Genomic DNA, 57,671 nt, shown 5'->3' with positions numbered 1-57,671 from the left:
CTTCGAGCTTCACTACGCTCCTCGCGCCCACGCTTCTCTACCTCGTCGGCGCGTGCGCCTCCGCCGCGCCTCCGAGGGCGCAGCCTGGCACGCCCGCCGGCGCCACGCACGTGCAGGGCGCTGTCGACGGTGATGGGCACCGGGCGGGCCGCGAGGATACGGCCCGACCGAAGCCTTCCATGCCCCCCGCCGGGGCTCCTGGCGAGGCCACTGCGGCGACGCCTGCTTCCGGAGCGGAGACGGCTGCTCCTGCGTCTGTGACGTCGGCAGGCTCGGCGAGCGAGGTCAAACCTGACGCGGCGCTGCCGCTCGAGCCGCGCTCTGTCGTCCTGCACATCGGCGACTCGTTCCTGATGGCCGGATTTTCCCAGGCTTTGCGGCCCAAGATGAAGGCTGTCGGCGCGCTCTACGAGGTCCGCTCCGAGCAGGCTTCGTACACCACGAGCTGGCACTTGAAGCTCGCGAAGCTCGTCGGCGACTACCACCCTGATCTCGTGATCATCAACCTCGGCGCGAACGAGGTCACGTTGACGGATCCTGCGGCGCGCGCGGATGCGGTCGAGCGGCTGGTCAAGATCGTCGGCGACAGGCCGTGCGTGTGGGTCTCGCCGCCGCTCTGGCGCAAGGACACCGGCATCATCGAGGTGTTTCGCAAGCACACCTCGCCGTGCCGCTTCTACGACTCCGACGCGCTCGCTGGGCCGATCTCCCGCCAGGCGGATGGGATTCACCCCGACGCGCCCGGCGGCACGGCTTGGGCCGATGCGTTCTTCAAGTGGCTGCTCGCCGAGCGCGCGCCTGCGCCCAAGGACGGCGAGGCCTTGCCCAAGGGATCGGGGAGGCACGCCGTCAACCCTTGGCGCCTGCGCCCGGAGAAAACCCCCACGAGCCCCCGCCCGAGCCCGCAAAAAACGGCGCAAACGACGCCTTAGATCTCGCTTGCATCGACCGCACCGCGGTCGATGCACCAGAGGTCCAGGGCTTGCCCTGGTCCGGGTCGAGGGGTGGACAACCCCTCGTCGGGTCCGGGGTGAAACCCCGGCGCCACGCTACCGACTCATCGCCTCGACGATCGCGTCGTGCACGGCGGCCATGAGCTCCTTGCGGTGATCCTTGCCGTACGCGTTCGGATCGATCGGCGGCAGGATCGTCACGACCACGCGTTTGCCCTTGCGCACGATCGTCCCGCGCGCGGGCAGCACGTCGCGGGTGCCGTCGATCGCCACGGGCAGGATGCGGTGGCCGGTCTCGAGCGCCATGTGAAACCCTCCGCTCTTGAACGGGCCCACGATCCCGGTCGGGCTGCGTGTCCCCTCGGGGGCGATCCACAGGAGCGATCCAGGCTCCAGGTGGCTGCTCGACGTGCGTAGCGCGGAGACGGCTTGCGTGCGGTTGCCGCGCTCGACGCGGATGAAGCCTGCGGCCTTCATGGCGCGGCCCCAGACGGGGACGTCGAAGAGCTCTGCTTTCGCCACCATGCGGAGACGGCGATCCGGGATCGCGCGGTAGAGGGCTGGGATGTCGTAGAGGCTCTGGTGGTTCGACATCACGATGAACGTCTCTTCGCCGTCGCCGAGGTGCTCGCGCCCGCGCACGACGAGGCTGATCTCTGCGTCGGCGAAGAGCTTCCTCGACCACCATGCGAGCCGCTCGTCGCATGCGTCTGCGTGGAGGCGCCCGGTCGCTGCGTCGAACACCGTGGGCACGCTGATGCGCGCCGTGTCGAGGAGGCCCTTGGCCGTCTGGACGAGCGTCATCGGCCCCTCCGCTTCTTCTTTGCGTCGGGGAAGCGCGCGTTGCACGTGTCGACGCACTCCTTGTCCGCGCATGCCTTGATGCACTCGTCGATGTTCTTTGCGTTCTCGTCCGTCGGATCTTTCTCCTCGGCGGGCTTCGGATCGAGCGTCTTGCAGAGGTTGTCGGCGCAGTACGAGCCGGCGGCGCAGTCGGTGTCGTAGCGGCACTGCACGCAGCGGAGGTTCCAGCAGATTCCGGCCTCGGTCCCGGCGTCGCGCTGGGCGCAGTCGTCGTTCGTCTCGCACGTGGCGAAGCGGCCTTCTTCGAGGCTGCCGGGGAGGCTGCCGGCGCACGCGGAGACGAGCGCCGCGGCGAGCGCGATGGGCAAAGGAAGGACGAGGAGGGCGCGGGCGAAGATCGAAGTGCGTGCGTTCATGGGCTTCCGGATGTGCCGAGGAGGGTGATCACGAGGCGCCTCGTATGAGGGCTCGTTCGGTGTTCCCAGACGTAGATCGCTTGCCAGGTCCCGAGCGCGAGTTTGCCCGCGGTGATCGGGATCGTGAGGCTCGTGCTGGTGATGGCTGCGCGGATGTGCGCGGGCATGTCGTCCGGGCCTTCGGCGTCGTGCTCGTAGCCGGCGCCGTCGGGCGCGACGCGCGCCATCCATCGATCGAGATCGCGGAGCACGGCCGGGTCGGCGTTTTCCTGCACGACGAGGCTCGCCGAGGTGTGCTGGAGGAAGAGCGAGCAGAGGCCGATCGTGATGCTGGCGTCGTCGAGCACGGCTGCGACGGCGCTCGTGACGTCGTAGAGACCTCGACCGCGGGTGCGGATGTCGAGGGTCTTCTGGTGGACGCTCTCCCTCATCGGCACGTTGCCCCCCGTACGTGGATCCTACGGTGTCCGATGGTCGGGGTTCTCTGCAACTACGAAGATGAAGGAAGCTCGACGTCGACCACGATGCCGAGGGTCGTCCACTGCTGGAACCAGCGCCCGACGCTCGCTGCGATGTGCTCCTGCCGCTCCTCGGGCAAGGGTTCGGCGAGGCGACCCAGCGCGGGCACGAGCGCCGCGCCCTCGGCGAGGAGCGAGAGCAACGTGAAGGCTTCGGGCTCGAGCTCTTCGAAGTGCGTGACGAGCTCGCGGCTGCGGTAGAGCGCGATGTGCGCGGGCGAGGGCGTTTCGGGGACGATCGCGGGCTCGCCCGCGACGAGCCACGCCTTGCGGATGCGGTGCACGGGGTAGGAGAACGCGAGCCGCTGGACCGCCGGATGCAGCACGATGCGCGCGCGCTCCCAGGCGTCCTCGGGCAGGCTCGCGAGCTTCTGCGGATCGAGCGGCGGCGCGTCGGCCGCGGCGCGCACGTCGAGGAGCGCGATCTCGTAGCGCGCCATGTCCGCGGCGAACGTGCGCGCGGCGTCCGTCTCGAAGCCGGGCCAGGTCGCGGCGAAGTGCGGCACGGGCTCGAGCATCTTGCGGAAGGGGGCGTGCGCGGGCGGATGGGCGTCGAGGAAGTCGCGGCAGAAGGCGTCCATCTTCGGGTCGCCGAGCAGGCGCGCGAGCGCGGAAAAATCGTCGCGCAGGACCTCGCGGTGGCGGTACCAGAACTGGCGGCGGTAGATGTCGACCTGCGCGGCCGGCGTGAGGCGCGCGTTTCCCGTGACGAACCGCGCGGCGGTCTCGGCGAGGGCCGGATCGCCCGTCGCAGCTGCGCGATTGGGGATCACGCTCGCGAGGAACGCTTGCACCGAGGCGAGATCATTTCGCATGGGAGAGAACCTCCTCGCGGACGACGCGCGCTCTCTCGGCCTCGGCGAGCAGCGTGGCGAGCGGGGGGATGTCCTCGTCCCACTCGATCAGCGTGGAGACGGGCCCGACGCGGCGGATCGCGCGGCGGTAGAGCTCCCAGACCGGATCGATCACCGGGCCCGAGTGCGTGTCGATGATGTAGTCGCCGTAGTTCGTGTGGCCGGCGAGGTGGATCTGCACGACGCGCTCGGCCGGGATCGCGTCGACGTACGTACGCGGGTCGAAGCCGTGGTTCTCCGAGGAGACGTAGATGTTGTTGACGTCGAGCAGGACGCCGCAGTTCGCTTCCTCGACGACGGCCTTGACGAAATCCCACTCCGTCATGTCGCTCGACGTGTACGTGAGGTAGCTCGACACGTTTTCCAGCGCGAGCGGCACTTCCAGCGTGTCCTGCACGATGCGCGCGCGGGCGGCGACGTGACGGACGACCTCCGCGGTGTAGGGCAGGGGCAGAAGATCGTGGGTGTTCACGGTCGCGGTGCCGGTCCAGCAGAGGTGGTCGCTCACCCAGGGGGACTTCGTCCGGCGGATGAGGGCGCGCAGGCTGCGGAGGAAGTCGAAGTCGATCGGGGTCGTGCCGCCGATCGAGAGCGAGACGCCGTGCTGGATCACGGGGTAGTGGGCCAGGGCGCGTTCGAGGTTCGCGAGCGGCGCGCCGCCGGGCACGAGGAAGTTTTCGCTGATGATCTCGAACCAGTCGACCTTCGGCCGTGTTTCGAAGATCTCCTCGTAGTGCGGCAGGCGCAGGCCCACGCCGATCCCGAGGTCGGGGAGGCCGAGGCGCATGGGGTCGGGTGCGGTCATCGCGGGGGTCTCCGGGGGGAGGACTTTGAAAACGAAGGGCCGCGCGCGCCACCCGAGGTGGAAGCGGCGGCCCTTCGGGCTCGAGCGGCGCGGGGGGCCGCTCGAATCACTTCGGCGCGTCGGCCGGGGCGGGCGCGGCGGCGCCGTCGGCCGGCGCGGCTTCCTTCGACCCGCTGCACTTGCCGCCGGAGCACTTGTGCTCGCCGCCTTCCTTGGCGCCGCTGCACTTGGCCTCCGTGCCGGCCTCGGCCCCCGCCTTGCTGTCGGCGTTCTCGGGCTGCGCCTGGCTGCCGCCACACGCCGCGAGGCCCGCGATCATCCCGCCCACCGCCAGCGTCGCCATCATCTTGTTCATGTTCATGGTCAATCTCCGTTCCAAGCGTGTCTTCTACGTGCCGTCACCCCGGGGAAGTCGCGATTTCGAGCGCTTCGTGCGAAACCTCCCCCCGCCATGATCGTCTCCCCCCGGGGTGCCGGGGTTTCCCACCTACGTGCGTGCCCGTCGTCCGGATCCGGATTGCCGAGCAGCGCCTGCTGGGCCCATGTTGGTAGCCCGATGGGAAGGGGTGAAGCAAGGAAAAGCGCCGGAAGGCCGGGGCGGAAGCCTGCGCGCGTCGTGGCGCTCGTCGTCCTCGGCGCGATCGGTGCTTCTGGATGTGCCGCGTCGCGCTTCGATGCGCGATTTTTGCCGAGCGACGACGTCGCGCGCGAGCTCGAATCGATGACGCCGGACCTCAGCGCCGAGACGCGCGCGACCTTTCGGGACGTGCTCGCGACGACCCTCGCCGAGGACGCTTACACGTGCGCGCCGTCGCCGCGGGAAGTCTTTTTTGGCGATGTGGAAGAAGGGGAGCGCACGATTCGCGGGGCGATGCCACATTATCGGTTTTTCTTCGGACCGATGCATTACCAGGTTCGGCGGGTGCGGTCGCGCGGGGGCGCGCCGGGGCGCTGGGAGGTGGCGGCGACGTTCGCGGTGGTCCTGCCGCGGGAGGGCGGGACGCTGGAGCTCGCGGATTGCGACGGGAAAGAGCGGTACGAGGGGGAGGTCGTGTGCCGAGGCGTCCCGTTTTCGCGATCGAACACGACGGAGGCTTGTCCTGCGTCGGGGGAGTTCCGGGCGGCGGGGACGCGGCGCAACATGGAGGCGCTGCTCGCGCGCTGGTCCGAGGAGGCGGAGCGGTACTGGAACCGCGACGCCGAGCGCTTTGGATTGCCAATCCGGTACGATTTCACCTTTTTGCCGCATGACCAGGCCGCGCGGGAGGGCGCGCCGGTCGATCTCACGTTGCCTCTGTCGACGACGTGCGGGCGGACGCCTTATTTCTGGTCGCTGCGGAGCGGCTGGTCCTTGCCGGTGATCGCGCACGAGGTGGGGCATCTGCTCGGGCTCGCGGACGAGTACGAGGCGCTCTCCGGGATCGTGCCGTTCTACCCGAAGAAGCCGTTCCCCGGCGCGCAGACGAGCCGGATGGGTTTGTCGATGAAGGAAGACACGGTCCTCTATCCGATGCACCACTGGATCGTGGTCCGACGTTACCTCTGCCCGGAGCCCTCGGGCCGCGACCCGTGGGGGCATGCATTTCAATGAAATCGTTTCCCCGAATCATCCTGCTCGGCTCGATGTTCGTCATGGCCTGCGACGACGAAAAGCCCGAAGCCGCGCCCGGCGCCGCCTCCGCGTCCGCCTCTGCCTCCGCTCCCGCTCCGGCTTCCGCTTCCGCTCCCGCTTCCGCTCCCGCGTCCGCTTCCGCCCCCGCGGCGCTTCCCGAGCGGCCGGACGATTTTGCGGTCGTCGAACCGGCGGCGCCCACGTGTCCGCCGGAGATGGTGCGCGTGAAAAAGAGTTATTGCGTCGACCGGTACGAGGCGAGCCTCGTCGACGCGGAGACGGGGCAGGATCTATCGCCGTATTACGTGCCCTCCCGCAAGCAGGCGCTCTCGATCCAGAAGCTCTGGGAGCAGGAGCGCCTCGCCGTGGGGCCCGCCGAGGCGCGCGGGCTCGAGCTGCCGCCGCTGCCGCTTTGGCAATCGCAGCGCAACTTCGAGCCGAAGGCGGTCTCCAGGAAAAACCGCGTCCCCCAGGGCTACCTCACGGGGCCGCTCGCCACGCTCGCTTGCAAGAACGCCGGCAAGCGGCTCTGCTCGCTCTCCGAGTGGCAGACGGCCTGCCGGGGCGAGGACGATCGCGATTTTCCTTATGGCGACAAATACGATCAGGGCAAGTGCAACATTTTCCGCGAGGCGCACCCCGCGGGGCTGCTCCACGGCAATCCGAGCATCGGTCACAGCGATCCGCGGCTCAACACGGTGAAGGCCGGGGACAAGCCGCTCCTGCGCCGAACGGGCGAGACGCGGGCCTGCACGAGCCGGTGGGAGGGCGACGGCATTGCCGACATGGTCGGCAACATCGACGAGTGGATCGACGATCCGGAGGGCACGTTCGTCGGCGGGTTTTACGCCCGGTCGAAGAAGGACGGTTGCGCCTCCATGGTGCGGGCCCATCCGTTCGATTACTTCGATTATTCGACCGGGGTTCGATGCTGCAAAGATCTTTAGCGTAGGAGCTTTCATGAACGAGCGGAAGGTGGTGGCGGCGCTCGCCATGGCGTTTGTCGGGGCCGGTTGCGGGGCGCGGACGGATCTGCCGGAGAGCAAGCGGAGCGAGGACGTCTGCGCGGCCGTGGGCGAGGCATGCCGCACCTCGGCGGCGTGTTGCGCCGGCGGACAATGCAATGCGGGCGTCTGCGTGGCCCCGCTCTGCAAGCCCGGTGAGGCGCCGGTCGTCCTCGTCAGCGGGCCCGAGCGGCTCTCGGGCCTGCTCGCCGACGGCGATCACGTCTACTTCACCCATTACGGTGCGACCGGCGCGGTGCTGCGCTTGCCCAAGGCGGGCGGGGCGATCGAGACGGTCGTCCCTTCGTCGAGCTGGACCGAGTCCCTCGTCGCGGACGCGAGCGCGCTTTATTTCATGGACGGCAAACAGATCATGCGCGCCTCGAAGGACGGGAGCGGGGCGAGCCTCCTCGCGGCGAACCAGGAGGGATCGATGTCGATCGCGGCGGACGCGTCATTCGTGTACTGGATCGATCCGGCCGATCAAGCCGTGCGGCGCGTCTCGACGTCGGGCGGTACGCCCGATACCCTGGCCAAGGACGAGGAGCTCACGCCAGACATGGTGCCGCGTATGATCGCGGACGATAACAAGCTGTACTGGTCGGCCAGCGGGCTCTGGTCGATTCCGGGCTTTCACGCGACGCCGAAGGAGGGCGGCGCGCTCCTCCTCATCGAGGGCGCCGCCACCACGCATTTCGTTGCCGATTCGATGTTCCTCTTCTGGATCGATCAAGAATTTTTGAGTGATGGCACGAGCTCCGACCGCATGGTGCGTGCCCGGAAGGACGGCAGCGAGGCGAAGACCCTCCTGGAGTGGTCTTCCGACGGCTTCAACAATGACCTCGCCTCCGGAATGGCGCAGGACGGGGACTACCTGTACTGGGCCAGCGGCAAGGCGCGGAGCATGAACCGTATCCCCAAGACCGGGGGCGAGGCGGTGGAGCTCTTCACGTCGCCGGATGCCATCAACCAGCTCACGATCGACGCGTCCTGCGTGTATTACGTGACCGTCCGGCCCTCGAGCGACGGTACGACGACGAGCACGCTCCTCCGCGCGCCGCGATTCCTTCCAGGCGAGTGAGCGAGCCCTGCGGGGTTCGACACGGGTTTTTTGCTCCAGTGCCCGCGCCGCCCGTATGCTGCGCCGCAACATGCGAAGGTACACGTTCCTTTTCGGGGTCGCGCTCGTCGCGTGCTCCCAGGGGGATCCGGCTTCCTCCTCGTCGAACGCCGATTGCATGGTCGAAGGCGGCGGCGTCACGCCCGCGCGCGAGGAGCCCGAGGACGAGCTCACCCCGCTCCGCCTGCTCCGGCGCGCCAGCATCGCCCTGCTCGGCGTGCCCCCGACCGACGAACGAATGCAGGAATTGCTCGCCCGGGCCACGCCCGAGGAGCAATTCGCGTACGTCGAAGATTTCATCGACGAGGCGCTCGAAGACCCGCGGTTTTACGACGTCACGTTCGAGTTCGCGCGCAAGTGGTTCAACATCCCGCTCATCCCGAACACGGCCGACGCCCCCGAGTACGGGCCCAAGCAGCAGCGCGTGCTGACGGCGTGCAAGCCGGGGACGGCGAACGAGGGCGCGCTCTACTATGTGCGCGACAGTTTCGTCAATGCGGACACGGCGTGCGGCGCGGGCGCTGCGAAGACCACGGTCGAGCCCTGGTGGGCGCCGGGGACGACGGTGACGCTCGTCGGGAGCGCGGCGAACACCACGAACAGCGGCCAGATCAACCCGAACGGCGCGCCGGTCGACATCGAATGCAATGCGCGGGCCGAGGGCACGTGCGGGTGCGGCAAGAATGCCGTGAGCTGCTGGCACGATCCGGGCACGTATCCCGGCTGGGCCGTGTTCCTCGCCGGCAACCCCGACGGCCAGCGGCGGCTGCTCGCCGAGGAGCCCGCGCGCCTGTTCGCGCACATCGTATGGCATGATCGGCCCGCGACCGATCTCATCCTGTCGGATTACTCCGTCGGTCCGACCGAGGTCCAGGCGGCCCACGTGAACCAATCCCTCGCCGGCGGCGCGCTCGACGTGCTCGACGACGAGAGCTGGTGGAACCCGGCGAGTTTTGAGGGCGCGGCCGTGGATCCGCGCCACGAGGCGAAGGATCCGAAGGCGTGGCGCGAGTATGCGATCTCGGCGCGAAACGCGTTTTTCCTGAAGGAGCGCAACTACACGTTCGACCCGCGCAAGGATCCGGGCATGTCGAAGGGTTTTCCCTCGGCCGGCATGCTCACGTCGCTCGGCTTCCTCGACACGTATCCGCGCGAGCGCCTCCGCGCGGCGCGGGCGCTGGAGGCGCTCGCCTGCGAGCTGATCTTGCCGCCGGGCGGGGACATCGAGTTCAACCGGTACGAGACCGACCCCGGCCGTGAAGGGCCTTGTCAGCATTGCCATGCGCGGATCGACACCGCGGCGCTCCATTTCAAGCGCTATGGGAAGACCGGCTCGGCGATGGAGGGCTGGGGCGCGCAGTACTACATGCCCGGCGTCGGCACCTGGCAATGGGATCCGGTGTGGCGTACGGGAGCGTATCCGTACGAGCGGGAGCCCTTTGCCCAGTGGAACAAGTGGTACAACCCGGGCTCGCTGCTCACGCCCGCCACCGAGGAGGAGGCGAACGCCAATCCCTACGCGCTGTTCCTCGATTTCCTGCCGCCGGAGCTCACCCTGCTCGGACAGACCGGCGACGGGACCGTGGGGCCTCTCGGCTTCGCGAAGATCATCGTCGCCGCCGGGGCCTTCGATCGATGCGTCGTGCGCCGCGTGCACGAGCGCGTGGTCGGCCGCGACATCGATCCGGCGACGGAGAACGGGTACCTCGACACACTCACGGCCTCGTTCGTATCGAATGGCCGGCTCGTGCGGCCCTTCATCAAATCTCTCACGCAGTCCACGTCGTTCCGCAGGGGGCAGTGACATGCGAAAGCGAATTCTTTTCAAGATCGTCACCCCCTTCGTCGTCGCCCTCGGCGCCGCGAGCTGCGAAGGCGACGAAGGCAGCACCTGCGGCGGGCCGACGCCCGAGGAGCGGGCGCAAAATCAGGCCGTGTTCGACGCGCTCGCGCCGTCCTGCCAGGGATGCCACACGACCGGGGCGCGCGGGTATTTCGCGTCGATCGAGGCCTTCGAAGCCCTCGTCGTCTACAACGCCGCGGAGGTCGTCCCGGGCAAACCCGACGAGAGCGAGCTCATTCGCCTCCTCGAAGGGAAGGGGACGCGCGCGTTCAAGCAAATGCCCATCGCGGGGCCGCCGTTCGTCGAGATCGCGGCGAGCGGATCCACGAAGATGACCATGGCCCAGATCCGCCAATGGGTGACGGCCCTCGAATCCCGGACAGCCGATCCGCAGCCTTCCATCGAGGCCCGCCGCGTCACGCGGCTCTCCGCCGACGACGTCGGGCGCGCCCTCTACCAGCAGCTCGGCCTCTCGGACGAGGACTTTTACTTACCCGCCTCCTCGTTCGACATCCCCCACAAGACCAACCAGAACGACGACCTGTATCCCTTCACGTCGCCGGATTCGATCCCGGCGCCTTACGAGAACCTGCCCGTCGAGCGGTTCGCCGCGCTCGGCGGCGGCTCGGCGCCGAACCAGCTCAAGGCCGACGGCTCCATCTCCCCGAGCTTCCTCGGCACGATCACGCAGGTCTCGCAGCGCTGGTGCGCGCTCGCGCTCGACAAGGCCGGGAACACGGCGCTCCTTCCGGCCGGCGCCTCGGTCCAGACAGGTAGCGCCGACGCCGCGAGCGTGAAGGCCGTCCTCCGCGCCTGGTACCTGCATTTCCACGCCGTGGACGCGACCGACGCGGACGTCGACCGCGTGTTCTCCACGGTGTTCGTCCCCCTCGAAATGGAGAAGGACGCGCGAAATGCGTACATCGGCACGTGCTCCTATTTCATTCGCCACCCCGACTGGATCTTTTACTGAGAGGCACCGATGAAAACGAGCCGCAGAAAACTCCTCCTCGCCGCCCTCGGCGCCTCCCAGCTCGCGCTCCTCGGCCGCTTCGCCGTGCGGAGCGCGTCCGCCGCGCCGCCTCCGAACGGGCCGACAAAACTCCTTTGCATCTGGCTCGACGGCGGGTGCAACTGGGAGCATTTCTTCACCCCGCTCACGGGCGCAGGCATCGACAAATACATCCAGGCGCCCGACGGCGGCGTACACCCGCTGGGGTATTCGAAGGAGCAGGTGCGGAACTTCGACGGGACGGCCCCTGACCTCGCCTCGACGAACCCGACCCGCAAGCTCCGCGGCCCGGTGTCCTGGAACGACGCGAACCCCGCCGATACCGCGGGCTCGAATCCTCTCTCCGGCGGCGCGCAGAACTATCGCCCGTGGGGGTATTCGTGGGTCGACCCGAAGTACAAGCTGTATGAGCGTACGTGCGTGCTCGTCGGCGCCGATCAGGGCACGGCGTCCCACGCGAGCGGCATCATCGCGAGCATGTCGGGCGTCGCCGGCGCCTCCTTTCGATCGCCGAGCGTGCAGGCCGTGATCGCGAATTACATGTCGTCGTTCTTCCCGGACAGACCCGTCCCGAATGCGACGCTCGGGGGCACCGCCCCGTCGGCGCTCGGCCTTCCCTCGCTCGCCACGCCGTACAGGCTCACGAGCCTGGCGCTCGTCGAATCGACGATCTCGGACCGCCGGAACAGCGCGTGGGACGGCCTGCGCACCCGGACCGACGTCGAGGGAATGGCGTTCGACGGTACGCCGACCGGCGAGACGCTGCCGCTCACGATCACCGATCGTGCGGTGCTCGATGCGATCCGCGAACGAAAGGGCCTTTCGACGAAGGGGACGGACGACCTTTATCGGCAGCTCCACGACACGTACGCGGGCCTCAGCAAGACCGTGGCGCGGGACGTGCTCTCCGTGCTCGATCAGACGAAAGGGTTCGAGTTCTTGCAGGCCGACCCGCTTTATTCGAGCGGGCCGTTTCAGACCCCGTGCATCGGCGTTGCCGACGTCTGCGGGGGCGTGCGCTCGACAGGCTCGTTCGATTTCGCCTTGCGCCTGCTCAAGTCGAACCTCGTGACCAGCGTGACGCTACGAGCGACCAGCATCGCGAACACCGGGTTCGACGTGCATTACTCGGGCGGCGCGCGCGCGCAGACGAGCCACCTCCGCATCGCGTTCGAGGCCATCGGGCAGATGCTCAACGAGATGCAATTGACGCCCTCGTCCACGGGGCAGGGCTCGCTGCTCGACGAGACGCTGGTCTACATCTACAGCGATTTCGGGCGCACGTTCGCGCGGAGCCCACTCGACGGGACCGATCATCACCCGGCCACGTGCGGCATCCTGGTCGGCGGGAGCGTGAAGGGCAATCAAATGCTCGGAGGGTATGACGAGACGGCGCAAGGCTCGCCGCTCGGCGCGCCGGTCAACATCCTCGAGGAGTCGGGCGACAAGGTGACGCGGCCGCCGACGTCGCAGGACATCGCGGCCACGGTGATCCGCGCCTTCGGCCTCCAGCCGGGCAAGGACTTCTTCATTCCCGGCGGCTACGGCGAATTCGAGGGCGCGCTCCTCGTTTGACCGTCACGGCCCGCAGCCGGCCGTGTGCTTGTAGAAGAACACGTTCTCGTCGGCGCGGTTCACCAGCACGAACACGTTGTATTGCGCGATGTAGCGGAACCGGCGAGATTCACGCTGCCCCCGCCGCCCGGAGACGAGCTTCCGCCGCCGGCGCCGCCGATTCCACCGAAGCCGCTCGGCTCTGGGGTATTGGAAGAGGAGGAGCACGCGACGAGCGCGCCCGCGAGAAGTGTATGCTTGCGCATGGCCGGAAGGATATCCAAGAATCCCCGGCAATGTTCTGTATTCGTTACTTCCCTGACGCTTTTGCCGGTTGCGCTTTCGCGGAGGCCGAGGCTGACGCCGTCGCCGCGGCGCTCGTGCTCGGCTCTGCGGTCGCTGCTCCGTCCTTGCCCTTGCAGCTCCACGCGCCTGCGAGGATGTACGCGCGTTGGCAGACCACGGGGTGATTGCCCTTCGGGGTCTGCATCGCGAACGTGTGCGCGATCGGCGAGCGCTCCCAGAACGTGAATTGCGCCTTGCACGAGGGCCCCTGTCCCTGGCAAGCGGCCTCCGACGCGAGCGCCTCGACCTCGACGCTCACGCCATACACGTTGTAAAGCGCCGCGCCCGTCGCCGCGAGCAGCGCCACCGTAAAGAGAAGGCTCGCAGCGGATCGCAAACCCGATCCGCCGCGCTCCGTCTCTCCCCCACCTCGATCCTCGGGTTTTCCCACGGGCGCCACGTTAAAACGAGCCGGCCGCGAAGGGAAGCGTTCGTTAGCGCTTCCGATCCATCCACACGAGCGCCGCGGGCAGGACGATCACGGCGGCGAAGAGGCAGGTGACCTCGCCGATGACCGCGGCGACGCCCATGCTGCGCACAGCGAAATTATCCGAACGCACGAGCGCCATGTACCCGAGCGCCGTGGTCAGGCTGCAGAGCACGACCGCTCCGCCCGTCTCGCGCACCGCGGCGATCGCGCCGCCCGTGCCCTCCTGGGTATAGCGCTGCACGATATTTACCGCGTAATCGACGCCGATCCCGAAGGTCAGCGGCAATGCAATGAAGTTCAAGAAGTTGAGCTTGACCTTCATCACGACGAGCGCGAGCGCCATCCAGCCGATGCCGACGAGCAGCGCGGCGAGCACGTAGACCGAGGGCCGGCCGCGGCGGAACGCGACGAGCACCGCGAGGATCGTGCCGAGGAGCGAGAGGAGCACCGCGGGCGGGACGTCGTCGATGACGGCGGTCCACATGTCCGCATAAATGACCGCGCGGCCCGAGCCGAGGATCACGCTGCCGTCCGGCAAGACGGTGCGCCGATACGCGTTCGCCCAGCGAAAGATGTAATGGGCGTCGTCGACGGATGCGCCCTCGGTCGGGCTGATGTAGACGATGCGGCCACGCGTGCCGTCGGTCTCGGTGAACGCCCGCGCGAGGCCCGCGGGCAGGTCCTCGATGCCGAACGGCTTCAAGTCGTCCGGGGGCAGGAGCTCTGCGATCGTCGTCCAGTCCGCGTCCGGAATGACGCCGCGGCGCCGCGCCTTCAGGACCTTTTGTTTGATCTCTTCGAGGATCGGGATCTTCTCGGCCTGCGCCGCGGGGACGAAGTCCTGGAGCGCGTGGACCTTCTCGAAGGGTTTTTCCCCCGGAGGCGCGGCGTCGCGCTTCGCGTAGAGCGCCTCGCGCAGAGGCTCGACCTGCTCGGGGCGATCGACGAGGATCGCCATGCCGTCCGTCCCGACGTACCCCGTGATCTGCTCGGCGAGCTGGCTCAGGCGGATCTCCTCGGCCCGCCTGCTCGCGTCGGTGCGCAGGTTGCGGAGGTCGTACTCCATCGGGTCGCTCTTCACGTAGGAGACCGCCGCCAGGGTGCCGGCGAGGGCCACGGCGACGCCGACGACCGTGAGCAGGCGAGGGGCGCGCTCGGCGAGGGCCGCGAAAGGACGGCCGAACGCGATGCCGCCCTGCGTGGCGCGCTGGATGCGGCCCCAGAAGCCCTTGGCCTCGCGATCGAGCGGCAGGAGCCGCTCCATGAGCGTGAGGATGCTCGGCAGGGCGAGGTAGGTCGCGATCCAGCAGAGGAGCATGCCGATGCCGCCGATGACGCCGAAATCGCGGAAGCCACGGAACTCGGTGGCGACGAGCGATCCGTACGCCGCGCCGGCCGCGGCGGCCGCGGTGAGCGTGGGGCGCCACGTGTCCCGACGCGCGAGGTCGAGCGCCTCGGCGAGCGGGACCTTGTCCCTGCGCGCCTCGAGGTACCTCGCCATGTAGATGATGCTGAAATTGATGCCGTTGCCCGCGACGATCGTGAAGAGAAACCCGGTGGCCATGTTCAAATGGCCAATCAAGAGCTCGGTCACGCCGAACGTCCACGCGACGCCGATGCCGATGGTGATCAGCATGGCGAAGAGCGTGCGGACGCGGAGGTAATAGAGGAACACGACGCCCGCGAGCAACACGGCCCCGAAGAGGCCGACCTCGGTGAGGTCCGCGTTGATCGCGGCGAACTCGGAGATGCCCGTCTGGAGATCGCCGCCGAATCCATAACGGATCTCGGGGTGGAACGAGGCGGGGTTCACCCGAGCGACGGCCTCGCGGATGCGGCGCAGAGCCTCGCTGCCGCGCTCGAAATCGCTGCCGATGACCTTGGAGCGGACCGCGACGACGAGCGTCTTACCGTCCTTCGACTGGTAATAGCCGTCGGGGAAACGATCGAGGGGGTCCTCGGGCGCTTCTCCGCTCGTCTTAGCGGAGCTGCCGGTCGTCGAAGCCGCGTCGGTCCCGAGCTTGAAGCGCTTCTTGATGCTCGCGGCGTCGAGGGCCGGGGGCTCTTCGCTTTCGTCGAGCAAGGTGCCCGTCGCCTTGCTGACCTCGTAGGCATAACGCGCCTCGATGTCGTCGCGCAGGCCTTCGAGGTCCTTCGTGTCCGCATACAGCCCGGCGCGGGGCGAGAGGAAGGCGCGCGCCTCCTGGACGCCGTCCTCGACGCTGCCGACCCAGGGCGGGCCGACGGCGGCGATGGCCGGGACGAGCGCGTCGCCGGCCTTGCGCAGCGCCTCCGTGGGCGTGTCCGGGCCGCCTTCGAGGACGATGAAGAGCGTGGAGACGCCCGCCGTGCGCGTGGCGACCCGATGGAGCTCCTGCACGCTCGGGCGTGACGAGGGCAGGAGCGAGTCGAAGCCGGTCTGGATGGTCAATCGCAAGGCGAGGACCACCGAGACGATCGTGAGCGCCGCCGCGACGAGGAGCGGCACGAGCGGGCGTTCGAACTGCAAGCGGCCGAGTCGGTCGAAGAGACGCTCGGACGAAGGGCGCGGCGGCGGCGAGGCGGAAGGTTCGGCGCTCAGGGCAAACCTCGGAGGAGCAAGGGAATGGTGGGGGCGCCGGTATAGTGCAAAACAGGCGGATCCTCACCCCCAAACCCGCGCGCGGCGTCGCGAAAAAGGGCTTCGCGCAGGCTCATCCGCGTGTGGCGCGGTACAGCATGTCGACGAGGCGCGGCGCGCGACCCACGAGCGGCGCGAGCAGTTCGAACAAGGGCGGGCGGAGGAAGAGGCCGTGGAGCGCGCCGGCGGCCCGGAAGCGAGCCGAGAAGGCGCGCGAGAAGGCGCGGCGGTAGGCGTGGATCGGGTCGGGCGCGAAGCTCGCGAGGGAGGCGAGGCGGCCGCTCTGGAGCGCGATGGCCATGCCGTCGCCCGTGAACGAGGGGACGAGGCGCGCCGCGTCGCCAGCAAAGAGCAAGGGGACGCCCGTCGTGGGGCAGGCGCGCGCGACGGCCTGCGCGCCGAACCCGAAGCGAGCGAGGCCGCGGGGTTTTTCCGAGGGCGCGCCGAGGGCGGCGAGGCGCCTTTCGAGCGCCGGGTGGCGCGCCGCGTGGTCTTCGAGGGTGGACCACACAGGGCGCGCGTCGTCGGCGAGGAGGGCGCAAACGCCGATGCGGCCATCCTCGACGGGGTTCACGCCGACGTACCCGCCCGGCACGAGGTAGAGCTCGACGTCGGCTTCGAGGCGCGCGGGCGCGCAGTAGGCCTTGAGGGCGACGAAGCTCGGGCGCTCGGCCCGCGCGCGCGGCAAATCGAGCGGGGCGTCGAGCGTGGAGCGTTTGCCCATGGACAGCACGAGGCCCGCGACGGCGCGCGCGCCGGCCGGGCTCTGGATTTCGAGCGCGCCGGGCGGCCGCGGGGCGATCGCGCGGACGGGCGCGCGTTCGAGGACGGTCGCGCCCGCGTCCCGCGCGCGGCGGGCGAGGAAGGCCTCGAGGGCCGCGCGCGTGACGCCGAGCGCCGGGCGGCCCGGGAGCGCGAGATCGAGGCGCGCGCCGCCGGCGCCGAAGAGGGCCACGGTGCGGAGCCGCGCGGGCGAGAGCGCGGCGCCGAGGTCGCCGCAGCCGAGGGCGTCGAGATCGTCTTCGGCCTCGGGCGAGAGGAACTCGCCACAGACCTTGTCGCGTCCGATCGCGCCGCTCTCCCAGACGACGACCTCGCGGCCGCGCTGGGCCGCCGTGATGGCCGCAGCGAGGCCCGCGAGCCCTCCTCCGACGACGCCGAGGGGACCTCGTTCGGTCATCGGCCGGCGGTGGTCTCCAGGAGGCCGATCTCCGCGCAGAACCCAGGGCCGAACGCCGTGACGAGGCCAAGCGCGCCCGGCCCGAGCGGCGCGGGCTCGTGCAGGAGCTGATCGAGCGCGACGAGCACCGTGACCGAGGACATGTTGCCGTGCCGCGCGAGCGTGTCCCAGCTCGTGCGCGTGACGCTCTTCGGAAAACGCGCGTGATCCTCGAGCGCCTCGAGCACGCGCCTGCCGCCGGGGTGCACCGCGCCGAACGAGAGGCGGCTCGGATCGGAGACGTCGAACCGCCGGAGCGCCCGCGAGAAGAGGTCCGGCAAGGAGCGTTCGGCGAAGGCGACGACGTCGCGCGAGAGCTTGATCTTGAGGCCCTCGTCGCGGACCTCGAACCCCATGAAGTGCTCGGTGCACGCGAAGAGCTCGCGGAAGGTGTCGCGGACCCGGAGCGACGGCGCCCGCGGGTTCTGCCGCTCGGCCCGCTCGCCCGCGAGGACGACGGCGGCGGCGCCATCGCCGAAGATCGCCGCGGATACCAGGTTTTCCTCGCTCCGATCCTCGGGCAAGAACGTGAGCGAGCAGAGCTCGACGCACACGACGAGGGCGCGGGCATGCGGGTGGCCGGCGAGCCATTCGTGCGCGATCGCGAGCGCCGCGGCGCCGCCCGCGCAGCCGTGCTGCGTGAGGTTGATGCGGCGGACGTTCGGCGAGAGCGAGAGCGCCGCGACGAGCGTCGCGTCCATCGCAGGAATCTGGAATCCCGTGCAAGACGCCGTGATGACGAGGTCGATGCTCTCGCGCTCGTCCTCGGTCGTCCCCTCGGCGATGCGCCGCGAGAGCGCGCCGCAGGCGTCACGGACGGTGGTGCGGTAGAGTTCGTTTTTCGCGGCGAACGAGCGGCCCACGGAGAGCAGCTCCTCCGGGGTGATGACCAGGCTGCGCTTCTCGACGGCGCTCCGCCGAAAGAGCTGTCGGGCGAGCCCGAGGGCGCGTCCATCGAGCCACCGGGGGAGCGCCTCGGAGAGCTCGTTCTGGCTGTACGAGCGCCCCGGAAAGAACGTCCACGTCTGTTCGATGATCGCCATTCGAGCAGGCGACAGCGGCAAATTTCGTGCGCGGGAGGCGCGTGGGCAGGGGGCGCACGGATCAGCCGCGGCGTCCGGGGCGGCGCCATTCGCCGCGCAAGGCCGCGGCGCTCGGGCGCGCGAGGGCATCGCGGAGGCCGGTCCCGGCGGGCTGCACGAGCAAGAAAAACGCGAGGCCGAGCGCGCCACCGAGCTTGCTCGTCGTCGACACGAGAGGCTCGTGCAGGGCGAGCGCCGTCACGCCCGCGGCGAGCGCGAGGACCCCGGCGAGGAAGAGCCAGCCGAGGCGGGCCTTTTGAGCACAAAAGGATCGTGGATCGATCGTCGAGAGGAGGAGCGTGCCGTCCTCGGCAGGCGCGAGGCGCGGCGTCGCGCCGTCCTTGCGGAGGGCGCCGAACGCGTAGAGGATCTGGCCTTCGGGGATGGTCGCCGTGACCTTGCGAGAAAAGCCGCGGGCCTTTTTGGCGTCGGGCAGGGCTGCGTCGAAGGCCTCGGGCGAGGGGCACGCGGCAGCGGCCGAGAGCGCGTCCGGGCCGTGCCAGACCTCGACGCCGGGGCCCGTGAGCGGCGGGATCTCGATCGTGCGTCCCTCCGCTTCGATCGCCCCGCCGAACGACGCTCCCTCCGCGGGTCGATCCTCGAACAACACGACGGGCTCGTCCCCCCGCGCGAGCCTGCCGACCTGCGGGACGACGTGCGCCGCGAGGGACCGGCCGTCGCCGTCGCCGCGCGTCACGCGGCCGATCAAGAGCCCCGTGCCATCGCTGTTCGCGCCGAGGGGGACGAGGCGGCGCGCGAACGCGGAGAGGGCCGCGATCTCTTTGTACGCCGCGGCGACGACGAGCAGCGTGTTCACCCAGAGGACCCCGAGGACGAAGAGGCCCATGAGCTCGTAGGGCAGGGGTTTCGTGATCACGTCATGCGCTCGCGGCTTCGGCCTCGGCGCGGCGAACCTCCCGCGGGGCCAGCTCGATCTGCGGGCTCTCCGCCTCGGCCTTGGCGACGTCGCGCATCCGCGGGCGCGAGGGGCGGAACAGGTAGGTGCGGAGCAAGTAGAGGACCATGCTCGGCTCGTCGAGGCTCGGATCGACGCGGGGGACGACCTCGCGCTGGTGCGCGTCGGCGAGCGCGGACCAGTGCAAGCCGGCGCGATTGTGGTGGATGGTGTGGTAGCCGTTGTTGCACATCACCCAGTTGAAGGCGCGACCGACGAAGTTCCGCGAGTGGTTCCATTCGCTCGTGGTGTCGCAGCGATCGTGCTGGATGAGGTTGATGCGCAGGATGCAGCGAGCGCCATAGAGCTGCGGGACGAGGACGAAGAAGAGCGTCGTCCAGACGTCGTAGACGAGCAGCGCGCCGGTCAGGCCAAACGCAACGACCTGCTCGACGAGGTACTGCCGCACGAAGTCCTCGCGGCCCTTGATGCGGGCCCAGCGCGAGACGCCGGCAAAGGTGTTCGGGCCGGCGACGTTGGGGAAGTGGATCAGGTTGAGCAGGTTCCACCGAAACGAGACGTGGCTCGGCGCAGCCCAGTCAGGCTTGCCGTCGTCCTCGAAGTGGTGGTGCACGAGGTTGTGCGAGGGGATGTTCGCAGACGCCGGGTAGAGCGCGCCGAAGCTCAGCACGACGCGGAAGAGCATGTTGAGCCGGCGGCTCTGAAAGATGCCCTGGTGCAGGTGGTTGTGGATGACCACCGTGTTGAGGAAGCTCAGATAACAGGCCGCGGCGAGGAAGAAGACGTTCCGGCAAGACGGCACGAAGACCATCGAGGCAAGGACGCCCATGTAGGCCGCCACGATGCCGATCTGCCGCCATTCAGCCAGGTGCTTCACCAGCCAAGGCCCTCGGACAGGAAGCGAAGAGGACACGGCTCCGCCTTCTACCATCCGTCCAGGCCGGTCGACAATCATGGACGAACGGACGGATTTGTATTATCCGAGACGGAAGAACGCCGTGACTGCCATCGCCTCGACCCTTACCTCCTTACCCTTCACGCAACTCCGTCGAAACCGCTATTTTTACCTGTGGTACGACGGTTTTTACCTCGTCCTGTGCGGCGCGCTGGTCGCGCTCATGGTGACGACAGGCTTCCGCGGGCTCGTGCCGACCTGGGACGATCGCCTGTGGATGGTGCTGCCGCTGGCCTGCCACCTGCAGATCCTGTGCAGCGTCTTCATCCACAACGCGACCCACAACAACTTCCCACGCCCGATCAACCGGATCGTGGGCGAGCTCTGCGGGATGGTGGTGCTGACCCGGTTCGCATCATGGGAAGTGATCCACCAGCGGCACCACCGGTACTCGGACGACGTGGCAAAGGACCCGCACCCGGTGCTCCCGAGCTACTTCAAGTTTCTGTTCGCTACGATCGTAAACGTGGAGCATCAGCTCCAGCAGATCTATTTCGATCTGTACGGCGACACGCCCGAGAACCGTCGATACGAGCGGCTGCGGGCGTACGTGAGTTACGGGACGAACCTGCTCCTGATCGCGACGTGGTACCTGTTCCTCGGGAAGGTGGGATTCCTCTTCCTGTTCATCCCGTCGTCGCTCGTAGGCTTCTTCCACCTCGTGCACTTCAACTGGTCGACGCACAACGCATTCTCGCCGAACAGCGACTTCAAGCCGGTGAACCTCGACCACGGCTATTACAAAATCGGCAACTGGCTGTGGTTCGGCATTTACATGCACGCAAACCACCACAAGCGCGCAGGCATGTTCAATCCAGCAAAGCTTCAACCGAGCTTGCCGATCACGCCGCCGCCAGGCCGAGGCTGAGCTGCTGGGAGCCGCCGCGCCGGGGCGCTGCCCCGGGCCCCGCGGGGGCTGTTCGCCCCTCGACCCGAACCAGGGCCAGCCCTGGACCTCAGGGGGAAGAACTGCGCGATGCGCAGTTCTTCCCACAGGCCGGTGGTGATACCGCCTTGCCGGTCGAACCGTCAACGCTGCCGTCTTGCTTGGCAGGATCGCCTGCAGTCTTGAATCGGCCCGTTCGATGAACTGCGCATCGCGCAGTTCATCGACCCCGAGTCCAGCGCTTGCGCTGGTCCAGGTCCAGGAGCGGATAGCTCCTGGTGGGGCCTGGGGCAACGCCCCAGCGAAACGGCCTCCCGACGAAATCTGTACTACTGCGTCGCCGCGGGCTTCGGGCCCTCGGGCGGCTTCGGGCCTAGAGGCGCGGGCTTGGGCGCTTCGGTCTTTGGCGCTTCGGTCGGTTTGTCCTTCGTGCCGTCGGCCGGTTTCTCCGGGGGCTTCGCGGCTCCTGCGTCCGTGCCGGCGTCGCCTGCGTCGGCTGGGGCGGCGTCCGTTGCGGCGTCTTCGGCGCCTGCGTCGGCTGGCTCGGGGGGCGGGGCGGCTTCGGGGGCGGGCTTCGGGGGCTCTTCGGCGGGGCGCTCGTCTGTCCAGCAGGACGGGTTCGGCGGGGGCTGGAAGGTGAGCGTGTGCGAGGCGCGATCGCCCTTTTTCGTGATGAGCGTCTCGGTTTTGTAGGCTTTGGCCTCGCCGCACTCGTAGGTCGTCAGCTCACGCTCGGGCGTCTTGCCTGCGCGGAGTGGCACGGAGGCGCGCTCGTTGCTGCACTGCGACCACTCGACCTTGTACTCGGCATCCTTGTCCGGCAGGACGAGCCGCACGCCGGGATCGCCTTCGGCGCGCTTGCCCAGGATGAGGGCGTGCGCGACTTTCTCGTCGTCGTCGAGGACCGTGACCCGGACGGGCTGGCGCAGGCCGCCGCGCATCTTGTTGGTCGCCCCGCCGAGCGTGAAATCGGCGCAGACGGGTTCACCCGTGAGGGTGGAAGGGACCTGGGTGTTGGAGCAAGCGGCGAGGGAGGCCGCGAGGAGTGCGGCGACGGCGAACGCGGAGCGCGGGCGCAGGCTGGGGCGGATCACGGCGCGCAGCGTCGCCCCGGGTGGGGGCTTTCGTCAAGTCCGGCGCGTTTTCTTTGCGGGGGCGGGGGCGGCGCTCGGCTTGCGCGTGCGGGGCCGCTGCCCTTCGACCGAGAGCTTTGTTTTTCCGAGCGTGAGCACGTGGTCGAAGTGCTCTTTGGAGACGGGGACGACGCTGAGACGCGAGCGCTTGAGCAGGGCGATGTCGGTCAGGGACGGGTCGCTTTTGATGACGTCGAGCTCGACGTGGGCCTTGAGCGCGACGACGGGCTCGACGTCGATGGCGCTCCAGTCTTCGCCTGCGGCGGTGGGGTCTGGGTAGGCCTCGCGGGCGACGCGGGCGATCCCGACGACGGCTTTGCCCTCGTTCGAGTGATAGAAGAGCAGGAGATCGCCCTTCTTCATGGCGCGCAGGTTGTTCCGGGCCTCGTAGTTGCGCACGCCGTCCCAGACGGCCCGCTTGTCGGCGAGGAGCTGGGCGAACGAGTATTTGTAAGGCTCGCTCTTGACGAGCCAGTAATGCTTCTCCGTCGTCATCCGTTCGTCCGGACCATACAGCCCGCGCCCGGACCCCTCAACAGGAATCAGTCGGTGATGATGAGCGTGGTGTCGTCGGGGACGAGGCGGGAGAGCTCGTCGATTTCGGCGTCGTCGAGCGCGATGCAGCCGTGCGTCCAGTCCGATTGCTTGTGCACGCCGTTCCAGTCGCGCTGACCGACGCCGTGGATGCCGATGCCAAAGCCGACGGTGCGGCCGGGCGGGACCTCGCCGCGGCGCTTGAGATCGGCGAACCGCGCGCGGTCCTCGTCGTTTGGATACGTCACGTTCAGGAACTGGTGGAACAGGCCCTTGAAGCGGCCCTTCACGTGGTAGGTGCCGACGGGCGTGACCTTGTCGCCCTCGAAACGCTTGGGGCCGGCGCCGCCGCTGCCGATCGCGACCTTGTACGTCTTGAGCACGCGGCCGCCCTGGGCGATGAGGTCGAGGCGGTGATCGCTCTTGTCGACGCGGATGAGCGAGGCGACCTCGTCCGCGGGTTTGCCAGGCTTTGCGGCCGGCGCGCCCGGCAGCGGAGAAGGGAAGAGGACCGTGGGGAGCAGGAGCAGCGCAAGCAGAGCGTTCATGCCCCGGTGTCGAGGAGCCCCGGGCGATCGTGACGATCGGGCCGCGTGAAAAAAACATTTTTTCGCCTGTCACACTCCAGGTACGTTCTCCGATGAGGGGGCGATGAGCGCTCCGATGACCATGGACGAACCGAGGCTTTCCGCGCCGCTCGCGGATCCGGAGCTGCGGCGATTCTTGCTCGATTTCGTGCGCCGCCGCGTCTCGCCCGCGGACGCCGACGATATCGTCCAGACGGTCCTCTGCGAGGCGCTCACCGCGAAGAACCGGCCGGAGGACCGGACGGAGCTGCGCAAGTACCTGCTCGGGATCGCGCGGCACAAGGTCGCGGACGCGCACCGGCGCACCGCGCGCGAGGAAGTGCGCGATCCGCCCGAGCTCGTGGCGAGCCCGCCGCCCGTCGAGGAGGAGGCGCTCCTCCGCTGGGCCGAGCGGCAGGCCCCGGCGACGGAGGAGGCGAAGAAGACGCTCGCGTGGATGGCGCGGGAAGGGGAGGGCGAGAAGCTCGAGAGCATCGCCGAGGAGGAGAAGGTCCCGGCGGCGCGCGTCCGGCAACGCGTGTCGCGCATGCGGCGCTGGATGAAGGAGCGGTGGCTCGCGGAGCTCGCGGCCGTGGCGGCGCTCGCGGTCCTCGCGGTGGTGCTTTGGCGGGTGGCGCGGGACGCCGAGGATCCGGAGGCGATCGTGCCGCTGCCGGACCGGGTGCCGGCGCCGCCGGATACGCCGCTCGACAGGGCGAAGGCGCTCCGGGCGGACGCGCTCTGGTGGTGCGAGCGCGGGTCTTACCGGATCTGCGTGGACGAGCTCGACGCGGCGAGGCAGCTCGATCCGACCGGGGACGAGGCGCCGGAGGTGCAGGCGGCGCGCGAGCGGGCGCGTCGGGCGCTCACGGAGCCGCCGCCGGTGCCGACGTCGACGCCGCGCGAGACCAAGAGCGAGAAGGGCGAGATCGACGAGAAAGCGCCGGCGCCGAAGAAGGTCGCGCCGGCGCCGAAGCCGGTGTCGACGAGCAAGAAGCAGAAGATCGATCCGGATCTCCTGGATCGGGGAACGGAGAACGAGAAAACCAAGCCCTCACCGAAGGATCAACGCAAGAAAGGTGACGACGGGTTCCTGAAGAAGTGAGCCAGGGTCCGTTTTCACGTGCCTGAAGTCCCGGGTGGTGTCTTGTCCGGCGAAACCCGCGGGGCTTGGCCCTTGCTTGCCAAGCTTTCGGCCCTCCTGTACGCTGACCGAGGCGAGGAGCGGTCGGTAGCGTTGCGTCGGTGGTGCGGCTGGAGCGATCTGGATGAAGAACATGGCCTTCCAGAAAGTGGGCGACTACTTCGTCCTCGTCCACAACGCCATGGCGCCCACCGACGAGGAGTGGGACGAATGGCTGCTGCACTACACGTATGTGTCCATTCTCATCGTAACGGATGGGGGAGCTCCGACGGCGTCGCAGCGTAAGCGCATGAAAATGCGCATCGATGAGCTGCGCGCCTCGCCGACCTACGTGCCGAACAAGAAAGAGCCGAAGGTGGCGACCGTCACCGCGTCGTCGTTCGTCCGCGGCGTGCTCACGGCGCTCCGGTGGTTTTACCACGATGCGTATGCGGCTTTTCCGCCGGATCACATCAATCAGGCCCTCACGTATCTCGACGTTCCACCGCGCTATCACATTGCGATGAAGACCGCGGTCCAGACGCTCCGCATGCAGCTCAAGAAGGCCAAGGCCGCGGGGCCGTCGAAGACGATGCCGGACGAAGGCTGACCCCGCGGAGATCCACGACCGGGGACGAACTTGCGGCCCCGTTGGTGGTGACAATTACACGGTCGCGCATGACGACGGCCTTGACGCTCCGGGGGCCGTTCGATAAAAACGGGTGTTGGTCCGTGGCTCGAACGCGTGTGGACGCGCTCCGGCCACGACGAATTCGGACCCGAGATCGGGCCCCGAGGCTTTTCGTCGCCCGAACGTGAGACCGCTGGAGGCATCGCACCTTGCTTGACGCGAAGAGTCGGCGCTTCCGTGCTCCGATGGCTCCCCGAGGGGGTGAGGGGTGAGCAGCGAACGGGCGCCGGCCGCAGGCGGTGAGCCACGACCCGTCGCGACCACGGAGTCGCCGGCCCCGCCAAGCGTCAATCCGTTGTCGGACGGACCTTCGTCGGTGCGTTTTCCCAGGCTCACCGCGGATGGTCGGGCGGCGCTCGGAATGCTGGACGAGGAGCGCCGGAGCGAGCCGCCGCCGTCGGTGCGGTTTGCGCGGGCAATGCCAGAGGCGCGGCACTCGTCGTGGGGCCCGCCGCGCGACGAGGACCATTTGAGCGAGCCGCCGCCGTCGGTACGATTTCCACGGGCAATGCCAGAAGCACGGCACTCGTCGTGGGGGCCGCCGCGCGACGAGGACGGTTTGAGCGAGCCGCCGCCGTCGGTGCGATTTCCGCGGGCGATGCAGGAGGCGCGGCATTCGTCGTGGGGGCCGCCGCGCGATGACGAGCATTTGACGGAGCCGCCGCCGTCGCTCCGGTTCCCGCGGCCTCTCTCGGGGCCGCCGCTCTCGGCGCCGCCGCTCGCCCTGCGCGGTGACGACGAGGGGCTCGCGGAGCCGCCGCCGTCGCTCCGGTTCCCGCGGTCGATCGCGCCGTCGGCGTCGGAGCGGGCGCCGGGGCGGGAGGACGACGTGCTCTCCGAGGGGCCGGCGTCGGTGCGGTTCCCGCGCCTGACGGCCGAGGGGCGTTCGGCGCTCGGGATGCGCGAGGACGAGCCGCTCGGGGAGGCGCCGGCGTCGGTGCGGTTCCCGTCGCGGCGGCTGTCGGACATGCGGCCGCCGCGGCCCTCGGAGGCGCCGCGCTCGACCGATTACACGGAGAGCCCGCCGTCGGTCCGCTTCCGGCGCGTGAGCGGCGAGGCGGGGCCGGGCTACCGGCTGCGCGAGGGGGCGTGCGCGGTCGCGCTGAGCACGGAGGGGCGCTGGATCCTGCCGGCGTCCGTGGTGCGGCTCTCGCCCTCGGCGGTGTGGTTTTCCCCGGGCGACGGGCTGATCCCGCGGCTCGGCGGGCGCGTCACGGCGTACATGCTCTCGGGCAAGGGCGCGGTCGGTCCGGTCGAGGGCGTGGTGGTCTCGATCGAGCCTTCGGGGCCGCAGGGCAGCGTGCTCGTCAGCGTGCAGTTCGAGCGCGTCACGCAGGAGCTCGGCCGGAAGATCCTCGGCCTTCTGCAGGAGCTCTACGTCGTCGGGCAGGCGGAGCTCGCGCGGAGCCTGTCGCGCGTCCGCGAGCAGATCGACGATCCGGGCCGGGTGCGGGCGATCCTGCGCGCGCTGATTCACGCGGGCAGCGAGGGGCTCGTCGTGGGGTCGGAGGTGCCGGTCAAGGCCGAGAAGATCGAGGCGCGCGAGGAGACGCGGGTCGTGTGGCGATCGGCGCGCGACTGGGGCCCGCCGCCGTACATCGTCGATCTCGGCGGGTACAACTCGATTCACCGGATCCACATCGAAAAGGCGGAGTTCGATGCCGACGGGCGGATGACGTCGGCGATGCCGACGCGGATCGAGCGCGTGCGGCACCGCTGGTTCCGGCGGTGCAAGGTGCAGCGCCCGATCACGGCGACGTTCAAGCATCCGATATGGCCCGAGGTGACCGTGTCCGCGCGGCCGGTGCTCGACGTCTCGTTCGCGGGGCTTTGCTTCGAGATCGACGCCGACCAGGATCTCGTGTTCCCGGGCCTGGAGATGCCGGACATCGAGGTTTGCGTGGGGGACGACGAGCCGCTGCACATCCACGGCGAGGTGCGGTACGTGCTGCCCGCGCGCAATGGCACGAAGGCGCGGTGCGGGCTCAAGGTGGCGCCGCGGACGTCGAAGGACGAGGGGCCGTGGATGCGGCTCGTGAGCCAGGAGCTCCACGAAAAGACGCTCGGCGGATCCGAGACGCCGGAGTCGATGTGGAGCCTGCTCCAGCAATCGGGATATTTCAATTTGTCCGGTAAAACGCCGGATCAATTCGAGCCGCTGAAGAAGACGTTCCTCGAGTTCGGCGCGCGGGCGGCGGCGGCGCCGCGGATCATCTGCCAGGCCGTGTGGCCCTCGGAGCGCGGGATCGAGGCCTCGCTCTCGGTGGCCAAGATTTTCAGCGGCAGCTGGCTCGTCCATCAGCTCGCCAAGCGCCCGGGCAAGGCGCCCGGCGTCGCGCACGTGCGGCAGATCCTGCGCGACATCTATCTGCGGGCGTTCGAGTATCCGCAGCTCGATCCGGCCTTCACCTGGGCGCTCGCGTTCATCGACGGCGAGGTACCCTGGTCGATGGCGCACCTCGATTTCGCGCGTCCCTACGTGGACCAGGGCCTCGCGGCGATCCAACCGTTCCGGCTGCTCGAAGCGCAATCGGCGGGGACGAGCGAGGCGATTTCGGGCGAGCGATTCGACGTCGGGCCGGCGGCGCCCTTCGAGACCGCGTGGCTGCTCGACGAGCTCGGCAAGACCCACACTCCCGCGCTGCTCGACGCGCTCGATCTCACGCCAGAGCGGGCGGATCTCGGGGAGACGGCGCGGCTCTGGAAGGAAGCCGGGATGGGGCGCGAGCGCGCGTTCTTCACGGCGCGGCGCGCGGGCGTGCCCGTGGCGGCGGCGATCGTGGAGACGGGTGAGACCGGGACGAATCTCTTCCGGCTGCTCGATTGCGTGCGCCTCTACGAGCTCGGCCGCGGCGGCAGGGCGGCGTTCGTCCCGCTGATCGACGAGGCGCGGCAGTTCTATCGGCAGCGGGGGAAGTCGAGCTTCGTGTACATGCACGAGCACCCGGACGGCGACCACATCGAGCGCTGCAAAATGCTGGATCTCGGTCCGGGCAATTGCTGGGCGATATCGGCGCAGATCCTCCCGGAGTTTCTGGAGCACGTCTACGAGCTCACGGCCATCGGTCGTTACAAACCGAAGCAGGGGAAGGAATGAAGCTCGCCGAGCGGCTCGCGGCGCTGGCCGCGGGGGTGGATCAGGGGACGTACCAGCCGGCGCTGTTTTCGCTCGCCGATTCGTGGGATCGCCGGAAGGTCGAGGAGCTGGTCGCCGCGGGGCAGGTGCGCGAGGTGCACGATCGGTACGTCGATCAGCTCGCCGAGCTCTGCGCGACGCGCTCGCCCAAGCAGAGGCTACGCGGCGCGGCGCTCGACGAGGCGGTGCGGGCCGCGCTCGGGGACGGCCCGCCCGAGGAGCGCGGGACCTGGGTGCATTACCCATGGAGCGGGCGGCTCGTGCACGTGCTCGGCGAGGCCGATTATCGCGAGCTGCGTTTTTCGCGCAATCGATACAAGATCACGCCCGACGAGCAGGCGCGGCTCCGGGACAAACGGATCGGCGTCGTGGGGCTGTCCGTGGGGCAGGCGAGCGCGGTGACGCTCGCGCTCGAAGGCGTGGGGGGCCGACTCAAGCTCGCGGACTTCGACGAGCTCGCGCTGTCGAACATGAACCGCCTGCGCGCCGGGGTGCACGAGATCGGCTTGCACAAGTGCGTGATCGCGGCGCGGGCGATCGCCGAGATCGACCCGTTCGTGCAGGTCGAGGTGTTCCGGTCGGGGATCACCGAGGAGAACGTCGAGGCGTTCCTGACCGAGGGCGGCAAGCTCGATCTCGTGATCGAGGAATGCGACGACCTGTACACGAAGGTCTTTCTGCGCGAGCGGGCGCGGGCGCACGGGATCCCGGTCCTGATGGAGACGAACGATCGGGGGATGCTCGATATCGAGCGCTTCGATCGGGAGCCGGATCGGCCGGTGCTGCATTCGCTGTTGCGGGGGCTCTCGGCGGCGGATCTGAAGGGGCTCACGCCAGCGCAGAAGGTGGCCATCGTGCTCCGGATCATCGGCCCGGACGCGCTCAAGGGGCGGCTCGGTGCGTCGATGCTCGAGGTCGAGGAGACGACGACGTCGTGGCCGCAGCTCGCCTCGGGGACGATGCTCGGCGGCGCCGTGTCGACCGACGCGGCGCGGCGCGTGTTGCTCGGCGAGCTGACGCAATCGGGGCGGTACTTCGTGGACCTCGACGTCATCGTGAAGGACGGGCGGGAGGCCGAGGTGGTGGTCGACGCAGCGCTCGAGGAAGCGCTCGCACGAAAGCCGCTCCCGCCGCCGGAGGCGCCGCCGCTCGCGCGGCCCGCCGAGAAGCGCACGGTGACGCGCGAGGACGTGCGGAGGCTCGTGAGCTTCGGCGTGCTCGCGCCGTCCGGCGGAAACGCGCAGCCGTGGAGGTTCGTCGCGAAGGGCGGGCGCGTGCGGTGCAAGGTGTCGCCGGACGCAGGGCGGACGCTGAACGATTTTCAGCGCACGGCAAGCTTCGTGGCGCTCGGCGCTGCCGTGGAGAACATGGTCCTCGCCGCGCCCGCGATGGGCCTGTCCGCCGAGGTCGTCGATGTTTCGGACTCGAAGGACCCGCTCGCCGCATGCGACGTGGTCTTCCGGGTGGACGACTCGTCCTACGCGGTCGATCCGCTCTGCGCGGTGCTCGGCGCGCGCTGCACGAACCGCAAGCCCGGCACGGGAGCCGCACTCTCGGAGCGGGCAGCAGCGGGGCTCGCAGAGGCAGCGGAGGAGCGGGGCGGAAAGCTCGTGCTCGTGACCGATCGAGCGGCGCTCGCGGAGCTCGGGGAGATCCTCGGGCAGGCCGATCGGATGATGTTCCTGTCCCGCAAGCACAACGAGGAGATGGCGGCCGAGCTGCGCTGGACAGAGGAGGATGCACGAACGACGCGGGACGGGCTCGACGTGCTGACGCTCGACGCGCCGCCGTCAGCCCTCGCAGCCGTGCGGCTCGCGACCACGTGGAAGGCCGTGGAATTCGCGTCGAAGATCGGCGTCGGCGGGGCACTCGCGAGGTCCGCCCGGTACTCGGTGGGCTCGTCCTCCGCGATGGCGCTCGTGGTGTTTCCAGGCGCGACGTCGCGCTCGTACTTCGAAGGCGGGCGAGCCCTCGAGCGCGTATGGCTGGAGGCAACCGCGCAAGGGCTCGCGATCCAGCCATGGGCGGCGATGCTGTATCTCTTCGCGCGGCTCGAACGCGGCGCAGGCAAGGGTCTCGAGCCGGTCGTGCGCGAGCGGCTCGGCGAGCTCCGGCAGCGGTTCCTGCGCGTGTTCGACGTGCCCGCGGGGCACGCAGAGATCCTCCTGTTCCGGCTCTCGAAAGCGGAGCCGCCCACAGCGCGGTCGCTGCGGAAGCCAGTCGAGGACGTGTTGACGTTCGTGTAGCGTTTCGCTGGGGCTTTGCCCCAGGCCCCAGCAGGGGCTATCCGCCCCTGCACCCGGACCAGCGCAAGCGCTGGACTCGGGGTCGATGAACTGCGCGATGCGCAGTTCATCGAACGGCCAGGTCAAGACCACGGGCGAACTTGCCAACCGAGACAGCCGCGCTGACGGTTCAACGGGCGACGCGGTGCCAGCGGCGGCCTGTGGGAAGAACTGCGCATCGCGCAGTTCTTCCCCAAAAGGTCCAGGGCTGGCCCTGGTCCGGGTCGAGGGGCGGATAGCCCCCGCGGGGCCCGGGGCAGCGCCCCGGCGCGACGCTTCGACAAGACCTAATCCGCGATCGGCCAACGAAGGCGCGTGATCTCGGGGGCGATGCGTCGCAGCTCCGCTCGCAGGGACGTCGCGGTCATGCGTTGGTCGGGGTTGTGGCGCAGGCACTGGAACAGGAACATGCCGACCGAGGCGAGCCGGCCTTGCGACAGGCGGCGGATCTTTGGGGGGAGGCCGTCGTGCGTCAGGTGCGCTGAGATCAGGGCGACGTCGCTTGGACCGTCGAAGAGCGTGTCGCCGGTGAGCGCCTCGTAGGCGAGACAGCCGAAGCTGTAGATGTCGGCTGTGAGGGGCGTCGCGGTCGCGCCTTCGGGCACGACGTCCCAGACTTCGGGGGCGCCGTAGTTTGCGGTGGCGCAGCCGGGTCGGATGTGACGGCCGGCGAGGCCGAAGTCGACGAGCACGGGGTGCTTGCCACCGCGCAGGATGACGTTCGAGGGTTTCACGTCCAGGTGGCCGATGCGCACCGAGTGCATCGCTTCGAGACCGGCGAGCACGCCGTCGAGCAGGGCGAGTGCGGTCTGGATCGTGAGGCTTCGGCTGTCGATGAGTTGATCGCCGCGTACGCCCTCGATGAGCTCCATCACGAGGATTGGTTTTGGCCGCGCGCCTGCGTCGAATGTCACGAAGCGTGGCAGGTTCGGGTGGTCTGGCATCGAGAGCAGCGCGCCGGCTTCTTCGCGGAAGAGCTTCGAGAACTCGGCTTCGGAGACGCGGCGTGCGGCTGTGGCGTCGTAGTCGGGTACTTTGAGGGCAAAACGTTCGGCGTTCGGGTCGTGCCGCTCCTCGGCGCGTGTGACGATGAAGACCGTCCCGATCGCGCCGCCGCCGAGCCTGCGGTGGACGAAGTAGCCGCCGATGGTGCGTCGTGGCGGCAGCCATGCGGGCAGGGGGAGATCGGTCGTGGGCAGCTCGTCGGGCTCGCTTGCGCTGCCGCCGGTGCGCTGGCCGGGGAGCGTGCAGAGGCGCGGCAGGACGAGCGAGGCGACGAGTGCGATCGGGGACGGGACCGAGGCGCGCGCGGCGCCGACGAGTTTTTCGATGGCGCCCTGGAGCTCGGGTGTGGCGCCGCCTTCGCGGGCCATGCCGGCGGCGAGTGCGAGGGCGTGGGCGCCGAGGATCGTGGAGTGCGGGGTCTCGTCGCTTTCGCCGTCGCCGAAGCGGCGCCGCGCTGAGGCTGTGAGGCGCGCGAGTGCGACGAGGGCGTCTTCGAGGGAGACGAGGGGAGAGCCTTCCTTCGTGGCGGACTCGGCGAGCGGGGCGAGGGCGCGCGCGGCGCGGACGGCGTCGAGGCTGCGGGCGAGGCGGGCGAGGGCGGTGCGTAAGGCCTCGGTGCGCTGCGAGGCGCCTTGCGGCAGCTCCGTGACGAGGGACTCGAGCGCGGCGAGGGCGGCGTCCATGCGCTCCTCGGCGCCGCGATCGGCGGCGGCGGCGTTGATGGCTTCGGTGAAGCGGGACTGGCAGGCGAGGAGCTGCCGGAGGTCGGGGTGCACGCTCGCTTCGGCGAGGATCGCGAGCGTCTCGGGATCGCCGCTCCGCATGCAGGCGAAGAGCAGGACGTCGGCGGCGTCGGCGACGTGTGTGCGCACGAGCGCGTCGAAGGCGCGGGCGACGGTGGCGACGACGGCGCGGCGGAGGGGGGATCCGGGCTCGGCGACGAGGCGCTTCGAGAGCACGTCGCACGTGTCGAGCAGGCGCCGCTTGCCGCGGCCGCGGGCGGCGTCGTCGCTGCCTTCGCCTTCGCTCTCGCCGTCGACGACGTGGAGCAGGGCGCGCAGGTTTCGCTGGTGAAACGTGGCGTGCGGGGGCGTGCCTTCCGGCGGGGAGTGCGCCTCGACGCGGAGCAACCAGCGCGTGATGCGATCGTCGAGGCCGTCGAGGCCCGGAGCGGCGCCGTCGGTGCCCGAGCCGCGTCGTTCGAGCAGGAGCAGGCTGCGGAGCGCGCCGGACTCGTACAGGTTCGAATCGAGCTCGCGGACGAGGCGGGCGGCGGCGCGACGGGAGAGGTTTGTCTGCGGGAGGCCGGGCGGCAAGGCGCTCGGTTTGATGGGGAGGCCGCCGCGCGCCGAGGGCGTGGGGCTCGCGCCTGCGTCGAGGGCGTCGAGGGCGTCGAGCGTGCTCGCGGCGAGGTCGAGGGCGGCGAGGGCGCGGGCGTGGGCCTCGCGCGAGCCGCTCTCGACGAACGCGTCGACGGCGCTGCGCACCGTGGCGCCGAGCTCGGAGGGCTCGCGGCCTTCGAGGTCGCGAAGGATGCTCTGGCCGAGCGCGGTGAGGCCGTCGTCGGTCTGCGGCGCGGCGAGGCTCACGGCGAGGGCTTGTACACAGGCGGCGCGGGCGCGCGTGCCGAACGCGGGGCCGAGCTCCAGGCGGAGATCGGAGACGCTGTCGGCGACGGCGATCGGGTGCGCGGCGGTGATGGCTTCGAGCAGCGCTTCGGCCGCCTCGGGCTCGGCGTCGGCGGCGCGCGGCAGGCCCCAGATCATCGCGATCGCGAGGCCGGGGTCTTCGCGCAAGAGGCCCGAGGCGAGCAGATCGCGGCTCGTGGCGAGGTTGTTCTCGGGGTCGACCGCGATGCTCGCGACGAGCGAGGTCGCGGCGCGGCGCCACTCGGTCGGCGTGAGGTTTGGCGCGAGGTTTTTTCGGATCTCGCGCTCGAGCTCGGGGAGCGCGCCGGAGAGCAGTCCGCGGGCGGCGGCGACGTGGCGCCAGACGAGCGTCTCGCGATCGGCGAGGAGCAGGTGGTAGGCCTCGAGGACGACGTCGGGCGCGGTGGCGCGGCTCGACGAGGCGGGAGGATCGGCGCCGAGGCCGCGGAAGAGGCGCAAGGCGTCGTCGTCGCCCTGGCTCGCGCGGCGGACGGCCTCGCGCGCGGCGCGTTCGAGCAGGCGCGCGGCGAGGCGGCGCTCGGGGAGCGAGCCGGTGGAGGCGGCGCCGACCCAGTCGCGCGCGAGGTCGCGTCGCGAGACGAGCGCGAGCGCGAGTGGATCGACCGGCACGTCGACGCTGCCCGGGAGCTGCAGGGCGAGGGCGATTCGCGCGCGCACGGGCGCGCCGGCGAGCGCGCGGGCGCTGCCGAGGGCCATGCGCGTGGCGAGCGCGACGAACGTGGCGGCGCTGCCGTCGTAGAGCTGGGCGAGGACGCGGCGGCCGATCTCGCGCCGCTCCGGGCCGAGGGGGAGCGCGCCGGTGATCTCGTAGAGCGCGACGGCCGCGGCCGCGGGCGCGAGCCAGCCGAGGTCGTCGAAGAGCCCGTCGGCGAGCGCGACGCGGATGCCCGCGAGCAGCGCATCGGCGGACAGGCCGTCGAGCGGCGGCGGGCCGTCGAGCGAGGCCTCGATCGCGAGCGAGGCGATGCTCTGCCGGAAGACGCTGCGGCGCGCGCTGCGATCTTCGTACCTGTGGAGCTCGAGCAGTCCGTCGAGGAATTCGGCGCGCGCGCGCAAGTGTCTGCCTCTAGCTTCGGATCATTCCCCGGAACGAGGAGCGTGGGCAACGTTTTTACCATCGTCTCGAACGGAAGATTTTCATGGGCTTGCGATGCTGCGTTCCGTTTGCGAGGGTGCGGACATGTCGAAGGATCCGAGCGAGGCGCGGGGGCGGCTCGAGGCGATGTCGGTGGGGTTTCGCGCGAGGTACGTGACGTACGACGAGCTCACGCGGCAGGTGCGGGCCTGGGCGGAAGGGTTTTCCGAATTCGTGCGGCTCCGGAGCCTCGGTAAGACGCTGGAAGGGCGCGACATCTGGCTGCTCGCGATCGGGCGCGACCCCGACGGCGACGGGCCCGCGGCGTGGGTGGACGGCAACATGCACGCGGTCGAGCTCGCCGGGTCGAGCGTGGCGCTCGCCATCGCCGAGGACGTGATCCGGAACCTGGTTTGTCCGAACGAACCCTTGCACGATCTGCCCGCGCACCTGACCGCGCTCCTGCGGGAGGACGTGACGTTTTACGTGCTGCCGCGCATGTGCCCGGACGGCGCGGAGAGCGTGCTCCGGACGGGCGGATACGTGCGATCGAACCCGCGCGACGATCGGCTCGGCCGCGGCGCGCCGTTCTGGAAGAGCGGGGACGTCGACGGCGATGGGCTCGCGCTCTCGATGCGGCGGCTCGATCCGGCGGGGGATTTTGTTGGTTCGCCGGAAGACCCGGACCTCATGCTCCCGCGGCGCATCGAGGACGCGGGGCCGTTTTACACGGTGTATCCCGAGGGCACGATCGAGCACTGGGACGGTTTTGCCATCCCGGCGCCGGACTACCTCTCGGACAACGCGGTCGACATGAACCGCAATTTTCCCTACGGCTGGGCGCCGGAGCCGCACCAGAAGGGCGCGGGCGCGTACGCCACGAGCGAGCCCGAGTCGCGCGCGGTCGTCGAGTTCACCTCGAAGCGGCCGAACATCTTCGCGTGGCTGAACCTGCACTGCTTCGGCGGCGTGTACATTCGTCCATCGGGAGAGCAGCCCGATAACCGCATGGATCCCACGGATCTCACGCTCTACCGGACGCTCGAGCGCTGGGCCGAGGACGTCGGCGGCTACCCCATGGTGAGCGGCTTCGAGGAGTTCCTCTACGAGCCCGACAAGCCCCTGCGCGGCGACCTCAGCGCCTACGCGTACACGCAGCGAGGCGCGGTCTCGATGGTGTGCGAGCTCTGGGACTTCTGGAAGCAGGTGGGCTTGCCCGTGCTGCGCCCGTTCGTCTGGAACTACCAGCGTCGCACGCGCGAGGACACGCTCCGCATGGCTGCGTGGGATCGCGAGCACAACCAGAAGCGGATCGTCGGCGCGTGGCGGCCGTTCGTGCATCCGCAGCTCGGACCCGTGGAGATCGGTGGGCACGATCCGCGCTTCGGCATCTGGAACCCGCCGCACGACAAGCTCGGCGAGCTCTGCGAGCGGCAGTCGCGCTTCTTCTTGCGCCTCGCCTCGCTCGCGCCGCGGCCGCGGCTCGTCGAGGCGCGGGCGGCGCGGCTGGAAGGGGATCTCTGGGAGGTCTCGGCCGTCGTCGAGAACCTCGGCTTCCTGCCGACGTTCGTGCTCTCGTCGGCGCGGAGCCTGCCCTGGAACGACGTGGTGCGCGCGCAGATCTCGCTCGGCGAGGGCGTGAAGCTCGTGTCGGGCGAGCGTGATGCGGCCCTTGGACATCTCGAAGGTTGGGGCGCGGTCGACGCGATGAGCTCGCCCGGATTTCCGCGGACGGGCGGCGGTCCGCGGCGGGCGCGCGCTCGCTGGATCGTGCGGGGGCGTGGGGTGGTCACGATCCACGCAGGATCGCCGCGCGTGGGCAAGGTGGAAGCGCGCGTGGAAGTGGGATAAAGCAGGCTCGGCCGCCGCCGGAGTTCGGTCGGGCCGGCTGTGGAGGGTGTTTCGTGATGTCGAGGTCGCTCCTGGGGTTGCCGCTCGCCGGCCTGCTCGCGTTTTCGCTTCTGGCGTGTGAATCGAAGGAGGCCCCGCCGGCGCCCGCGCCGGAGAAGGTCGACGAGGCGAAGGCGAAGGCGGACGCGCCGAAGCCTGAGGCGAAGGCCGAGCCGAAGCCCGAGGACGCCACGAAGCCCGAGGCGGAGCTGAAGGCCGAGGCCCCGAAGGGCGAGCCCAAGGCCGACGACAAGGCGAAGACCGAGCCGAAGGAAGAAGCGAAGGCGGCGGCGCCGAAGGGCGATACGCAGCCCGCGGCCGACGTGGCCGCGAAGACCTCGGTGCCCGACGCGCCGAACGGGATCTTGCCGAAGGGCGCCGCGGACAAACTCGTCAAGGCGGGCGGGCGTCCGGTCGTGCACCTGCTCGCGGCGGGCGGTGAGCCGCGCGCGGCCGCGGCGTACGCGCTCGTGAAGGGCACGTCGAAGCCGCTGCGCATGGGCATGGAGCTCGAGATGGCCATGAGCGCGGCGGGCATGAACCTGCCGCCCACGAAGATGCCGCGCATGGTCATGACGTTCGACTTCTCGACCGGCGACAAGAAGGGCAGCGACTGGCCGATCGAGGGCACGCTGAAGGACGTCGCGGTCGAGTCGCAGGGGGCGGGGCAGGACAAGATCGCCGAGGCGCTGCGCCCGCAGCTCGAGCCGATCAAGGGGCTCGGGATGCGGTACTTCGTCGACGAGAAGGGCCGCGTCCACGACGTGACCATGAGCATGCCGAAGGCCGTGCCGCAGGCGGCGCAGCAGATGATGACGGGCATGACGCAGTCGATCGAGTCGATGATGGCGCCCTTGCCGGACGAGCCCGTGGGCCCCGGCGCGAAGTGGGAGGTCCTCGGCAGGCTCACGGCGAACGGCGCGGATCTCTTGCAGGTCTCGACGTTCACCTTGAAGGAGCGCAAGGGCGACCTGCTCACGCTGGACGTCGCGGTGAAGCAGCTCGCGGCGAAGGACACGGTGACGCCACCGGGCATGCCGCCGGGCGCGTCGGCGCGGCTCGTCGCGTTCAAGTCGCAGGGCAGCGGCACGAGCGTGCTCGACACGAAGGACGTCGCGCCGACGGGCGGATCGATGACCGTGAAGAGCGCGATGACGCTCGAGGTGCAGATCGCCGCGGGCGGCAAGACCGAGAAGCAGAACACCTCGGTCGACACGAGCGTGACCGTGTCGTACGCGCGGAAGTGATGGGAGAGGCGGGAGCATGAGCGACGAGGCACCGCGCGCGCTGGATCTCGGCGCGTTTCGAGCGGCGTACAGCCGGTTCTTGACGGGTGATCGCGTGCTCCTCACGGGCCACTCGCACCAGGCGTGGCCCGACGTCGCGCGTGAGGCGAACCTCGAGGCGTTCGATGACGCCGCGAGGTTCGTCGACGACAAGTGGTCCCGCGCGGTCTTCCCGAGGATGGAGTCCGTCGGGCGCCGCATCCTCGGGCGGCTCGGCTTCGACGAGCGAGACGCGATCACCTTCGGCAAGAGCACGCACGAGCTCGTCACGCGCCTGCTCTCGTGTTTCCCGCTCGCGAAGGCCCCGCGCGTGGTCACCACGCGGTCCGAGTTCCATTCGTTGCACCGCCAACTATCTCGGCTCGCAGAGGACGGCCTGCGCGTCACGTGGGTCGACTCGGCCGATCGCGGCTCCCTCGTGGATCGGTTCCTCGAAGCGATCGTGCCCGGCACGAGCCTCGTCGCGCTCTCGGCCGTGCTGTTCGAGGATGCTTACGTCGTGCCGCGGATCGGTGAGATCGCGGCGCGCGCCGTCGAGGTGGGCGCCGTCCCGCTCGTCGACGCGTACCACGCGTTCAACGTGGTCCCGATCGAGTGGGGACCGGCGAAGGACGCGCTCTTCGTCACGGCCGGCGGCTACAAGTACGCGGAGCTGGGGGAGGGGATCTGCTTCCTTCGTTCTCCCGAGAGGACGAACCTGCGACCCGCGGACACCGGCTGGTTCGCGGATTTTTCCGCCCTCGAAGGCGATCGCACGGAGGCCGTGGGGTACGGATCCGGCGGCGCGCGCTTCTCGGGCGCGACCTTCGATCCCACGCCGGTCTACCGCGCGGACGCGGTGCTCCGGCACTGGGACGCGTTCGGGCTCGACGTCCCGGCCCTCCGCGCGATTTCGCTGCGCCAAACGCGCCGCATCCTCGCGCGGCTCGACGAGGCGGGGATCGCCGATCGCGTGGCCTCGTCCCGCGTGGACGAGCGGCGCGGGGCTTTCGTCGCCGTCCGATCGCCGGGCGCCGGGCACGTCGTCGAGCGGCTGCGGGCGCGCGGGATCTTCGTCGATTCGCGCGGGGATCTCGTCCGGATCGGCCCCGCGCCTTACCTCACGGACGACGAGATCGATCGCGGCACGCTCGCCGTCGCCGAGGAGATCCGCCGCGAGGTCGCGTCGTGAGCCGCACCTACGTACCCCGGCTCGATGACGCGCTCGTCGCCGAGGCGGCGCGGCAGACGCACGTGATCTGGTCGGGCGGTCGCTCCGTCGACGCGCACATCGAGGCGCAGCGCGCGCAGCTCCGCCGCGCAGGGCCCGCGATCCTGCGGTACACGGGGCTGCTCGACGACGCGGGGCGGCTCGTCGCGGGCATCAAGCGCTACGGCCTCTCCGTGAGCGTCCCCGGCGGTGGCAAGGCCCCCGGCGTGGGGATCGGCGCGGTCTTCACGCGGCCCGACGCGCGCGGGACGGGCGCCGCGAGCGAGCTTCTTCGCGCCGTGCTCGACGAGGCGCGCGCGGACGGCGTCGCGCTCGCGCTCCTGTATTCGGACATCGATCCCGGCTTCTACGAGCGGCTCGGCTTCGTCGCGTTGCCCGCGCTCGAGCACGCGGCGGATGCCTCCGCGCTCCCCACCGAGACCTCGCTCGACGTGCGCCCCTCCACGCCCGAGGACGAGCGCTTCATGCTCGACGCGTACGACGTGTCCTGGGATCCGTCGTTCGTGCGGCCCGCGCGCACGCTCGAGATCCTGCGCTACTTCCGCTTTCGCAACCACGGCGATCTCGGCTGGATCCTGCGGCGCGACGGCCGCGACGTCGGCTACGCGCTCGCCGCGCTCCACGACGGAAAGCGCGACGACGGCGCCGAACCTCCGCCCCGCACCTTGTGGGTCGACGAGTGGGCCGCGCCCGGCATCCCGCGCGACGACGTCCTCGGCGCCCTGCGAAAGATCGCGCTCGCCGAGGGCGCCGCGAACGTCGCGAGCTGGCTCCCGCCGCACCTCGAAGGCGAGCCGTTCGTCACCCGAAACCGCCCCACCGCGATCGCCATGGCGCTTGCGCTCGGTGGGGGGATCTCCATGATCGATCCAGGAAAAACGTTTTTCGGGTCCTTGGATCACTTCTGATCCAGCCCTTGCAACGTTTCGTTGTTTCGGTACTCTTGTTGAACATGATTGTCATCTTCGCGCGTCTCCGGTCGCTCCTCGCGGTGCTCGCGGCGGCGCTGGTGCTCGTGGCCGCCCCTCTCGCGAGGGCTGACTACGGCGATCCGCCCGAGGTCGAGGCGCAGCGCCTCGTGCACGTGCTCGGCTACGTGGGCGCGGACTACGGCGGCGCCGTGGATCACGGCGCGATCACGAACCAGGGCGAGTACGACGAGCAGCTCTCGCTCCTCGACGACGGCGCGAAGATCGCAGGCAGGATCCAGCCCGCGCTGCCGGCCGACGCGCCGCGCGTGGATCTGCCTTCGCTCGTCGGCAAGGTGCGCTCGCTCGTCGAGAAGAAGGCGCCCGCGAGCGAGGTGACGGCCGCGACGCTCGAAGCACGCACGGCGATCCTCGGCGCGTTCCGCCTGGCCGAGGCGCCCGCGGCGGCCCCGAACGCCGAGCGCGGTCGTGCGATCTTCCAGAAGCACTGCACCGAGTGCCACGGCGAGCAAGGCCGCGGCGACACGCCGAAGGCCGCGACGCTGAACCCGCGGCCCGCGAACTTCTGGGATCCGGAGGTGGCCGACGGCATGACGCCCTTCCGCGTGGCGAGCACGGTGCGCTTCGGCGTGCAGGGCACCGCGATGGTGCCGTTCTCGCAGCTCAGCGAGGCCGAGCGGTGGGACGTCGCGTTCTACGTGGTCTCGCTGCGCCACACCGAGGCGCCGGCGGAAGGCGCGCCGACGTACGCGCTCGCGGAGCTCGCGACCCGCTCGGATGCGTCGCTGCGCGAGGATCTCGCCGCTGCGGGCATGACGCAGGATCGAATCCCCGCGATGCTCGCCGATCTGCGCAAGCGCGCGCCGTACGAGGATCGCGCGGCCCGCTCGCCGCTCGCGCTCGCGCGGGCGAAGCTCGATCGGGCGCGCGTCGCGCTCCAGCGCGGCGATCGCGAGGCGGCGAAGGGGCAGATCATCGACAGCTACCTCGAAGGCGTCGAGCCGGTCGAGGCGCAGCTCAAGTCGATCGACGCCGGCATCGTGGCGCGGATCGAGGACCACTACATGGGCCTGCGCGCCGCGCTCGATCGCGGCGAGGCGCCGGCCGCGCTCGGCGCTTCGATCAGCGGGACGCTCGCCGAGCTCACGGCGGCCGAGGCGAGGCTCAAGGAAGGCGCGAAGCGTACGGGCTTCGTGTCGACGGCGATCTCGAGCGGCGGCATCGTCGTGCGCGAGGGCGTCGAGGCGGCGCTGCTCGTGGCGGCGCTGCTCGGCCTCGCGGCGCAGGCGGGCCACGCGGACAAGAAGCGCTACGTCCACGCCGGGTGGGCCGTGGCGCTCGTCCTCGGCGTCCTCACGTTCCTCCTCTCGCTCCGGCTCGTCACGATCTCGGGCGCGAAGCGCGAGCTCATCGAAGGCATCACCGCCCTGCTCGCGACGGCGGTGCTCTTCTACGTGAGCTACTCGCTGCTCGCGAAGCGCGAGGTCCAGCGCTGGATGCGCTTCCTCAAGGAGCACATCTCGCCTCGCAAGGCGGCGCTCTCGCTCTTCGGCGTCTCGTTCCTCGCGGCCTACCGCGAGGCGTTCGAGACCGTCCTCTTCTACCAGGCCCTGCTCGCCTCCGAGGCCTCGTCGCTCGCGGCCGTCGTGGGCGCGGCCGTCGGCGCGGTCGTGCTCGTGATCATCGTCTCCGCGTACACGCGGGCTGGACGTTTCGCGCCGCCGCAGGTCTTCTTCCGCGTCTCGAGCTACCTGCTCTACGGCCTCGCGGTCGTGTTCATCGGCCAAGGCCTCTCGGCGCTGCAGATGGCGGGCGTCGTGCCGGCGCACCGCGTCGGCTTGCCGACCGTCCCCGTCATCGGCTTCTATCCGACGCTCGAGACGATCACCGCGCAGCTCGTCCTGCTCGCGCTCGCGGTGGGCGCGTACGTGTGGAACAAGCGCTCGCCCGAAGCCGGACCGCCGCGCGGTGCGACGCCTGCGCCCGCGAAGGGCTAGCCGGTCGTCGATGAGCTTGCTGCGCGCCCTGGATCGTCGGTCGTCGTCCTCGGAATACTCTCGTATTCTTGAGTCCTCCTCCCTAGCTCCAGGGCGCTCGCGGCGCTTCTCGACGACCCGCTAAAACGCGACCCGGTGCACCGCCGGGGCCCCCGGATGCAAGAGCCGGAGGCCTCGGCGGGCCGCATCCTCGGCGTTCGCCGCGGGCTCCGCGAGATCCCACTCCAGGTACATCTTGTCCCCGTCGAAGCAGCCGAAGCTCGTCGACACGCAGAGCATCGGCTCGCGATCGATCGCGTAACCCGTCCGCGCGACGTCGTGCCCGTACACGGCGACGCGCGCGTTCGGGTGGATGGCGCGCAGGAAGGACCAGGCGCGCTCGGACGAGGTCGTCCGAGCCCAGAGCAGCGCCCCGAGCGTCCCGCGGGCGGCCATCTCTTCGAGCGTCAGGCCCGTGCAGCCGTCGAGCGACAGGTTCTCGAGGTCGTCTCGGCTCTGGATGCGCGCGTGCGGCGCCGCATGCAGCATGACGAGCTGAGCCTTCGGGGCCACCGCGACGAACGGCCACGTGCGGAACCAGGCGCGCATCGACATCGTGCCTTCGTCGCCGAGCAGCTCCTCGAGCCGCATCGCTTCGTCCGGGAAGAACTTCGCGACGATCGGCCCGCCGACGTGCGCGTGCTCGTGGTTGCCGAGCAGATAATGAACGCGCCCCGGGTACCTGTTTTGCAGGTCGCGCGCTCGTTCGAGCAGCGCGGGCGAGTCGCCCTCGTAGAAGCTGCCGAGGTAGTCGGGCCAATCCATCTCTTCGAGCTCGGGCCCGTGTACCAGGTCGCCCGTGACGACCAGGACGGCCCCATCGGGCTCGCGGGCGGCGCGTTCGAAAATGGAAGTGACGTGCTCGAAATCGTCCACGTGACCCTGAAGGTCCGTGGCGACGATGAGCTTGCCGCGTTCTGGAAGCACGACGACGCGTCGCACAGCGGGCGAGAGTACCGCACTTCGGAGATCTTGCTCGGGAAAGCGCGCACGCCCTCGTCACATCGGGGCGAAGGGGCGTTGATCCCGCGGAAACCCACCCGGTAGCGTCTCGCTGCCCTGGGGGCTACTCTACGCCGCCATGAACAATCAGAGCCTTTCCGCGTGGGTCGACGAGGTGGCCCGCCAGACGGAGCCCGACCGCGTGGTGTGGTGTGACGGCTCCGAGGAAGAGTATCGCGGCCTCGTGCAGGCCATGCTTCGGGACGGCACGCTGCATGAGCTCGACCAGGCCGCGTACCCCGGGTGTTACCTGCACCGGAGCCATCCGTCCGACGTGGCGCGCACCGAGCACCTTACCTTCATCTGCTCGGAGCGGGCCGAGCACGCTGGGCCGACGAACAACTGGATGTCGCCGGCGGACGCGCGGGAGAAGATCGGCCGGCTCTTCGACCGCTCGATGCGCGGCCGGACGATGTACGTGGTCCCGTACCTGATGGGCCCGGTCGGCTCGCCCGCCTCGAAGGTCGGCGTCGAGATCACGGACAGCGCTTACGTCGCGGCGAGCATGCGGATCATGACCCGCATGGGCAAGGTCGCGCTCGAGCACCTCGGCACGTCGAGCGACTTCTGCCGGGGTTTGCACTCGCTCGGCGACCTCGATCCGAACCGTCGCTTCATCGCGCATTTCCCCAAGGAGCGGCTCATCTGGAGCGTGGGCTCGGGCTACGGCGGCAACGCGCTGCTCGGCAAGAAGTGCTTCGCGCTGCGCATCGCGAGCACCATGGCGCGCGACGAGGGCTGGCTCGCGGAGCACATGCTCATCATGGGGCTCGAGGATCCCGCGGGGAACGTCACGTACATCTGCGCCGCGTTCCCGAGCGCCTGCGGCAAGACGAACCTTGCGATGCTCGTGCCGCCCGCGAGCCAGCAGGGCTGGAAGGTTTGGACCGTGGGCGACGACATCGCGTGGCTGCGCGTCGGCCCCGATGGCCGGCTCTGGGCGGTCAACCCCGAGGCGGGCTTCTTCGGCGTCGCGCCTGGCACGAGCCGCAAGACGAACCCGAATGCCCTCGCCACGGTCCAGCGCAACACGATCTTCACGAACGTCGCGATGACGCGTGATCGGCATCCGTGGTGGGAGGGCATGGATGGCCAGGTGCCGGACGCGCTCACGGACTGGCAGGGCAGGCCCTGGACGCCCGCGAGCAAGGAGCCGGCGGCGCATCCGAACAGCCGTTTCTGCGCGCCGGCGAAGCAGTGTCCTTGCGTCTCGTCGTTGATGGAGGCGCCCGATGGCGTGCCGATCAGCGCGTTCGTGTTCGGCGGCCGCAGGGCGAAGCTCGCGCCGCTCGTCTACGAGGCGCGGGACTGGGCGCACGGCGTGTACCTCGGCGCGTCGCTGGCCTCGGAGACGACGGCAGCGGCCACGGGCAAGATTGGCGTCGTGCGCCGCGACCCGATGGCGATGCGCCCGTTCTGCGGATACAACATGGGCGACTACTTCGGGCACTGGCTCGAGATGGGGCGCGGGCGCCCGGCCTTCCCGAAGGTCTTCCACGTGAACTGGTTCCGCACGAACGACGCGGGCAAGATCCTCTGGCCCGGCTTCGGCGAGAACCTGCGCGTGCTGCGGTGGATCAACGATCGCGTGCACGGCCGCGCGAAGGGCCGCGAGACCGCGCTCGGCATCTTCCCGAACGAGGGCGAGATCGACACGAGCGGGCTCGATCTGCAGGCGTCTGCGATGAGCGAGCTCTTCTCGATCGATCGCGACGCGTGGCTCGCGGACCTCGTCGATCAGGAGGCGTTCTTCGGATCGTTCGGCGACAGGATGCCCGAGGGGATCTGGCGCGAGCACCGCGCGCTGCGATCGAACCTCCAGACCTGATTCGATCCCCTCGCGACGCTGCTTCCGCGGCCCCGGCGACATCGTCGGGGCCGCGTCGTTTCCATCGTGCGCATCCTCGTCACGCGGGCCTTTCGCGCCGCGTCGTCACGCCGCGCCGTGATGGCGACGCGCTGCGCTGCGCGCGAAATGTCTGCGCTCGGTCTTGACCGCATCACCCATTGTCGCTACTTGCAGTTTCAAAATCTTTTGAAAGTTCATTCTGCCATGTCCGAGCGCGAGACCCCCAGACAGGACGACGGCCACGAGGCCGAGCTCATCGCGGCCGAGGCGATCGGCGACGTGATCGAGCACTGGGGTTTTCGGCGCGTGCTCGGGCGTGTGTGGACGATCCTGTTCATCGCGGCGGAGCCCTTGCCCGCGGCCGTCATCGGCGAGCGGCTGAGCCTCTCGGCCGGCGCGGTGAGCATGTCGCTCACCGAGCTCCAGCGCTGGGGCGTGGTCCGGCGCGTGTTCCGGCCCGGCGAGCGCAAGGAGTACTTCGAGGCCGAGACGGACTTCTGGAAGATGATCTCGAAGGTCTTCGACGAGCGCGAGCGGCTGCTCGCCGAGTCGGTGCGCGCGCGGCTCGAGCGCGCGGTCGCGATGCTCGAGGCTCGCCCGCGCCTGCCGGGCGCCGCGCAACGCGCCGATCGGGTGCGCCGGCTGCTCTCCTTCGTGATCGTCGCCGAGACCGCGCTCGACGGCTTCATTCGATCGCGCCGCGTGGACTTTTCGCCGTTCGGCGACCTCATCCGTTTTCCGCTTCGCGTGGCGACACGCAAGCGCAGGGCCTAGCCATCTCGAGACCCTTCGGTCCGGGGACGGCGCGGAAACGCCGTGCCCCGGCGGGAGAACCCATGTCGATCGCAACGTATCCCATCCAGCGCGTCCCGCATCACGACGTCGTCGGAACCCTCGAGCGTGGCTGCCAGGAGCACGGCCTCGATCCGCTCGCGGCCAAGCTCGCGGAGCTCCGCCTCTTCCTCGCGCACGACCTCGACGAGGTCGATCGCGCGATCTCGGCCGTGGGGCTCGGGGCGGAGACGCCGGCCCAGGCGAGCGCGCGGCACTTGCTCTCGCAGGACGGCAAGCGCCTGCGGCCCATCGTCGTCGCGCTCGCGGCGCATGTGGGCAAGGGCTTCAACGACGCGGCGCGCGCCTACGCCGTGGCCGTCGAGCTCGTGCACAACGCGACGCTCCTGCACGACGACGTCGTCGACGTCGGCGCGCGAAGGCGCGGCGCCGACGCGGCGCGCGTCATCTACGGCAACGCCGCGAGCATCTTCGGCGGCGACTGGCTGCTCGTCGAGGCGCTCTGCCGCATCCAGCGCGCGGGCAACGCCGAGGTCCTCGCGCGCATGCTCGACGTCATCAAGGAGATGGTCATCGCCGAGTCGATGCAGCTCGCGCGGCGCGGCAAGCTCGACACGAGCGTCAGCGACTACTTCCACATCGTCGACGGCAAGACGGCCTCGCTCTTCCGGTGGGCGATGTTCGCGGGCGGGCGCGCCGGCGGCTTGAGCGACGAGGGCTGCGAGGCGCTCGTCGATTACGGCAAGAAGCTCGGCGTCGCGTTCCAGCTCGTCGACGACGTCCTCGACGTCGCGGGTGATCCCGAGGCCACGGGCAAGATGCTGCTCGCGGATCTCGGCGAGGGGAAGATGACCTACCCCTTGCTCTGCGCGCTCGAGCGTTGCCCGGAGCTCGTGCCGCTGCTCGAGGCGGTGTGCGCGGGCGAGGAGGTCGGTCCCGAGGTCGGCGGCCGCGTGGCCTCGCAGCTTCGCTCGTCGGGCGTGGTCGACGAGTGCCTCGCGCTCGCGCGGAAGCTCTGCGAGGAGGCCATCGCGGGCCTCTCGTCGATCCCGGATGGAGTCGCCAAGAGTGCGCTCGTGACCGTCGCGCGCGCGACGCCCGAGCGCAGGAGGTAAGCGCCATGATCGTGTCCTTGAAGAGCGGCGCCGACGCGGCGAACGTGCTCAGGGAGCTCACGGGGCGGGGGCTCTGGGTTTCGCGCGTGGAGCGCAGTACGTCCGGCGGCGCCGTGCATTACGTGATCGCGCCGCATTCGCAGCCGGCGGATCCCGAGGATCTCGCCCGGATCGACGGCGTCGCCGAGGTGACGACGCCGAAGCCCGCGCACCCGTTGGTCTCGGCGCAGGGCCTGGTCGTCGACGTGGGCGGCCTGAAGGTCGGTGCAGACAAACCGGTGTTCATGTGTGGACCGTGCAGCCTCGAATCCGAGGCGCAGGTGCGCGAGACGGCCTCTGTCCTCTCGTCGCTCGGCGTCTCGTTCATCCGCGGCGGCGCGTACAAGCCGCGGACGAGCCCCTACGCGTTCCAGGGTCATGGCGACGTCGCGCTCGAATGGGTGCGGCGCGCGGCCGACGAGGCCGGGATGCGCGTCGTGACCGAGGCGCTCGGCGAGGGGCACGTCTCCGCGGTCGCGGCGTACGCCGATCTCGTGCAGGTCGGCTCGCGCAACATGCAGAACTTCTCGTTGCTCAAGGCGATCGGCAAGACGGAGAAGCCGGTGCTCTTGAAGCGAGGCATGGCCGCGACGATCGAGGAGTGGCTGCTCGCGGGCGAGTACCTGCTCTCGCACGGCGCGAAGGGCGTGATCTTCTGCGAGCGGGGCATCCGCGGCTTCGACGACTCGACGCGGAACCTGCTCGACATCGGGGCCGTGGCGCTCCTGCGGTACGTGCATCGACTGCCGGTCGTGGTGGATCCTTCGCATGGCCTCGGCAGGCGTGATCTCGTCGCGCCGCTCGGCCGCGCGGCGCTCTCGGCGGGCGCGGCAGGCCTCATGATCGAGACGCACCCGGATCCGTCGACGGCGCTCTCGGACGGCCCGCAGGCGGTGCCGCTCGGCGAGCTCGGCCCGCTGCTCGGCCGGCTCGCCTCGACGGAGGAGGCCCGATGACGCGCGCGATCACGAGCCGCATCAGCAAGTTCTACGAGCGCTCGCCCGAGGCGCGCCTCGGCGTGCTGCGCGAGATGGGCGCCGTCGACGATGTCTCGTTCGCGCACCTCGCGCGGGGCGGGTTCGTCGACGTCGTGGTGGCCGATCACATGAGCGAGAACGTGATCGCGACGCACGCGCTCCCGCTCGGCGTGGGCCTGAACTTCGTGATCAACGGCCGCGACGTCCTCGTGCCCATGGCCACCGAGGAGCCGAGCGTCGTGGCCGCGGCGTCGAACGCGGCGCGGATGGTTCGTGCTTCGGGCGGGTTCTTCGGCGAGGCGGATCCGCCGATCATGACGGCGCAGATCCAGCTCGACGACGTGCCCGATCCGACCGCCGCTTGCGCGCGGATCCTCGATGCTCGAGCGCGGCTCTCCGCGCTCGGCGACGCGTCGATCCCGCGCATGGTGGCCCGCGGCGGCGGTGTGCGTGATCTCGACGTGCGGGTGCTCGACGAGGCGCTCGGGGTGATCGTGCTGCACGTGCACGTCGACGTGGGCGACTGCATGGGCGCGAACACCGTCGACACGGTGGCCGAGGCGATGGCGCCGGTGGTGCACGAGATCGCGGGCGGGACGATGGGGCTCCGGATCCTCACGAACTTGCCGCTCCGGCGGCTCGTGCGGGTCCGCGCGGAGGTGCGCGACGAGGACGTGGGCGGTGCGGAGCTCGCGAGCGGCATCGCGCGGGCAAGCCGCTTTGCGGAGCTCGATGTCTTCCGCGCCGTCACCCACAACAAGGGCTTCATGAACGGGCTCGACGCGGCCGCGATCGCGCTCGGGCAAGACTTTCGGGCGATCGAGGCGGGCGCGCACGCATTCGCCGCGCACCGCGGCACGTACCGGCCACTCAGCACGTGGAAGCGCAAGCCCGGCGGGCTCGTCGGTGAGGCGGAGCTGCCGCTCGCGGTGGGCACGGCGGGCGGCCTGTCGAGCGCGCATCCAGGCGTGCGCGCGGCGCTCGACATGCTGGGCGCGGCGACGGCGGGCGAGCTCGCCGTGGCGCTCGCGTCGGTGGGGCTCGCGTCGAACCTCGCGGCGCTGCGCGCGCTCGCGGGGGAGGGGATCCAGCGAGGTCACATGCGCCTGCACGAGCGCAAGCACAACGTGCAGGCCTCCGATGCGCCGCCCGCGCTGAACGGGTCGCGAAGCGAGGTGGGACGATGAGCCAGGAGACGACGAAGGCTCCGCGCGCGGGCAGCGGCGAGATGTTCGACGCGATCGCGGCGCGTTACGACCTCTTGAACCGGATCCTCTCGCTCGGGATGGATCAAGGCTGGCGGCGCCGCGCGGTCGAGGCGCTCGCGATCCGCTCGGGCGCGCGCGTGCTCGATCTCGCCACGGGCACCGCGGACCTCGCGATGACCATCGCGAAGACGCACCCCGAGGCGACGGTGATCGGCGTGGATCCATCGAGCGGCATGCTCGCCGAGGGCGCGCACAAGCTCGCGGCGGCCGGGCTCGAAGGACGCGTCTCGCTGCGCATCGGCGACGCGCAGGCCTTGCCGCTCGAGGACGCGAGCGTCGACGGCGTGGCCATCGCGTTCGGGATCCGCAACGTCCCCGATCGTGCAAAGGCCCTCCGCGAGATGGCGCGCGTCACGCGAAAGGGCGGGCGTGTCGTCATCCTGGAGCTCTCCGAGCCTCGCGCCGGCCTGATGGGCCTGCTCGCGCGCACGTACGTGCACGAGGTCGTCCCGCGCATCGGCGCGGCGCTCTCGGGGGCGAAGGAGTATCGCTACCTTCAGCGCTCGATCGAGGCGTTTCCGTCGCCCGACGTCTTCACCCGCATGATGGGAGAGGCGGGGCTCTCCGTGCTCGAAGCTTCGCCGCTCACGTTCGGCGTCGCGCATCTTTTCGTAGGCACGCCGCTCGGGGAAGGGGCGCGTCGGGAGGAGGCATAGGTGTCTTCGGGCCTCGGGACAGACCTCCTCGCGCGGCTCTCGCGAGCCACGAGGAGAGGTGCAGGATCGGCCGGGGAGATCGTGGCCGTCGTGGCCCCCGCGCCGGTCGTGCCCGCGGCCCGGCTCGTCGCCGCGTGTACGCCTGCCGTGCCGGTCGTGCTGTTCCAGACGCCCTCGCGCGAGGGCGAACCGCCGATCGGCGTCGTGGGCTTCGGCGAGATCGCGCGCGTCGAGGGGAGCGGGCCCGAGCGTCTCTCGCAGGTCACGAGCGCGGCGCGGAAGGTCTTCGCGTCGCTGCGCGAGGAGCGCGACGCGGACGCGGGCAGCGCGCCGGGGCCGCGGTTCGTCGGAGGTTTGTCCTTCCGGACCGAGGCGCGTCGCGAGCCGTGGTCCGCGTTCGCGGATGCGAGTTTTTCGCTGGCCCGGTGGATTTACGTGACCCGCGCAGGCGAGGCATGGCTGTGGCTCCTGCTCCGTGGTGAGGATCTCGGAGCGGAGCGTCCCGCGATCGAAGCCGAGCTCGCGTCGATCGAAGCGGCCTTCACGGCCGCCGCGCGGCCTACCGAAGAAACGCTTCCGCGTGGGGCAGGGGAGGGCACGCGGATCGAAGGAACGAGCCGCGAGGCGTTCTGCTCGCTCGTGCGCGCGGCGCTCGACGCCATCCATGCGCGGGAGATCGACAAAGTCGTCCCCGTCGCCGCGAGCCGCCTCTGCCCGGATCGCCCGTTCGACGCGCGCGCCGCCCTCGCGCGGATCGCCGAGGCGTATGCCGACACCACGCGGTTTGCCGTGCAGCGCGGGGAGCGGGTCTTCCTCGGCGCCTCGCCCGAGCGGCTCGTCTCGCGCCGTGGTCGCGTCGTCACCACCGACGGACTCGCGGGCACCACGCGACGTGGACCCGACGACGCGGGCCTCGTGCGTGCGCTCCTCGCGAGCCCCAAGGAGCGACGCGAGCACGCGCTCGTCGTGGAAGCCATCGCGGCCGTGCTCGGCCCTCGTTGCGACACGCTCGACGTCCCCGAGGCCCCGTCGATCCGCAGCCTCCCGAACGTCCATCACCTGTGGACGCCGATCCGCGGCGCGCTGCGGGACGACACGCACGTGCTCGCGCTTGTCGAGGCCTTGCACCCGACGCCCGCCGTCTCGGGCACGCCGCGGGATCGCGCCACGGACTGGATCGCCGCGCACGAGCCGGACGCGCGCGGCTGGTACACGGGCGCCGTCGGCTGGTTCGACGCCGCCGGCGACGGTGATTTTGCCGTGGCCATCCGCGCCGGGCTCGTCTCGCCGGACGAGGCTTGGCTCTACGCGGGCGCCGGGATCGTCGAAGGCTCGGATCCGCCGGCCGAGTACGCCGAGATCCGCGCCAAGCAAGCTCCAATGCTCGTGGCTCTAGGGATCGTATGATCACAAATGAAAACGATCACCTCGCCTGGGCCGAGACCTTCATGGCCGCCCTCGCCGCTGCCGGCGTGCGTGACGTCGTGGTTTGTCCGGGCTCCCGATCCACGCCCCTCGCGCTCGCCGCCGACGTCACGGCGGGCCTGCGGATCCACACGGCGGTCGACGAGCGGGCCGCGGCCTTTTTCGCGCTCGGCCAGGCTCGCGTGACCCGCCTGCCGAGCGCCGTGCTCTGCACCTCGGGCACGGCCGGCGCGCACTTCACGCCCGCCGTGATCGAAGCCTCGCAGAGCCATGTCCCGCTCCTCCTCGTCACGGCCGATCGGCCCTGGGAGGCGGTCGACGTAGCCGCGCCGCAGACCATCGACCAGACGAAGCTCTTCGGCGGGTACGTGCGCTTCTTCGTGGAGCTCGGCCTGCCCGATCCCGGCGCGCCGCGCGAGGCCCCGGCCCGCGTCGCGATCCACGCCGCGACGCGCGCCCTCGGCCCCGATCCCGGCCCCGTGCACGTGAACGCGCGCTTCCGCAAGCCGCTCGAGCCCTCCTCGCCGTGGCCCGATCCCGCGCGGGCCACGCGCCTCGCCGACGTCCTGCGCCGCGGCATCACCCGCGTCTTCCCGCCCCGGATCGCCGCCCCGCCCGAGGCCCTCGACGCCATCGCCGAGCGCGTCTCCCACACGGAGCGAGGCCTCATCGTCTGCGGCCCCGCGCCCGTCGATCGCCCCGAATCCCCGCTGCGCGACGCTGCCGTCGCCCTCGCCCGCGCCACCGGCTACCCCCTGCTCGCCGAGACCACGAGCCAGGCCCGCTTCGGATCCTCCGCGCCGGACGTCGTCTCCTGCGCCGCCTTCGACGCCGTCTTGCGCGATTCCGCCTTCGCCGCGCGCCACGCCCCCAACGTCATCCTCGAGCTCGGCGCGCCCCCGACGTCCCAGGGATACGCCGACTACCTCGGAAAACACCCGACCGCCGCGCGGTACGTCATCGCGCCCCACGGCTGGAACGACCCCTCCCAGGACGCGACGGCCCTGGTCCTCGCCGATCCCGTCGAGACGGCCCGCGCCCTCGCCGCGCGCCTCGGCCCCCCGCGCCGGTCCTCGCCGAGCGCGTGGGCCGAGAGCTTCCGCCGCGCGGACGCCCTCACCTGGTCGCTCGCCGAGGCCCACGCCACGGGCCCCCACCTCACCGAGGCCGCAATCGCCCGCCTCGTCGTCGCCGGTTGCCCCGCCGGCGCGCTCTTCTCGGTCGGCAACAGCTTGCCCGTCCGCGACGTCGACCTCTGGGCCCCGCCTCGCCCGAACCCCCTCGGCGTCCTGCACCAGCGCGGCGCCAGCGGCATCGACGGCCTCGTCGCCTCCGCCGCCGGCGCGGCCAGCGTCGCTGACAGGCCCGTCGTCCTCCTCCTCGGCGACACCAGCGTCCTGCACGACCTCACGAGCCTCGCGCTCGCGCGACGTGCTCCCGTCCCCCTCGTCGTCGTCGTCGTCCAGAACCAGGGCGGCCGCATCTTCGAGCGCCTCCCCATCGCCCGCGCCGTCGACGTCGAGCGCTTCGATAAGTACTTCACGATGCACGAGCCCGTCGACCTGGCTCCTGCCGCGGCGGCCTTTGGCGTTCGGTTCGCCCGCGCCGAGACCGAGCGGGCCCTCGTCCGCGCGTTCACCGAGGCGCTCCGGAGCCCTGGCGCGACGCTGATCGAGGCCGTGGTCCCGCCGGACGACGGCCGCGCGCGTGTCACCCGCTTCCGGAGCGAGCTCTCCGCCGCGCTCGCCCGCGAGGAGCTTTCATGAGCCCCGAAAAGACCGCGACCCTCGGGTCCTCGCCTCTCGCCGCCTCGGCGCCCCCGATCCGCCCCGGCTCGTTTCGCGCCTGGGTGCTCGCTTGCCGCCCCGCCACTTTGACCGCCGCCGTCGTCCCCGTCGCCGTCGGCAGCGCCATCGCCCACGCGAGCGGCTCGTTCCGCGCGCTGCCCGCCCTCGCGGCCCTGCTCGGCTCGATCCTCATCCAGATCGCCACGAACTTCGCGAACGACGTCTTCGACCACGAGAAAGGCGCCGACACCGAGGAGCGCCTCGGCCCGACCCGCGCGACCGCCACGGGCCTGCTCACGCCGCGCGAGGTCCGCATGGGCCTCGCCGTCACGATCGCGCTGGCCTTGCTGCCCGGCCTCTACCTCGCGTCCGTCGGCGGATGGCCCATCGTCGCCATCGGCATCGCCTCGATCCTCGCCGGCATCGCCTACACGGGCGGACCGTATCCGCTCGGCTACCATGGGCTCGGCGACGTCTTCGTCTTCCTGTTCTTCGGCCTCGTGGCCGTCTGCGGCACCGCCTTCGTCCAGGTCGGCGGCGTCCCACCGCTCGCCCTCCTCGGCGCCGTGCCCGTGGGCGCGCTCGCCACCGCGATCCTCGTGGTCAACAACGTCCGCGACCGCGAGACCGATGTGAAGGCCGGCAAGCGTACCCTCGCCGTCCGCTTCGGCCGCCGCGCCGGCATCCTCGAGTACGCCGCGCTCCTCGCGGCTTCGTATGCCGCACCCGTCGTGTGCGTGGCCTCCCTTGGCCGCTCGCCGTGGGCGCTCTTGCCGCTTGTCTCGTTGCCGCTCGCCCTCGGCTTGCTCCGCGCCCTCGCGACGCAGGAAGGCCGCCCGCTGAACGCCGTCCTCGCGCGGACGGCCATGCTCCTCCTGCTCTTCGGCATCCTCTTCAGCGTCGGGCTCGTGGTCGGGGGAGCGTAGCGTGCGGATCCAGGGCGGCGCCGCGCACCCGTCGTACGGGCCGAACCGCCAGTTCGTGCGTCTCGGCCTCCGCGACGAGCACAGGCGTCTCGGGATCGGCGAAGCGTCCCCGCTGCCGCCGTTCGCCGCAGATGTCGCGTCGGTGCTCGCCGTCGTGCTCGGCGAAGCCCTGCCGGACCTCGGAGCGACCGCCGACGACCTCCCGCCGCGTGAAGCCGTCGCCGCCGCGCTCGCGCCCGTCGAGCGTGCGCTTGCCCCGTACCCCGCGGCGCGTTTCGCCCTGGAGACGGCCCTCTTCGACGTCGTCGGCCAGCGCCGCGGCCTCTCCGTCGCCGCCTGCCTCGCCGTTGCCGATCCGCTCGCCAGCGTGCCCACGAACGCCCTGCTCGACGCCTCTGCGCCCGACCTCGTCGAGCGGGCCCGCGAGGTTGCTGGAGCGGGCCTCCACGCCGTGAAGGTAAAACTCCGCGCCCGGGACGAGGACGGCTTCGCGCGCGAGCTCGCCGCGCTTCGTGCCTTGCGAAACAGCCTCCCGCTGCCGTTCGAGCTTCGCCTCGACCCGAACGGCGCATGGACCCTCTCGGAGGCCCACGAAAAGCTCGCGCGCCTCGCCGAGGTTGCGCCTCGGTACGTCGAGCAACCCGTCCCGGCCGTGCTCTTGCCCGACCTCGGCCCCGCGGCCGTCCCCTGGGCCGCCGACGAGTCCCTGCTTCTCCCCGGCATGCCCGAGCGCCTCGCGCGCGCCGAGGGGTGCGCCGCGTTCATCCTGAAGCCCGCGGCTCTCGGCGGCCTCGATCGCGCCCTCGCCGTCGCGGCGATCGGCGCTGCGGCGGGCCTCGACCTCGTCGTCACGCACTTCGCCGACGGCCCGGTGGGCCTCGCCGCGGCCGCCGAGCTGGCGCGCGCCTTGCCCAAGCCGCCGCTCGCTTGTGGGCTGGAACCCCATGCGGGACTGTCGGCGTATCCGGCAATGGCGATCCCGCAGCGGGGACGGCCGGGGACGGTCCGGGAGGCGGCGCTGCCGGGGCTCGGCTTCTCGGAGGAGGCCCGAACACGATGGATCACGACGGACTGAGCATTTTCGAGGCGATCCGGGAGCCCGGGGTCGCGACCCAGCCGGCGCTGATCGAGGACGGCCGCGTGATGTCGTTCGCCGAGCTCGCGGCCCACGTCGAACGCGTCGCGTCATCCCTCGCAGCCCAAGGACTCGGCCCTGGATGCCGCGCCGCGTTGCGGACGACGTGCGACGTCGGCACGGTCGTCACGATCCTCGCCCTGGTCGAGCTCGGCGTCGCCCTCGTCCCGATTCACCCGCGGCTGACCGATGCGGAGGTGCGCGTCATCACGGAAGATGCGCGTCCAGATCTTCAGATTTTACCTTTCACCTTGAGCGATATCGGTTCGAAACTGCATGAGTTTTCACGAACGATAGCCGCCCCGTCCGCGCCCCTCGCGATCCTCTACACGTCGGGCACGACGGGCCGACCGAAGGGCGCCGTCCTCTCCCGCGGGGCCTTCGCCGCGAGCGCCGCGGCCAGCACCAAGAACCTCGGCTGGACCCCCGACGACCGCTGGCTCGCCTGCATGCCGCTCGCCCACGTCGGTGGTCTCTCCATCGTGACGCGTTGCATCGCGGCCCGCAGGCCCATCGTCCTCGAACCCCGCTTCGACCCCGACGCCGTCCTCCGCGCCATCCGCCGCGAGCGCGTCACCCTGCTCTCGGTCGTCCCCACCATGCTCCGCGCCCTCTTCGACGCCGACCGAGACGGCACCCTCGCCATGCTCCGCCTCGTCCTCGTCGGCGGGGCCGGCGCGCCCCCCGCGCTCCTCGAAGAGGCCGCCGCCCGCCGCGTCCTCGCCCTCACGACCTACGGCCTCACCGAAGCCTGCTCGCAGGTGACCTGCCAGCCCCTCCGACCCCCCGGGACCACCGAGCCAGGATCTGGAAAAGCACTCCCTAGTGTAGACATCCGCACTGTTCTCGACACGGGCGTCCTCGCGGGCCCCCGCGAAGTCGGCCGCATCCAGGTACGCGGCCCCACGCTCATGAGCGGCTACCTCGCCGGACCCAACGAGCCCCTGCGCGCATCACTCACCGAGGACGGATTTTTCGACACCGGCGACCTCGGCGCCCTCGACGAACAAGGCCGTCTCTTCGTCCACGCCCGCCGCACGGACCTCATCGTGACCGGCGGCGAAAACGTCTACCCGGCCGAAGTCGAGCAAGCCCTCGAAGCGCTCCCCGGCGTCCTCCGCGCCGTGGTCTTTGGCGTCCCCGACGACCGCTGGGGACAGATCGTCGCCGCCGGCCTCGCCCTCGACGCGCCCGATCCGGCCCGCGCCGCCGCCCTCGTCGCCGACGCCTCGGCGCGCCTCGCCCCCCACAAGCGCCCGCGCCTCGTCGCCGCCGCCTCTGCCCTCCCGCTCACGGCCTCGGGCAAGCTCGATCGCGCCCGCGCCATCCGCGAGCTCAGCCCGCAACTCGCGCCTGTGCCCCGACGGCCGTGAGCGCCGCCACGGTCTGCTCCGGCAGACCCCTCGACCGGAACGTCTGCCGGTCGATGCACACGTGCACAGCCTGCCCGATCGCGAGCACGCGCCCCTCGGTCGAGCGCACCCGCGCGCCCACGAGCAGCGACCGATCGCTCAGCGTGAGTTTCACGATCTCCACGACCACATCATCGCCGAACCGCATCGGCCCGAGATAATCCGCCTCCGCGTGCCCGAGCGGCATCCCCCACTTGCCCTCCTGCAAGATGGCCGCGAGGTCGATGCCCGCGCGCCGGAGGAGGCTCAAGAACGCGTCGTGAAAGTACTCGAGGACGCGGGCGAAGTAGATGATCCCCGCGGCATCGACGTCCTGGAAGCGGACGGGCCTCGGTTCGGCATGAAGGACCGTGGTGGCATGGACGAGCTCGTCGGAGGAGAAGCGGGGCCGTTCGGACATGGTCGGGAGCCTACCGCAAGCGCGGGGAGCGGACAGCCGGCCGGTGGTGGTATCGTCGCACACGATCGAAGCAGGGGACTTCGGGAGAGAGGGGCGAGGATGCACGTAGGAATCTGCGGTTACCCAGGTTCAGGCAAGACGACGGTCTTTCGGGCGCTCGCGCCCGGAGGCAAAGCCGATCGCGAGATCGCCTACGGCAACATCAAGGTGCCGGACGCGCGCGTCGACTCGCTCTCGTCGATCTTCAGCCCAAAAAAGACGACCTACGCAGAGATCACGTTCGTCGACGTCGGCAGCGGGACGCGTTCGGGCGGCGCCTTCCCGCCCGCCGTGCTGCAAGGCATGCGCAACGCCGACGTGATCGTGCACGTGGTCCGAGGCTTCGAAAACCCCGCACTCACCGCGCCGCCCGAGCCGCCCCGCGACGAGAAAGCGTTCGACGAGGAGCTGCTCCTGCTCGACCTCGGCACGCTGGAGAAGCGCAAGGAGCGCTTCAAAAAAGAGTCGAAGAAGGGCCCCGAGGTCGAGGTGAACACGAAGATGATCGAGCACCTCGAGAAGAGCGAGCCGCTGCGCACGCTAGACCTCTCGGAGGAGGAGCTGCGCGCACTCGGCCCCGGGATCCAGCTGCTCTCGATGCAGCCGCTCATCACGCTCTACAACCTCTCCGAGGAGGCATGGAACGACCCAGCCCGCGCCCACCTGCGCGAGACGAAGCACGGCAAGCAGTGGGTGAAGATGGCACTCTGCGGCTCGATCGAAGCAGAGATCGCAGCCTTGCCCGCCGAGGAGCAAAAAGATTTCCTCGAAGGCCTCGGCCTCGGCGAGCCCGCGCGCAACGTCTTCGTGCGCGAAGCCTACCGCCTGCTCGACTACATCAGCTTCCTGACCGCAGGCCCCGACGAATGCCGCGCCTGGCCCATCCGCCGCGGCACAAACGCAAAGCGCGCCGCAGGCAAGGTGCACTCGGACCTCGAACGAGGTTTCATCCGCGCAGAGATCTACCGGCCCGAGGACCTGGAGATCGCGCGCACCGAGGCCGCGCTCAAGGCCCAAGGCAAGATGCGGCTCGAAGGGAAGGACTACATCGTCAAGGACGGCGATGTCGTGCACTTCCGCGCAGGGACGTGATCCTCGACGGCAGCGTCTCGCTGGGGCTTTGCCCCAGGCCCCAGCAGGGGTTGTCCACCCCTGCACCCGGACCAGCGCAAGCGCTGGACTCGGGGTCGATGAACTGCGCGATGCGCAGTTCATCGAACGGGACAGGTCAAGACCGCGAGCGACCCTGCCGACCGAGGCAGCCGCGCTGACGGTTCGATCGGCGACGCTGTACCAACGGCCTGCTGGACGAACTGCGCGTAGCGCAGTTCG

General features: G+C 70.3%; 48 protein-coding genes (1 of these 48 running past the window's edge). 29 read left to right on the top strand and 19 right to left on the bottom strand.

All coding sequences use genetic code 11. The annotated features are described in order from the left end of the window. Positions 1-932: the 3' portion of an SGNH/GDSL hydrolase family protein gene (locus tag QHF85_RS39230; protein ID WP_281332545.1), read on the top strand. Its footprint begins 7 nt before the window's first position; 932 of the gene's 939 nt are visible here — the last part of the coding sequence; the start codon falls outside the window, past its left edge; the stop codon is at positions 930-932. Between the two features lie 117 nt (positions 933-1,049). On the opposite strand, the gene QHF85_RS39225 is transcribed toward QHF85_RS39230, so the two are convergent. From QHF85_RS39225 to QHF85_RS39200, 6 genes are all read right to left on the bottom strand, one after another. Further along, on the bottom strand, positions 1,050-1,757 hold the full coding sequence (locus QHF85_RS39225) for a lysophospholipid acyltransferase family protein (RefSeq protein WP_281332544.1): 708 nt from the start codon (positions 1,755-1,757) through the stop codon (positions 1,050-1,052). Next, a complete protein-coding gene (locus QHF85_RS39220; protein ID WP_281332543.1) occupies positions 1,754-2,173 on the bottom strand; it encodes a hypothetical protein in 420 nt (139 codons plus the stop codon). The genes QHF85_RS39225 and QHF85_RS39220 overlap by 4 nt, the downstream gene beginning before the upstream one ends. Beyond that, positions 2,170-2,604 carry a secondary thiamine-phosphate synthase enzyme YjbQ gene (locus tag QHF85_RS39215; protein ID WP_281332542.1) on the bottom strand — a complete coding sequence of 145 codons (435 nt, stop codon included), beginning with the start codon at positions 2,602-2,604 and terminating at the stop codon, positions 2,170-2,172. The genes QHF85_RS39220 and QHF85_RS39215 overlap by 4 nt, the downstream gene beginning before the upstream one ends. Before the next feature lie 59 nt (positions 2,605-2,663). Next, positions 2,664-3,506, bottom strand: coding sequence for a putative DNA-binding domain-containing protein (locus QHF85_RS39210; RefSeq protein ID WP_281332541.1), 843 nt, complete (start codon positions 3,504-3,506; stop codon positions 2,664-2,666). Next, positions 3,496-4,350: a DUF692 domain-containing protein gene (locus QHF85_RS39205; protein WP_281332540.1), complete on the bottom strand. Its 855-nt coding sequence runs from the start codon at positions 4,348-4,350 to the stop codon at positions 3,496-3,498. The genes QHF85_RS39210 and QHF85_RS39205 overlap by 11 nt, the downstream gene beginning before the upstream one ends. A 106-nt stretch (positions 4,351-4,456) precedes the next feature. Continuing rightward, a complete protein-coding gene (locus tag QHF85_RS39200) occupies positions 4,457-4,711 on the bottom strand; it encodes a hypothetical protein (RefSeq protein ID WP_281332539.1) in 255 nt (84 codons plus the stop codon). A gap of 255 nt (positions 4,712-4,966) precedes the next feature. On the opposite strand from QHF85_RS39200, the gene QHF85_RS39195 reads away from it, so the two are divergent. From QHF85_RS39195 to QHF85_RS39170, 6 genes are all read left to right on the top strand, one after another. Next, positions 4,967-5,941 carry a hypothetical protein gene (locus QHF85_RS39195; RefSeq protein WP_281332538.1) on the top strand — a complete coding sequence of 325 codons (975 nt, stop codon included), beginning with the start codon at positions 4,967-4,969 and terminating at the stop codon, positions 5,939-5,941. Further along, positions 5,938-6,909, top strand: a complete 972-nt coding sequence (locus QHF85_RS39190; RefSeq protein ID WP_281332537.1) for an SUMF1/EgtB/PvdO family nonheme iron enzyme — start codon at positions 5,938-5,940, stop codon at positions 6,907-6,909. Before QHF85_RS39195 ends, QHF85_RS39190 begins: the two co-directional genes overlap by 4 nt. Before the next feature lie 13 nt (positions 6,910-6,922). Next, on the top strand, positions 6,923-8,047 hold the full coding sequence (locus tag QHF85_RS39185) for an EB domain-containing protein (protein WP_281332536.1): 1,125 nt from the start codon (positions 6,923-6,925) through the stop codon (positions 8,045-8,047). Between the two features lie 70 nt (positions 8,048-8,117). After that, on the top strand, positions 8,118-9,890 hold the full coding sequence (locus QHF85_RS39180; protein ID WP_281332535.1) for a hypothetical protein: 1,773 nt from the start codon (positions 8,118-8,120) through the stop codon (positions 9,888-9,890). Position 9,891: 1 nt separating this feature from the next. Beyond that, positions 9,892-10,902, top strand: coding sequence for a hypothetical protein (locus QHF85_RS39175; protein ID WP_281332534.1), 1,011 nt, complete (start codon positions 9,892-9,894; stop codon positions 10,900-10,902). A 9-nt stretch (positions 10,903-10,911) separates the two neighbouring features. Then, positions 10,912-12,516, top strand: coding sequence for a DUF1501 domain-containing protein (locus QHF85_RS39170; protein WP_281332533.1), 1,605 nt, complete (start codon positions 10,912-10,914; stop codon positions 12,514-12,516). Between the two features lie 3 nt (positions 12,517-12,519). Here QHF85_RS39170 and QHF85_RS39165 read toward each other — a convergent pair whose 3' ends face one another. From QHF85_RS39165 to QHF85_RS39135, 7 genes are all read right to left on the bottom strand, one after another. Beyond that, positions 12,520-12,723 carry a hypothetical protein gene (locus QHF85_RS39165; RefSeq protein ID WP_281332532.1) on the bottom strand — a complete coding sequence of 68 codons (204 nt, stop codon included), beginning with the start codon at positions 12,721-12,723 and terminating at the stop codon, positions 12,520-12,522. 82 nt (positions 12,724-12,805) lie between these two features. Further along, positions 12,806-13,231 carry a hypothetical protein gene (locus QHF85_RS39160; RefSeq protein WP_281332531.1) on the bottom strand — a complete coding sequence of 142 codons (426 nt, stop codon included), beginning with the start codon at positions 13,229-13,231 and terminating at the stop codon, positions 12,806-12,808. Positions 13,232-13,274: 43 nt separating this feature from the next. Further along, complete coding sequence (locus tag QHF85_RS39155) at positions 13,275-15,779, bottom strand: MMPL family transporter (protein ID WP_281332530.1); 2,505 nt, start codon at positions 15,777-15,779, stop codon at positions 13,275-13,277. A gap of 184 nt (positions 15,780-15,963) precedes the next feature. Next, a complete protein-coding gene (locus tag QHF85_RS39150; protein ID WP_281332529.1) occupies positions 15,964-17,070 on the bottom strand; it encodes an NAD(P)-binding protein in 1,107 nt (368 codons plus the stop codon). Further along, the gene (locus QHF85_RS39145) at positions 17,067-18,152 is read right to left on the bottom strand and encodes a 3-oxoacyl-[acyl-carrier-protein] synthase III C-terminal domain-containing protein (RefSeq protein ID WP_281332528.1); all 1,086 of its coding nucleotides are present in this window, start codon (positions 18,150-18,152) and stop codon (positions 17,067-17,069) included. The genes QHF85_RS39150 and QHF85_RS39145 overlap by 4 nt, the downstream gene beginning before the upstream one ends. A 61-nt stretch (positions 18,153-18,213) precedes the next feature. Continuing rightward, on the bottom strand, positions 18,214-19,068 hold the full coding sequence (locus QHF85_RS39140; protein WP_281332527.1) for a hypothetical protein: 855 nt from the start codon (positions 19,066-19,068) through the stop codon (positions 18,214-18,216). A 1-nt stretch (position 19,069) separates the two neighbouring features. Continuing rightward, complete coding sequence (locus QHF85_RS39135) at positions 19,070-19,984, bottom strand: fatty acid desaturase (protein ID WP_281332526.1); 915 nt, start codon at positions 19,982-19,984, stop codon at positions 19,070-19,072. Between the two features lie 121 nt (positions 19,985-20,105). Here QHF85_RS39135 and QHF85_RS39130 point away from each other — a divergent pair, with 121 nt between their 5' ends. After that, positions 20,106-20,930 carry a fatty acid desaturase gene (locus tag QHF85_RS39130; RefSeq protein WP_281332525.1) on the top strand — a complete coding sequence of 275 codons (825 nt, stop codon included), beginning with the start codon at positions 20,106-20,108 and terminating at the stop codon, positions 20,928-20,930. 347 nt (positions 20,931-21,277) lie between these two features. Here the strand turns inward: QHF85_RS39130 and QHF85_RS39125 are convergent, their stop codons facing one another. Genes QHF85_RS39125 through QHF85_RS39115 form a run of 3 tightly spaced genes read right to left on the bottom strand, consistent with a single transcriptional unit; the run spans position 21,278 to position 23,163 of the window. Further along, entirely contained in the window at positions 21,278-22,042 is a 765-nt protein-coding gene (locus QHF85_RS39125; protein ID WP_281332524.1) for a hypothetical protein, read from the bottom strand. 33 nt (positions 22,043-22,075) lie between these two features. Next, a complete protein-coding gene (locus tag QHF85_RS39120) occupies positions 22,076-22,576 on the bottom strand; it encodes an EVE domain-containing protein (protein ID WP_281332523.1) in 501 nt (166 codons plus the stop codon). A gap of 47 nt (positions 22,577-22,623) precedes the next feature. Beyond that, positions 22,624-23,163, bottom strand: a complete 540-nt coding sequence (locus tag QHF85_RS39115; RefSeq protein ID WP_281332522.1) for a L,D-transpeptidase family protein — start codon at positions 23,161-23,163, stop codon at positions 22,624-22,626. A gap of 115 nt (positions 23,164-23,278) precedes the next feature. On the opposite strand from QHF85_RS39115, the gene QHF85_RS39110 reads away from it, so the two are divergent. The 4 genes from QHF85_RS39110 (at position 23,279) to QHF85_RS39095 (ending at position 30,377) form a co-directional block, all read left to right on the top strand. Continuing rightward, positions 23,279-24,286: a sigma-70 family RNA polymerase sigma factor gene (locus QHF85_RS39110; protein WP_281332521.1), complete on the top strand. Its 1,008-nt coding sequence runs from the start codon at positions 23,279-23,281 to the stop codon at positions 24,284-24,286. A 163-nt stretch (positions 24,287-24,449) separates the two neighbouring features. After that, positions 24,450-24,914, top strand: coding sequence for a hypothetical protein (locus QHF85_RS39105; RefSeq protein ID WP_281332520.1), 465 nt, complete (start codon positions 24,450-24,452; stop codon positions 24,912-24,914). Between the two features lie 397 nt (positions 24,915-25,311). Beyond that, on the top strand, positions 25,312-28,092 hold the full coding sequence (locus QHF85_RS39100; RefSeq protein WP_281332519.1) for a hypothetical protein: 2,781 nt from the start codon (positions 25,312-25,314) through the stop codon (positions 28,090-28,092). Next, positions 28,089-30,377 carry an Rv1355c family protein gene (locus tag QHF85_RS39095; protein WP_281332518.1) on the top strand — a complete coding sequence of 763 codons (2,289 nt, stop codon included), beginning with the start codon at positions 28,089-28,091 and terminating at the stop codon, positions 30,375-30,377. The genes QHF85_RS39100 and QHF85_RS39095 overlap by 4 nt, the downstream gene beginning before the upstream one ends. Positions 30,378-30,703: 326 nt before the next feature. On the opposite strand, the gene QHF85_RS39090 is transcribed toward QHF85_RS39095, so the two are convergent. Then, positions 30,704-34,147, bottom strand: a complete 3,444-nt coding sequence (locus tag QHF85_RS39090; protein ID WP_281332517.1) for a serine/threonine-protein kinase — start codon at positions 34,145-34,147, stop codon at positions 30,704-30,706. 124 nt (positions 34,148-34,271) lie between these two features. On the opposite strand from QHF85_RS39090, the gene QHF85_RS39085 reads away from it, so the two are divergent. Genes QHF85_RS39085 through QHF85_RS39065 form a run of 5 tightly spaced genes read left to right on the top strand, consistent with a single transcriptional unit; the run spans position 34,272 to position 41,478 of the window. Beyond that, positions 34,272-36,017 (top strand): M14 family metallopeptidase, encoded by a 1,746-nt coding sequence (locus tag QHF85_RS39085; RefSeq protein ID WP_281332516.1) that lies wholly within the window; start codon positions 34,272-34,274, stop codon positions 36,015-36,017. Positions 36,018-36,070: 53 nt separating this feature from the next. Then, the gene (locus tag QHF85_RS39080; RefSeq protein WP_281332515.1) at positions 36,071-37,303 is read left to right on the top strand and encodes a hypothetical protein; all 1,233 of its coding nucleotides are present in this window, start codon (positions 36,071-36,073) and stop codon (positions 37,301-37,303) included. A gap of 16 nt (positions 37,304-37,319) precedes the next feature. After that, positions 37,320-38,513 carry an aminotransferase class V-fold PLP-dependent enzyme gene (locus QHF85_RS39075; protein WP_281332514.1) on the top strand — a complete coding sequence of 398 codons (1,194 nt, stop codon included), beginning with the start codon at positions 37,320-37,322 and terminating at the stop codon, positions 38,511-38,513. Continuing rightward, positions 38,510-39,460 carry a GNAT family N-acetyltransferase gene (locus QHF85_RS39070; protein ID WP_281332513.1) on the top strand — a complete coding sequence of 317 codons (951 nt, stop codon included), beginning with the start codon at positions 38,510-38,512 and terminating at the stop codon, positions 39,458-39,460. Before QHF85_RS39075 ends, QHF85_RS39070 begins: the two co-directional genes overlap by 4 nt. A gap of 44 nt (positions 39,461-39,504) precedes the next feature. Then, entirely contained in the window at positions 39,505-41,478 is a 1,974-nt protein-coding gene (locus tag QHF85_RS39065; protein WP_281332512.1) for an FTR1 family protein, read from the top strand. Between the two features lie 120 nt (positions 41,479-41,598). Here the strand turns inward: QHF85_RS39065 and QHF85_RS39060 are convergent, their stop codons facing one another. Then, complete coding sequence (locus QHF85_RS39060) at positions 41,599-42,459, bottom strand: metallophosphoesterase (protein WP_281332511.1); 861 nt, start codon at positions 42,457-42,459, stop codon at positions 41,599-41,601. 139 nt (positions 42,460-42,598) lie between these two features. Here QHF85_RS39060 and QHF85_RS39055 point away from each other — a divergent pair, with 139 nt between their 5' ends. The 11 genes from QHF85_RS39055 (at position 42,599) to QHF85_RS39005 (ending at position 55,861) form a co-directional block, all read left to right on the top strand. After that, positions 42,599-44,347 carry a phosphoenolpyruvate carboxykinase (GTP) gene (locus tag QHF85_RS39055; RefSeq protein ID WP_281332510.1) on the top strand — a complete coding sequence of 583 codons (1,749 nt, stop codon included), beginning with the start codon at positions 42,599-42,601 and terminating at the stop codon, positions 44,345-44,347. Between the two features lie 225 nt (positions 44,348-44,572). Further along, positions 44,573-45,142: a MarR family transcriptional regulator gene (locus QHF85_RS39050; protein WP_281332509.1), complete on the top strand. Its 570-nt coding sequence runs from the start codon at positions 44,573-44,575 to the stop codon at positions 45,140-45,142. Between the two features lie 62 nt (positions 45,143-45,204). Continuing rightward, positions 45,205-46,275, top strand: a complete 1,071-nt coding sequence (locus QHF85_RS39045) for a polyprenyl synthetase family protein (protein ID WP_281332508.1) — start codon at positions 45,205-45,207, stop codon at positions 46,273-46,275. A gap of 5 nt (positions 46,276-46,280) precedes the next feature. Beyond that, positions 46,281-47,270 (top strand): 3-deoxy-7-phosphoheptulonate synthase, encoded by a 990-nt coding sequence (aroF, locus tag QHF85_RS39040; protein ID WP_281332507.1) that lies wholly within the window; start codon positions 46,281-46,283, stop codon positions 47,268-47,270. After that, entirely contained in the window at positions 47,267-48,478 is a 1,212-nt protein-coding gene (locus tag QHF85_RS39035) for a hydroxymethylglutaryl-CoA reductase, degradative (RefSeq protein WP_281332506.1), read from the top strand. The genes aroF and QHF85_RS39035 overlap by 4 nt, the downstream gene beginning before the upstream one ends. Beyond that, positions 48,475-49,215 (top strand): bifunctional demethylmenaquinone methyltransferase/2-methoxy-6-polyprenyl-1,4-benzoquinol methylase UbiE, encoded by a 741-nt coding sequence (ubiE, locus tag QHF85_RS39030; RefSeq protein WP_281332505.1) that lies wholly within the window; start codon positions 48,475-48,477, stop codon positions 49,213-49,215. The genes QHF85_RS39035 and ubiE overlap by 4 nt, the downstream gene beginning before the upstream one ends. Next, complete coding sequence (locus QHF85_RS39025) at positions 49,216-50,622, top strand: isochorismate synthase (protein WP_281332504.1); 1,407 nt, start codon at positions 49,216-49,218, stop codon at positions 50,620-50,622. Then, positions 50,619-52,406, top strand: coding sequence for a 2-succinyl-5-enolpyruvyl-6-hydroxy-3-cyclohexene-1-carboxylic-acid synthase (menD, locus tag QHF85_RS39020; protein WP_281332503.1), 1,788 nt, complete (start codon positions 50,619-50,621; stop codon positions 52,404-52,406). The genes QHF85_RS39025 and menD overlap by 4 nt, the downstream gene beginning before the upstream one ends. Continuing rightward, positions 52,403-53,353: a 1,4-dihydroxy-2-naphthoate polyprenyltransferase gene (locus tag QHF85_RS39015; RefSeq protein WP_281332502.1), complete on the top strand. Its 951-nt coding sequence runs from the start codon at positions 52,403-52,405 to the stop codon at positions 53,351-53,353. The genes menD and QHF85_RS39015 overlap by 4 nt, the downstream gene beginning before the upstream one ends. A gap of 1 nt (position 53,354) precedes the next feature. Then, the gene (locus QHF85_RS39010) at positions 53,355-54,428 is read left to right on the top strand and encodes an enolase C-terminal domain-like protein (RefSeq protein WP_281332501.1); all 1,074 of its coding nucleotides are present in this window, start codon (positions 53,355-53,357) and stop codon (positions 54,426-54,428) included. Continuing rightward, the gene (locus QHF85_RS39005; RefSeq protein ID WP_281332500.1) at positions 54,410-55,861 is read left to right on the top strand and encodes an AMP-binding protein; all 1,452 of its coding nucleotides are present in this window, start codon (positions 54,410-54,412) and stop codon (positions 55,859-55,861) included. Before QHF85_RS39010 ends, QHF85_RS39005 begins: the two co-directional genes overlap by 19 nt. Here the strand turns inward: QHF85_RS39005 and QHF85_RS39000 are convergent. Next, positions 55,824-56,300: a thioesterase family protein gene (locus QHF85_RS39000; RefSeq protein WP_281332499.1), complete on the bottom strand. Its 477-nt coding sequence runs from the start codon at positions 56,298-56,300 to the stop codon at positions 55,824-55,826. The two genes, QHF85_RS39005 and QHF85_RS39000, sit on opposite strands and share 38 nt — an antisense overlap. Positions 56,301-56,399: 99 nt before the next feature. On the opposite strand from QHF85_RS39000, the gene QHF85_RS38995 reads away from it, so the two are divergent. Continuing rightward, complete coding sequence (locus QHF85_RS38995; RefSeq protein ID WP_281332498.1) at positions 56,400-57,431, top strand: DUF933 domain-containing protein; 1,032 nt, start codon at positions 56,400-56,402, stop codon at positions 57,429-57,431. Positions 57,432-57,671: the final 240 nt, after the last annotated feature.

Source organism: Polyangium sp. 6x1 (genome assembly GCF_029946515.1).
Classification (GTDB): Bacteria; Myxococcota_A; Polyangia; order Polyangiales; family Polyangiaceae; genus Polyangium.
Note: the sequence above shows the minus strand (reverse complement) of the source record. Positions and strands in the feature narration are given on the sequence as shown.

Excerpts from the sequence above, each read along its gene's own strand:
- QHF85_RS39150 (WP_281332529.1), bottom strand. The coding sequence starts at position 17,070 with ATGACCGAACGAGGTCCCCTCGGCGTCGTCGGAGGAGGGCTCGCGGGC.
- QHF85_RS39205 (WP_281332540.1), bottom strand. The coding sequence starts at position 4,350 with ATGACCGCACCCGACCCCATGCGCCTCGGCCTCCCCGACCTCGGGATC.
- QHF85_RS39015 (WP_281332502.1), top strand. The coding sequence starts at position 52,403 with ATGAGCCCCGAAAAGACCGCGACCCTCGGGTCCTCGCCTCTCGCCGCC.
- QHF85_RS39180 (WP_281332535.1), top strand. The coding sequence starts at position 8,118 with ATGCGAAGGTACACGTTCCTTTTCGGGGTCGCGCTCGTCGCGTGCTCC.
- QHF85_RS39190 (WP_281332537.1), top strand. The coding sequence starts at position 5,938 with ATGAAATCGTTTCCCCGAATCATCCTGCTCGGCTCGATGTTCGTCATG.
- QHF85_RS39085 (WP_281332516.1), top strand. The coding sequence starts at position 34,272 with ATGTCGAAGGATCCGAGCGAGGCGCGGGGGCGGCTCGAGGCGATGTCG.
- QHF85_RS39065 (WP_281332512.1), top strand. The coding sequence starts at position 39,505 with ATGATTGTCATCTTCGCGCGTCTCCGGTCGCTCCTCGCGGTGCTCGCG.
- QHF85_RS39210 (WP_281332541.1), bottom strand. The coding sequence starts at position 3,506 with ATGCGAAATGATCTCGCCTCGGTGCAAGCGTTCCTCGCGAGCGTGATC.
- QHF85_RS39145 (WP_281332528.1), bottom strand. The coding sequence starts at position 18,152 with ATGGCGATCATCGAACAGACGTGGACGTTCTTTCCGGGGCGCTCGTAC.
- QHF85_RS39170 (WP_281332533.1), top strand. The coding sequence starts at position 10,912 with ATGAAAACGAGCCGCAGAAAACTCCTCCTCGCCGCCCTCGGCGCCTCC.
- QHF85_RS39200 (WP_281332539.1), bottom strand. The coding sequence starts at position 4,711 with ATGAACATGAACAAGATGATGGCGACGCTGGCGGTGGGCGGGATGATC.
- ubiE (WP_281332505.1), top strand. The coding sequence starts at position 48,475 with ATGAGCCAGGAGACGACGAAGGCTCCGCGCGCGGGCAGCGGCGAGATG.
- QHF85_RS39175 (WP_281332534.1), top strand. The coding sequence starts at position 9,892 with ATGCGAAAGCGAATTCTTTTCAAGATCGTCACCCCCTTCGTCGTCGCC.
- QHF85_RS39185 (WP_281332536.1), top strand. The coding sequence starts at position 6,923 with ATGAACGAGCGGAAGGTGGTGGCGGCGCTCGCCATGGCGTTTGTCGGG.
- QHF85_RS39115 (WP_281332522.1), bottom strand. The coding sequence starts at position 23,163 with ATGAACGCTCTGCTTGCGCTGCTCCTGCTCCCCACGGTCCTCTTCCCT.
- QHF85_RS39220 (WP_281332543.1), bottom strand. The coding sequence starts at position 2,173 with ATGAACGCACGCACTTCGATCTTCGCCCGCGCCCTCCTCGTCCTTCCT.
- QHF85_RS39095 (WP_281332518.1), top strand. The coding sequence starts at position 28,089 with ATGAAGCTCGCCGAGCGGCTCGCGGCGCTGGCCGCGGGGGTGGATCAG.
- menD (WP_281332503.1), top strand. The coding sequence starts at position 50,619 with ATGATCACAAATGAAAACGATCACCTCGCCTGGGCCGAGACCTTCATG.
- QHF85_RS39075 (WP_281332514.1), top strand. The coding sequence starts at position 37,320 with ATGAGCGACGAGGCACCGCGCGCGCTGGATCTCGGCGCGTTTCGAGCG.
- QHF85_RS39105 (WP_281332520.1), top strand. The coding sequence starts at position 24,450 with ATGAAGAACATGGCCTTCCAGAAAGTGGGCGACTACTTCGTCCTCGTC.
- QHF85_RS39225 (WP_281332544.1), bottom strand. The coding sequence starts at position 1,757 with ATGACGCTCGTCCAGACGGCCAAGGGCCTCCTCGACACGGCGCGCATC.
- QHF85_RS39055 (WP_281332510.1), top strand. The coding sequence starts at position 42,599 with ATGAACAATCAGAGCCTTTCCGCGTGGGTCGACGAGGTGGCCCGCCAG.
- QHF85_RS39110 (WP_281332521.1), top strand. The coding sequence starts at position 23,279 with ATGACCATGGACGAACCGAGGCTTTCCGCGCCGCTCGCGGATCCGGAG.
- QHF85_RS39050 (WP_281332509.1), top strand. The coding sequence starts at position 44,573 with ATGTCCGAGCGCGAGACCCCCAGACAGGACGACGGCCACGAGGCCGAG.
- aroF (WP_281332507.1), top strand. The coding sequence starts at position 46,281 with ATGATCGTGTCCTTGAAGAGCGGCGCCGACGCGGCGAACGTGCTCAGG.
- QHF85_RS39215 (WP_281332542.1), bottom strand. The coding sequence starts at position 2,604 with ATGAGGGAGAGCGTCCACCAGAAGACCCTCGACATCCGCACCCGCGGT.
- QHF85_RS39005 (WP_281332500.1), top strand. The coding sequence starts at position 54,410 with ATGGATCACGACGGACTGAGCATTTTCGAGGCGATCCGGGAGCCCGGG.
- QHF85_RS39120 (WP_281332523.1), bottom strand. The coding sequence starts at position 22,576 with ATGACGACGGAGAAGCATTACTGGCTCGTCAAGAGCGAGCCTTACAAA.
- QHF85_RS39000 (WP_281332499.1), bottom strand. The coding sequence starts at position 56,300 with ATGTCCGAACGGCCCCGCTTCTCCTCCGACGAGCTCGTCCATGCCACC.
- QHF85_RS38995 (WP_281332498.1), top strand. The coding sequence starts at position 56,400 with ATGCACGTAGGAATCTGCGGTTACCCAGGTTCAGGCAAGACGACGGTC.
- QHF85_RS39045 (WP_281332508.1), top strand. The coding sequence starts at position 45,205 with ATGTCGATCGCAACGTATCCCATCCAGCGCGTCCCGCATCACGACGTC.
- QHF85_RS39035 (WP_281332506.1), top strand. The coding sequence starts at position 47,267 with ATGACGCGCGCGATCACGAGCCGCATCAGCAAGTTCTACGAGCGCTCG.